The organism is Sediminibacterium soli, assembly GCF_009939225.1.
GTDB classification, from domain to species: domain Bacteria; phylum Bacteroidota; class Bacteroidia; order Chitinophagales; family Chitinophagaceae; genus Sediminibacterium; species Sediminibacterium soli.
Map to the genome: position 1 here is coordinate 2387 of NZ_JAACJR010000005.1, position 57671 is coordinate 60057.

The 57671-nt window shown below is 50.9% G+C and carries 56 protein-coding genes (1 of these 56 cut by a window edge); 28 read left to right on the forward strand and 28 right to left on the reverse strand.

Features of this window, described 5'->3' with window-relative positions:
- Positions 1-461: 461 nt before the first annotated feature.
- The 6 genes from GWC94_RS03340 to GWC94_RS03365 all read left to right on the forward strand — a co-directional run bounded on the left by GWC94_RS03340 (position 462) and on the right by GWC94_RS03365 (position 4941).
- A complete protein-coding gene (locus tag GWC94_RS03340) occupies positions 462-848 on the forward strand; it encodes a hypothetical protein (RefSeq protein WP_161833609.1) in 387 nt (128 codons plus the stop codon).
- A 17-nt stretch (positions 849-865) separates the two neighbouring features.
- Positions 866-1762 (forward strand): transporter, encoded by an 897-nt coding sequence (locus GWC94_RS03345; protein WP_161833610.1) that lies wholly within the window; start codon positions 866-868, stop codon positions 1760-1762.
- 9 nt (positions 1763-1771) lie between these two features.
- Positions 1772-2155, forward strand: coding sequence for a hypothetical protein (locus GWC94_RS03350; protein ID WP_161833611.1), 384 nt, complete (start codon positions 1772-1774; stop codon positions 2153-2155).
- Positions 2156-2371: 216 nt separating this feature from the next.
- The gene (locus GWC94_RS03355; RefSeq protein WP_161833612.1) at positions 2372-2572 is read left to right on the forward strand and encodes a YgaP family membrane protein; all 201 of its coding nucleotides are present in this window, start codon (positions 2372-2374) and stop codon (positions 2570-2572) included.
- Positions 2573-2654: 82 nt separating this feature from the next.
- Complete coding sequence (locus GWC94_RS03360) at positions 2655-3914, forward strand: PAS domain-containing sensor histidine kinase (RefSeq protein WP_161833613.1); 1260 nt, start codon at positions 2655-2657, stop codon at positions 3912-3914.
- Positions 3892-4941: a response regulator gene (locus tag GWC94_RS03365; RefSeq protein ID WP_161833614.1), complete on the forward strand. Its 1050-nt coding sequence runs from the start codon at positions 3892-3894 to the stop codon at positions 4939-4941. The genes GWC94_RS03360 and GWC94_RS03365 overlap by 23 nt, the downstream gene beginning before the upstream one ends.
- A gap of 117 nt (positions 4942-5058) precedes the next feature.
- Here the strand turns inward: GWC94_RS03365 and GWC94_RS03370 are convergent, their stop codons facing one another.
- Positions 5059-5535: a pyridoxamine 5'-phosphate oxidase family protein gene (locus GWC94_RS03370; protein ID WP_161833615.1), complete on the reverse strand. Its 477-nt coding sequence runs from the start codon at positions 5533-5535 to the stop codon at positions 5059-5061.
- 287 nt (positions 5536-5822) lie between these two features.
- On the opposite strand from GWC94_RS03370, the gene GWC94_RS03375 reads away from it, so the two are divergent.
- The 9 genes from GWC94_RS03375 to GWC94_RS03415 all read left to right on the forward strand — a co-directional run bounded on the left by GWC94_RS03375 (position 5823) and on the right by GWC94_RS03415 (position 14969).
- Positions 5823-6218, forward strand: a complete 396-nt coding sequence (locus tag GWC94_RS03375; RefSeq protein ID WP_161833616.1) for a hypothetical protein — start codon at positions 5823-5825, stop codon at positions 6216-6218.
- 9 nt (positions 6219-6227) lie between these two features.
- Positions 6228-8636, forward strand: a complete 2409-nt coding sequence (locus tag GWC94_RS03380) for a heavy metal translocating P-type ATPase (RefSeq protein ID WP_161833617.1) — start codon at positions 6228-6230, stop codon at positions 8634-8636.
- 81 nt (positions 8637-8717) lie between these two features.
- Positions 8718-8882 carry a cbb3-type cytochrome oxidase assembly protein CcoS gene (gene ccoS, locus GWC94_RS03385; RefSeq protein WP_161833618.1) on the forward strand — a complete coding sequence of 55 codons (165 nt, stop codon included), beginning with the start codon at positions 8718-8720 and terminating at the stop codon, positions 8880-8882.
- Between the two features lie 19 nt (positions 8883-8901).
- The gene (gene ccoN / locus GWC94_RS03390) at positions 8902-11037 is read left to right on the forward strand and encodes a cytochrome-c oxidase, cbb3-type subunit I (RefSeq protein ID WP_161833619.1); all 2136 of its coding nucleotides are present in this window, start codon (positions 8902-8904) and stop codon (positions 11035-11037) included.
- Between the two features lie 18 nt (positions 11038-11055).
- Complete coding sequence (locus GWC94_RS03395; RefSeq protein ID WP_161833620.1) at positions 11056-11217, forward strand: CcoQ/FixQ family Cbb3-type cytochrome c oxidase assembly chaperone; 162 nt, start codon at positions 11056-11058, stop codon at positions 11215-11217.
- A gap of 21 nt (positions 11218-11238) precedes the next feature.
- Positions 11239-12420 (forward strand): cbb3-type cytochrome c oxidase N-terminal domain-containing protein, encoded by a 1182-nt coding sequence (locus GWC94_RS03400; RefSeq protein ID WP_161833621.1) that lies wholly within the window; start codon positions 11239-11241, stop codon positions 12418-12420.
- A gap of 1 nt (position 12421) precedes the next feature.
- Positions 12422-13819, forward strand: a complete 1398-nt coding sequence (ccoG, locus tag GWC94_RS03405) for a cytochrome c oxidase accessory protein CcoG (protein ID WP_161833622.1) — start codon at positions 12422-12424, stop codon at positions 13817-13819.
- Between the two features lie 18 nt (positions 13820-13837).
- Positions 13838-14269 carry a FixH family protein gene (locus GWC94_RS03410; RefSeq protein ID WP_161833623.1) on the forward strand — a complete coding sequence of 144 codons (432 nt, stop codon included), beginning with the start codon at positions 13838-13840 and terminating at the stop codon, positions 14267-14269.
- A 1-nt stretch (position 14270) separates the two neighbouring features.
- Positions 14271-14969: a sulfite exporter TauE/SafE family protein gene (locus GWC94_RS03415; RefSeq protein ID WP_161833624.1), complete on the forward strand. Its 699-nt coding sequence runs from the start codon at positions 14271-14273 to the stop codon at positions 14967-14969.
- 175 nt (positions 14970-15144) lie between these two features.
- Here the strand turns inward: GWC94_RS03415 and GWC94_RS03420 are convergent, their stop codons facing one another.
- The 4 genes from GWC94_RS03420 to tgt form a co-directional block, all read right to left on the reverse strand.
- Positions 15145-15642, reverse strand: a complete 498-nt coding sequence (locus tag GWC94_RS03420) for a DUF1801 domain-containing protein (protein ID WP_202628633.1) — start codon at positions 15640-15642, stop codon at positions 15145-15147.
- 209 nt (positions 15643-15851) lie between these two features.
- Positions 15852-17174 carry a citrate (Si)-synthase, eukaryotic gene (locus GWC94_RS03425; protein WP_161833625.1) on the reverse strand — a complete coding sequence of 441 codons (1323 nt, stop codon included), beginning with the start codon at positions 17172-17174 and terminating at the stop codon, positions 15852-15854.
- A gap of 131 nt (positions 17175-17305) precedes the next feature.
- A complete protein-coding gene (locus GWC94_RS03430; RefSeq protein WP_161833626.1) occupies positions 17306-18397 on the reverse strand; it encodes an LptF/LptG family permease in 1092 nt (363 codons plus the stop codon).
- Positions 18398-18497: 100 nt separating this feature from the next.
- Positions 18498-19637, reverse strand: coding sequence for a tRNA guanosine(34) transglycosylase Tgt (tgt, locus tag GWC94_RS03435; protein WP_161833627.1), 1140 nt, complete (start codon positions 19635-19637; stop codon positions 18498-18500).
- 33 nt (positions 19638-19670) lie between these two features.
- Here tgt and GWC94_RS03440 point away from each other — a divergent pair, with 33 nt between their 5' ends.
- Together GWC94_RS03440 and rsmG are read left to right on the forward strand one after the other, a co-directional pair.
- Complete coding sequence (locus tag GWC94_RS03440) at positions 19671-20795, forward strand: glycosyltransferase (protein WP_161833628.1); 1125 nt, start codon at positions 19671-19673, stop codon at positions 20793-20795.
- Positions 20765-21409 (forward strand): 16S rRNA (guanine(527)-N(7))-methyltransferase RsmG, encoded by a 645-nt coding sequence (gene rsmG / locus GWC94_RS03445; protein WP_161833629.1) that lies wholly within the window; start codon positions 20765-20767, stop codon positions 21407-21409. Before GWC94_RS03440 ends, rsmG begins: the two co-directional genes overlap by 31 nt.
- Positions 21410-21508: 99 nt before the next feature.
- Here the strand turns inward: rsmG and GWC94_RS03450 are convergent, their stop codons facing one another.
- The 6 genes from GWC94_RS03450 to GWC94_RS03475 all read right to left on the reverse strand — a co-directional run bounded on the left by GWC94_RS03450 (position 21509) and on the right by GWC94_RS03475 (position 27198).
- Positions 21509-23389 carry a M1 family metallopeptidase gene (locus tag GWC94_RS03450; RefSeq protein ID WP_161833630.1) on the reverse strand — a complete coding sequence of 627 codons (1881 nt, stop codon included), beginning with the start codon at positions 23387-23389 and terminating at the stop codon, positions 21509-21511.
- Positions 23390-23592: 203 nt separating this feature from the next.
- The gene (locus GWC94_RS03455; protein ID WP_161833631.1) at positions 23593-24048 is read right to left on the reverse strand and encodes a hypothetical protein; all 456 of its coding nucleotides are present in this window, start codon (positions 24046-24048) and stop codon (positions 23593-23595) included.
- A 44-nt stretch (positions 24049-24092) separates the two neighbouring features.
- Entirely contained in the window at positions 24093-24758 is a 666-nt protein-coding gene (gene rsmI, locus GWC94_RS03460; protein ID WP_161833632.1) for a 16S rRNA (cytidine(1402)-2'-O)-methyltransferase, read from the reverse strand.
- Between the two features lie 98 nt (positions 24759-24856).
- Positions 24857-25105 carry a phosphoribosylformylglycinamidine synthase subunit PurS gene (gene purS, locus GWC94_RS03465; protein WP_161833633.1) on the reverse strand — a complete coding sequence of 83 codons (249 nt, stop codon included), beginning with the start codon at positions 25103-25105 and terminating at the stop codon, positions 24857-24859.
- Entirely contained in the window at positions 25102-25866 is a 765-nt protein-coding gene (locus GWC94_RS03470) for a CDP-alcohol phosphatidyltransferase family protein (protein ID WP_161833634.1), read from the reverse strand. Before GWC94_RS03470 ends, purS begins: the two co-directional genes overlap by 4 nt.
- Before the next feature lie 42 nt (positions 25867-25908).
- Positions 25909-27198 carry an aminopeptidase P N-terminal domain-containing protein gene (locus GWC94_RS03475; protein WP_161833635.1) on the reverse strand — a complete coding sequence of 430 codons (1290 nt, stop codon included), beginning with the start codon at positions 27196-27198 and terminating at the stop codon, positions 25909-25911.
- 161 nt (positions 27199-27359) lie between these two features.
- Between GWC94_RS03475 and GWC94_RS03480 the strand changes: the two genes are divergently transcribed.
- Entirely contained in the window at positions 27360-28136 is a 777-nt protein-coding gene (locus tag GWC94_RS03480) for a hypothetical protein (RefSeq protein WP_161833636.1), read from the forward strand.
- 46 nt (positions 28137-28182) lie between these two features.
- Here the strand turns inward: GWC94_RS03480 and GWC94_RS03485 are convergent, their stop codons facing one another.
- The 3 genes from GWC94_RS03485 to recG are packed head-to-tail and all read right to left on the reverse strand — an operon-like array spanning position 28183 to position 35061.
- Positions 28183-29214, reverse strand: a complete 1032-nt coding sequence (locus tag GWC94_RS03485) for a PorP/SprF family type IX secretion system membrane protein (protein ID WP_161833637.1) — start codon at positions 29212-29214, stop codon at positions 28183-28185.
- 10 nt (positions 29215-29224) lie between these two features.
- Positions 29225-32896, reverse strand: coding sequence for a DUF7948 domain-containing protein (locus GWC94_RS03490; protein ID WP_161833638.1), 3672 nt, complete (start codon positions 32894-32896; stop codon positions 29225-29227).
- 53 nt (positions 32897-32949) lie between these two features.
- Positions 32950-35061 carry an ATP-dependent DNA helicase RecG gene (gene recG / locus GWC94_RS03495; RefSeq protein WP_317163425.1) on the reverse strand — a complete coding sequence of 704 codons (2112 nt, stop codon included), beginning with the start codon at positions 35059-35061 and terminating at the stop codon, positions 32950-32952.
- A gap of 226 nt (positions 35062-35287) precedes the next feature.
- Here recG and trpS point away from each other — a divergent pair, with 226 nt between their 5' ends.
- Both trpS and GWC94_RS03505 read left to right on the forward strand, forming a co-directional pair.
- Entirely contained in the window at positions 35288-36298 is a 1011-nt protein-coding gene (gene trpS, locus GWC94_RS03500) for a tryptophan--tRNA ligase (RefSeq protein ID WP_161833639.1), read from the forward strand.
- 102 nt (positions 36299-36400) lie between these two features.
- The gene (locus tag GWC94_RS03505) at positions 36401-37036 is read left to right on the forward strand and encodes a deoxynucleoside kinase (RefSeq protein ID WP_161833640.1); all 636 of its coding nucleotides are present in this window, start codon (positions 36401-36403) and stop codon (positions 37034-37036) included.
- A gap of 334 nt (positions 37037-37370) precedes the next feature.
- On the opposite strand, the gene pckA is transcribed toward GWC94_RS03505, so the two are convergent.
- Positions 37371-38963, reverse strand: a complete 1593-nt coding sequence (pckA, locus tag GWC94_RS03510; RefSeq protein ID WP_161833641.1) for a phosphoenolpyruvate carboxykinase (ATP) — start codon at positions 38961-38963, stop codon at positions 37371-37373.
- Positions 38964-39227: 264 nt separating this feature from the next.
- Between pckA and GWC94_RS03515 the strand changes: the two genes are divergently transcribed.
- Together GWC94_RS03515 and GWC94_RS03520 are read left to right on the forward strand one after the other, a co-directional pair.
- On the forward strand, positions 39228-40640 hold the full coding sequence (locus GWC94_RS03515) for an FAD-binding oxidoreductase (protein WP_161833642.1): 1413 nt from the start codon (positions 39228-39230) through the stop codon (positions 40638-40640).
- 28 nt (positions 40641-40668) lie between these two features.
- On the forward strand, positions 40669-41277 hold the full coding sequence (locus tag GWC94_RS03520) for a hypothetical protein (protein ID WP_161833643.1): 609 nt from the start codon (positions 40669-40671) through the stop codon (positions 41275-41277).
- Here the strand turns inward: GWC94_RS03520 and GWC94_RS03525 are convergent.
- Positions 41261-41800, reverse strand: coding sequence for an LOG family protein (locus GWC94_RS03525; RefSeq protein ID WP_161833644.1), 540 nt, complete (start codon positions 41798-41800; stop codon positions 41261-41263). The two genes, GWC94_RS03520 and GWC94_RS03525, sit on opposite strands and share 17 nt — an antisense overlap.
- An 83-nt stretch (positions 41801-41883) precedes the next feature.
- On the opposite strand from GWC94_RS03525, the gene GWC94_RS03530 reads away from it, so the two are divergent.
- The 5 genes from GWC94_RS03530 to GWC94_RS03550 all read left to right on the forward strand — a co-directional run bounded on the left by GWC94_RS03530 (position 41884) and on the right by GWC94_RS03550 (position 47633).
- Positions 41884-43338, forward strand: coding sequence for a sodium:solute symporter (locus GWC94_RS03530; RefSeq protein WP_161833645.1), 1455 nt, complete (start codon positions 41884-41886; stop codon positions 43336-43338).
- A gap of 83 nt (positions 43339-43421) precedes the next feature.
- Positions 43422-44066, forward strand: coding sequence for an O-methyltransferase (locus tag GWC94_RS03535; RefSeq protein WP_161833646.1), 645 nt, complete (start codon positions 43422-43424; stop codon positions 44064-44066).
- Complete coding sequence (locus GWC94_RS03540; protein WP_161833647.1) at positions 44063-45166, forward strand: glucosaminidase domain-containing protein; 1104 nt, start codon at positions 44063-44065, stop codon at positions 45164-45166. Before GWC94_RS03535 ends, GWC94_RS03540 begins: the two co-directional genes overlap by 4 nt.
- A gap of 19 nt (positions 45167-45185) precedes the next feature.
- On the forward strand, positions 45186-45728 hold the full coding sequence (hpt, locus tag GWC94_RS03545; protein WP_161833648.1) for a hypoxanthine phosphoribosyltransferase: 543 nt from the start codon (positions 45186-45188) through the stop codon (positions 45726-45728).
- A gap of 135 nt (positions 45729-45863) precedes the next feature.
- Entirely contained in the window at positions 45864-47633 is a 1770-nt protein-coding gene (locus tag GWC94_RS03550; RefSeq protein ID WP_161833649.1) for a vWA domain-containing protein, read from the forward strand.
- 76 nt (positions 47634-47709) lie between these two features.
- Here the strand turns inward: GWC94_RS03550 and dnaJ are convergent, their stop codons facing one another.
- Both dnaJ and GWC94_RS03560 read right to left on the reverse strand, forming a co-directional pair.
- The gene (gene dnaJ / locus GWC94_RS03555) at positions 47710-48876 is read right to left on the reverse strand and encodes a molecular chaperone DnaJ (RefSeq protein WP_161833650.1); all 1167 of its coding nucleotides are present in this window, start codon (positions 48874-48876) and stop codon (positions 47710-47712) included.
- 57 nt (positions 48877-48933) lie between these two features.
- Positions 48934-49503, reverse strand: a complete 570-nt coding sequence (locus tag GWC94_RS03560) for a nucleotide exchange factor GrpE (protein ID WP_161833651.1) — start codon at positions 49501-49503, stop codon at positions 48934-48936.
- Between the two features lie 221 nt (positions 49504-49724).
- On the opposite strand from GWC94_RS03560, the gene GWC94_RS03565 reads away from it, so the two are divergent.
- Entirely contained in the window at positions 49725-50900 is a 1176-nt protein-coding gene (locus GWC94_RS03565) for a class I SAM-dependent rRNA methyltransferase (RefSeq protein WP_161833652.1), read from the forward strand.
- Between the two features lie 87 nt (positions 50901-50987).
- Here the strand turns inward: GWC94_RS03565 and GWC94_RS03570 are convergent, their stop codons facing one another.
- From GWC94_RS03570 to rpsA, 10 genes are all read right to left on the reverse strand, one after another.
- On the reverse strand, positions 50988-51329 hold the full coding sequence (locus tag GWC94_RS03570; protein WP_161833653.1) for a T9SS type A sorting domain-containing protein: 342 nt from the start codon (positions 51327-51329) through the stop codon (positions 50988-50990).
- Between the two features lie 75 nt (positions 51330-51404).
- Positions 51405-51887: a redoxin domain-containing protein gene (locus GWC94_RS03575; protein ID WP_161833654.1), complete on the reverse strand. Its 483-nt coding sequence runs from the start codon at positions 51885-51887 to the stop codon at positions 51405-51407.
- Positions 51888-52046: 159 nt separating this feature from the next.
- A complete protein-coding gene (locus GWC94_RS03580) occupies positions 52047-52706 on the reverse strand; it encodes a 3-oxoacid CoA-transferase subunit B (RefSeq protein ID WP_161833655.1) in 660 nt (219 codons plus the stop codon).
- 131 nt (positions 52707-52837) lie between these two features.
- On the reverse strand, positions 52838-53536 hold the full coding sequence (locus tag GWC94_RS03585; protein WP_161833656.1) for a CoA transferase subunit A: 699 nt from the start codon (positions 53534-53536) through the stop codon (positions 52838-52840).
- A gap of 18 nt (positions 53537-53554) precedes the next feature.
- Positions 53555-53908, reverse strand: coding sequence for a DUF4296 domain-containing protein (locus GWC94_RS03590; protein ID WP_161833657.1), 354 nt, complete (start codon positions 53906-53908; stop codon positions 53555-53557).
- Positions 53905-54828: a type IX secretion system protein PorD gene (porD, locus tag GWC94_RS03595; protein ID WP_161833658.1), complete on the reverse strand. Its 924-nt coding sequence runs from the start codon at positions 54826-54828 to the stop codon at positions 53905-53907. The genes GWC94_RS03590 and porD overlap by 4 nt, the downstream gene beginning before the upstream one ends.
- Positions 54821-56014, reverse strand: coding sequence for a bifunctional phosphopantothenoylcysteine decarboxylase/phosphopantothenate--cysteine ligase CoaBC (gene coaBC / locus GWC94_RS03600; RefSeq protein ID WP_161833659.1), 1194 nt, complete (start codon positions 56012-56014; stop codon positions 54821-54823). The genes porD and coaBC overlap by 8 nt, the downstream gene beginning before the upstream one ends.
- A 132-nt stretch (positions 56015-56146) precedes the next feature.
- Positions 56147-56491 carry a DNA-directed RNA polymerase subunit omega gene (locus GWC94_RS03605; protein ID WP_161833660.1) on the reverse strand — a complete coding sequence of 115 codons (345 nt, stop codon included), beginning with the start codon at positions 56489-56491 and terminating at the stop codon, positions 56147-56149.
- Positions 56466-57287: an outer membrane protein assembly factor BamD gene (locus GWC94_RS03610; protein WP_161833661.1), complete on the reverse strand. Its 822-nt coding sequence runs from the start codon at positions 57285-57287 to the stop codon at positions 56466-56468. Before GWC94_RS03610 ends, GWC94_RS03605 begins: the two co-directional genes overlap by 26 nt.
- A 270-nt stretch (positions 57288-57557) precedes the next feature.
- A protein-coding gene (gene rpsA, locus GWC94_RS03615; RefSeq protein ID WP_394367109.1) for a 30S ribosomal protein S1 crosses the window boundary here: on the reverse strand, positions 57558-57671 show its final stretch. 1677 nt of this gene lie beyond the right edge of the window; only the last 114 of its 1791 coding nucleotides appear in the window; the start codon falls outside the window, past its right edge; it ends in the stop codon at positions 57558-57560.

A 57671-nucleotide genomic window follows, 5' to 3' on the forward strand; every position in this document is an offset into this window, starting at 1 on the left:
TCCCCCAAATTTTTCTTTCTCGAACCAGTGGCCTTCCCGCCACCGCGGGACGCTCTAGCCAACTGAGCTAATCCCCCAAATTTTTCTTTCTCGAACCAGTGGCCTTCCCGCCACCGCGGGACGCTCTAGCCAACTGAGCTAATCCCCCAAATTTTTCTTTCTCGAACCAGTGGCCTTCCCGCCACCGCGGGACGCTCTGGCCAACTGAGCTAATCCCCCAAATATTGCGCCTGATCAACGGTATAGGGCCGGTTGATAAGGACTGCAAATGTATAGGTTCGAGTCTATCAGCCCAAAAAAACGTTTGGAATCTGTAGCAGTGCCTTTGGCTGGTCCCCTGACCGATATCAGCATCGCTTCTGATGCCTGTCACGAGCGCAAACAGGCACCTGCGGTAAGTTTGTGTTCATTCCTGCACAGCCGCGGGAATCCGTAAAACACACGTATTTTTGCAACCGCTTATGAACTGGAAACTCCCCGTTACGCTGTTACTGCTTGTGGCGCTTGCCTGGCAGTCGCTGAACAAATCGGTGATCGTGGGAGAATACTATGCTTCGGTCTTTGAAAAAAACTGCGAAAACAAAAGCAAACCCCTGCTCAAATGCCATGGACGCTGCCAGATGATGAAGCGGCTGCAGGCCGCAGAAAAAAAAGAACAGCAGGCACCCTCTTTCAGCCGCTTCGACCAGGTTCTTTCTTCCAGGTCCTATTTTGCTTCTGTCAACCCGCTAAGCCTGATCAAACCAGTGCATATTGCCGGTTATATCAACACCAGTACCCGCGGTTTTGCGCGCGATTTTTTCCATCCGCCCGGCCCGGGCATCTCACCGCGCCATTCATTGATATAACCCTGTAAAACCAATTTATGAAAATGCTTATCCGCACTGCGCTTTGCGCTGTTGCAGGGATATGTATGTCGATAAACGCCCGGGCCTGCGATATCTGCGGCTGCGCCATCGGCAACAATAACCCCTACCTTTTTCCCAATGCGTCCCGGCGGTTCGTTGGTGTTGCCTACTACCACCGGTTCTATCGTCTGCAACCCCCCCACGCTGCCCATGCCAGTATGCGCTCAGAAAACCTGCTGCTGAATGCGCAGGTTTCGCTCGGCGGCCGGTTCAGGCTGCAGGCCGTTCTGCCCTATATCGTTAACCGCTATACCTCTGACAGCAGGGCCGAAACCAAAAGCGGCCTGGGCGATCTCAGCCTGCTGATCGGGTATAACCTGCTGAACAAAAAAACAGGCGCCACCGGCCATCTGGCAACAATTACCGCCGGTCTGAAACTGAATACGGCCAGTTCAACACCCGGACTTGTGTCTTCAACCGACGCGCTTGAGCTGCAGACAGGTTCGGGCAGCACCGACTACCTGGTTGCCGGCACCTATCGGCTTACGCAGGCTAACTGGATACTGTTGCTGCAGGGTAATTACCGTTACAATACCCAGGATAAAAAAAGCGGGCTCCGCTTTGGTGATGCGGCTTCCGCCTCGGTTGCCTTGTACCGGAAAATTCCGTTTTCGCTGTTTACGCTTATCCCCTATGCAACGGGCAGTACCGAGCGCCGGATGGATGATGCCCGCAACCATGTGCTGACAACCGGTTCGGGAGGCCATATTTCGCTGGCCGGTGCGGGACTGGATCTGAACACCCGCAGGCTCGCCTTTGGCATCAGCTGCCAGGTGCCTGTATCGCAGTCACTGGCCGGCGGTATCATCCGCGAAGCAGCAAGATTTAATGCACATGCTTTTTTCACACTTTAATCTTACCCAATGAAATTTTTATATGTTATCACAATCATGCTGGTTGCCGCATCCTGTGCCAAACACGCGGGCGACCGAATAGAAACAGCCCCCTCTGCCCTGCTCACCATTTCACGGCCAACCGCCGGTCAGCTGCTGAAGACAGGCGACAGTATACAAATTGTTGCCCTGGCCACCGCTACGGCGGTGATACACGGGTACGAGCTGTACCTTACCAGACAAAACGATACCACCCGTATCTGTTCCCTGTCTGTACACGACCACAACGATACCCTGATTATTGACAGGCGTCTGCAGCCGCAGCCCAAAGGCGGATACGAGGCGCATATACTGTTGAAACTGGATCACGAAGGCCATACCCTGCACAAACAGGTGCGCTTTGCAACCGAATAAAGTGCTGTAACAAGCACCGGTTTCATAACGAACGACAATTTCTTTCACATGGAATTGTCGTTCACTTTTTAGGCAGGCACTTCCCATTCATCACAGGGTTAGCCGGGTAAAACTGACCAGCGTCAGGTTACCGGCTGATGCCCGTCAGTAAGCGCAGCGGTTGGATTTGATAGGTTTGTCGGTCAGCTTTTTCTTCCTCCACCTAAATCACCTATCATGAAAACAAACATGGGCGCTATCGACAAACTTCTCCGAATACTGGCCGCAACAGTTATCGTGGTGCTGTATTTTGCAGGTGTCCTTAACGGCGCCACGGCCATCGTACTGCTGGCCCTTGCCGGTATTTTTATCCTTTCATCCTTTACCGGCGTTTGTCCGCTGTATTCCCTTTTCGGCATACACACCAATAAAAAATAACCCGACGCACGCTGAAAAGGAACCATTTTTACCGGTCCATTTTGGATACAGAAGACCTAATTTAGCAGGAAAGAAGATCGGGATGGAGCATATGCAACAGTTTGAAGCGCTATTCGATCACGCAACGATTGGCATTGTGCTTTGCAACAAAGATGCCGAGATCATCAATTTCAATGCGCAGGCCGAAGCCCAGTTCGGGTATACAAAAGACGAAGTGCTGGGGAAAAAAATAGAGGTGCTGCTGCCGGTCAAATACCGGCGGTCGCATGTATCTGACCGCAATCATTTTTATGCGCACCCCGAAAACAAAGTGATGGGGCATGGCCGCGACCTGCATGGCCAGAAAAAAGACGGCACCGAATTTCCGGTGGAAGTAAGTCTCAGCCATTACCATAACAAAAACGAAGTGTATGTGATCGCTTTCGTGATCGATATTACCGTGCGCAAGAACAATGAACTGGTGGTGCTCAAACACCGGGAAGAACTGCAGCAGATCACACGACAGATCACCCAGCTTAACATAGACCTGGAACAGAAAGTGGAGAACCGCACCAAAATGCTTCGGGAGACCCTGGCCGAGCTGGAAAAATCAAAAAAAGAAGTCACCGATGCCCTTGAAAAAGAAAAGGAACTGGGCGATCTCAAAACCGGTTTTGTGACCATGGCCAGCCATGAGTTCCGCACGCCGCTGAGCACCATCATGTCTTCGGCATTTCTTCTCTCAAAATACGACAGTGCAGACGATGCACCCAAACGCGAGAAACATATCAACCGCATCAGGGAGGCGGTAAACGATATGAAAAGCATACTGGAAGATTTTCTATCGCTCGGCAAACTGGAAGAAGGATCCGTAAAACCCAGGATGCAGCTGGTGCCAAACGCCGAATACCTGCTGGAAATGCAGAATGCGGTGGATGCCATGATGCAGCTCACCAAAAAAGGACAGCGCATCCGCTTCACGCATGATGGCGCTGCAGCGGTCTTTACCGATCTGTCTCTGCTCAAGAACATCATCGTAAATCTCTGCTCCAATGCCATCAAGTTCTCGCCCGAGGGTACAGTGATACAGCTGCATTCCGCCTGCGACGGGCAGCTGTTTACGCTGAGCGTGAAAGACCAGGGCATCGGTATTTCGGAAGACGACCAGCAACATCTTTTCGAGCGGTTTTTCCGGGCAAAAAATGCCGCCAATATACAGGGTACGGGACTGGGTCTGCATATCGTGGCCAAATACCTCGAACTGATGCATGGACAGATCGAACTCAGAAGCGCACTTGACCAGGGAACCGAATTCATCATACAAATACCGCAATCCAACCATGAAAAAGATCCTGCTGATTGAAGACAACGATGATGTAAGAGAGAACACCGCCGAGATACTCGAACTTTCGAACTACCGGGTGGTAACCGCGCCCAACGGCAAACAGGGCATTGCACTGGCTTTACAGGAACTGCCCGACCTGATCATCTGCGATATCATGATGCCCGAACTGGATGGCTACGGTGTGTTGCATGCCCTGCACAAACACCCGCAAACAGCTGCCATTCCTTTTATTTTCCTCACTGCCAAATCGGAGAAGACCGATTTCAGGAAAGGCATGGGAATGGGGGCGGACGATTATATCACCAAACCCTTTGATGGCACGGAGCTGCTGAACGCGGTGGAATCGAGGCTGAAAAAAACGGCTGCCATCAAACAACTGTTCAGCCAGGATATAAAAGGCGTAACCGAGTTCCTGGACAGCGCACAGCAATCCGGTCACGTGCAACTGACCTCGGAAGAACGTGAAGTGAACAGTTACAAAAAGAAACAGGTGCTGTACACAGAGGGACAAAGACCCGTGGCCGTTTATTTTGTGGTGAGTGGAAAAGTGCTGGTGCGCAAAAGCAATGAAGACAGCAAGGAATTTGTAACCGATATCTGCATACCCGGTGATTTTTTCGGGTTCACGGCCATGCTGGAGGAGATCAACTACCGCGAGGCAGCCGAGTTCCTGGAAGATTCCGAACTGATGATCATCCCCAAAAAAGATTTCCTGGAACTGATCAACCACGACCAGCAGGTAGCCAAACAGTTTATACGGCTGCTGGCCAAAAATGTGTCTGACAAGGAAGAGCGGCTGGTGAACCTTGCGTATAATTCGCTGCGCAAAAAAGTGGCCAACGGTCTGCTGCACCTGGCGGAAAAATTCAGGGAATCAGGGCCTGTCATCGAGATCTCAAGAGAGCATCTTGCCCATATCGTAGGCTCCGCCACCGAATCGCTGATCCGTACGCTCAGCGATTTCAAAGCCGAAAAAATGATCGATATCAAAGGCAGCCGTATTATGATACTGGATGAAAAAAGGCTGGTGAACCTGATCGGATAAAGGATTTGCCGAAGGCCCGGCTTATTGAAAGGCTGGCAGGAGGTGCGTAAGCTATGGGTATTCACTTAAACTCTTTTACCCTTCCGCCTGTCAACCTTTCAATAAGTCCGCTGCCCGTTATACGGCAAAACACGGTGAGTGCATGCTGTTTTCGAAGCGGCCGGTTTTTTCAGTGACTTTTATACGGAACACGATGCCCGGTATTTCCTCGTTCAGGTTTTCCTGTATAAAAGGCCAGTGCCTGCCAAGATGGGTGGTTACACTCGATATCAGCGGCAATGTCCGCGCTACCAGTAATTTCAGCGCCGCTTCCCGCCCGGCTGGTTCGGTCAGTTCTTCGTAGTTACCCCATACGATCACACTCTCCCACTCTCCCATGCTGTGCATATGATCTGTCTGGAAACATACCCTGGGATTACGCCGCATGATCTCCGTTTTTTTGCCTTCCGAAGTATGGAAATAGAGGTCTTTTCCGTCGTATGCATAACTGATCGGCGATATATAGGGCACATTATTATCGCTGCAGGCGATACGGCCGATAAGCTGCCCGGAGAGCAGTGATTCTATCTGTTGCGGACCGAGCAAACCTGTCATAACATCTGTTTTAGGTGATTCAAATGGTATTCCCTGCGGGAAGTATTTCTGCCGAAACGGTTTCAAAATGCTCCCGGCCAAACCCCTCCCGTTCGGCGATACAAACTTCGCAGCAAACCGGCGGCGGATAACTGACGGGGATCAGCCAGGCGCATGAATTCCGTTAGGTATTGCGTTACGGCCGCCGGAACTGATTTGATTCAGGTACAGATATGACCAAGGTCAGCTACTGTTTGTCTGCCATCTGCCAATTTTGTCTACCCATCCATTTTTATAATGCGCACGATATGACTTTGAAAATAGACCGGAGTACGAAACTGAAGGACCTGCAGGCGGCTTTCACGGATATGTTCCACTACCTGCGGATCGAGTTCTTCCGGAAACCGCATAATGCCTACGAGGTCTCGCATAAGAAAGATATGCGCCTGGCCGAAGAAATTGCACTGGGATTCGACAGGCGGCATACCGTTGCCGAGATAGCGGTGGAGGGTCACTGGAAAGTGGCGGAACTCGAGGAAATGTTTGCCAGGGAGGCAGGACTGTACGTGCAGGTATTCCGCAAATCGGGTAATCTATGGATCGAGACATCGCTTACAGACGACTGGACGCTTGAACAGCAGAACCGGGAAGGCGAATCACTGAGCCTGCCGCTTCCGGTTAAACCCATCGACACAGACAGATAACGAGCCGCCATGAAAGAACCGAAAACACCCGCTGCTGTCTGCTGTTATCACTGTGGGCAGGACTGCGGTGACCATCCCCTGCATGTACACGAAAAAGATTTCTGCTGCCAGGGATGCATTGCTGTTTACGAGATACTGAACCAGAGCGGCATGTGCGATTACTATACGTTGACGCACACACCGGGAACAAGTCAGAAAATAAAAGTGAGACCCGACAAATTCCGTTTTCTCGACGAAGCCGGTATTCACGATTCACTGATCAGCTACTGCGATAATACGCAAACGCATATCACCTTTTACCTTCCCCAGATCCATTGCAGCAGCTGTCTGTGGCTGCTGGAAAACCTGCACCGGCTTAACGGGCACATACTGAGCAGCCGGGTCAATTTCTCGAGAAAAGAAGTGTCGGTGGTGTTCACACACGACCAGGTTTCGCTGCGGGGCGTTGCGGAACTGCTGACCAGTATCGGTTATGAACCCTATATCAGCCTGCAGCAACTCTCCAAACGCAAGCGTTTTTTTGACCGGTCCAAGGTTTTCAAGCTGGGTGTGGCGGGGTTTTGTTTTGCCAATATCATGCTGTTCAGTTTTCCCGAATACCTGGGTATCGATGCCAATGAACAAAACCTGGTGGGTGTTTTCAGGCACCTCAACTTTGCATTGAGCCTGCCGGTACTGCTGTTCAGCGCCTCTGAATTCTATATCAGCGCCTGGAAAAGCCTGAAACACGGCGTGCTAAATATCGATGCACCGATTGTACTGGCCACGCTGGTTACCGTTGGCCGGAGTGTTTACGAGATGGCAACAGGCACCGGCGGCGGTTATTTTGATTCGATGACGGGTATTATCTTCTTTATGCTGATAGGCCGTATTCTTCAGCAAAGAACCTATGAACAGCTGGATTTTGAGCGCGACTATACCTCTTATTTTCCCGTAGCCGTTACACGGATAGCCGATCATACCGAGCAGATCATCACCCTTCCGGATATACGATTGAACGATACACTGCTGCTGCACAGCCAGGAACTGATACCTGCAGACGGCATCCTTACCAAGGGACGCGCGGTGATCGACTACAGTTTTGTAACCGGCGAAAGTGTGCCTGTTGTAAAAGAAATGGGCGAGATCGTATATGCAGGCGGCAAACAGCTGGAGGCTAATATCGAACTGCTCGTGATCAAGGAAGTGAACCAGAGCTATCTTACCCGTTTGTGGAACAACCACCGCTCCGCGGAAAAAAACATGCAGCGGTCTTTCGTGAACCTGCTCAGCCGTTATTTTACGCTGATCCTTTTTTTCATAGCCGCCCTGGCGGTAACCTACTGGTCGGTGCATGACGCAGCAAGGATATGGAATGTGCTTACCGCCATCCTGATCGTAGCCTGCCCCTGCGCGCTGCTGCTCAGCAACACCTTCACCAACGGCAATATTCTGCGCATTCTTGGCAACAACGGTTTTTACCTCAAGAATGCACAGGTTATTGAAGACATTGCACAGACAGACCATATTGTTTTCGATAAAACGGGAACGCTTACCATCAGCCGCCAGCCCGATATCGAATACGAGGGCAAGCCCCTGATCCCTTCTGTCAGGTACCGTGTTGCCTCGCTTGCCAGCCAGTCTATTCACCCGGTAAGCCGCTCCATCGCGGCCTGGATCGGCGGTGAAGGCCGTATGGCGGTGCAGGCATACAAAGAGATCCCCGGCAAAGGCATCGAAGGTTTTGTGGGAAACGATCTTGTCAGTTTAGGCTCCGCCGGCTTTGTGCATGCGGAACCTGTCAGCGATCCCGCGAAATCCGCTGTCTTTCTCTCTATCGAAGGGCAGTTATGGGGTGTATTCCATCTCAAGAACCGGTACCGCGATCATATACCCGACCTGCTGCAAACACTGAAAGGAAAATACGGCATCACCATTCTCAGCGGCGATAATGCTGCCGAGCGGCCTTACCTGCAGAAAATGCTCGGCCAGGAAACCGAGATGCTGTTTAACCAGGGTCCCGAACAGAAAATGAATTATATCAGGGCCCTGCAGCAGCAAGGCAAAAAAGTGATGATGGTAGGCGACGGATTGAACGATGCGGGGGCACTGCAGCAGGCCGATGCCGGCATTGCGGTATCTGATAGCCATAATAATTTTACGCCCGCCAGCGACGGTATTATACAGGCCGAGCAGTTGCCGCTGATGAATCGGTTTATCCGGCTCTGCCATGCCAACCGCAAGGTGGTGCTGATAGCCTTTGTGGTATCGATACTCTACAATATCGTTGGACTGTTCTTTGCCGTTCAGGGCGCGCTTTCTCCGATGATTGCCGCGATACTGATGCCGGCAAGCAGCCTGAGCATACTGCTGATCAGCTTCGGCACAAGCAACCTGATAGCGGCAAAATGGAAACTGGTTCGCAACACCAAAAACTGATGACAATCAGTTTTTGGCTTGAGTGCTGTCAGCCCTGCACAGCAGCGGCAAAAATACTTTTGCCGTATCAATCAAACCCCTATGAGCGTCATCATAGTTCTCATTTTCGCCAGTCTCAGTATCGCGCTTTTTTTTCTCGGTGCATTTATCTGGAACATACGCAAAGGCCAGTACGATGACCATACCGGGGCATCGCTGAGGATACTGTTTGACGATAACAAGGAAAACGAGGTTTCCAATCATTGATCACACTGATACCTACACTATGCAACTTGAAAAATTCTATTATGACAACAGGGTAGTTAAGTGGTTTGCCTACGCAACGATCTTCTGGGGTGCCGTTGGCATGCTGGCCGGTTTGCTTGCCGCGATACAGATCTATCTGCCCGGCGCCAATTTCAACCATCCCGTAACCACGTTCGGCCGTGTAAGACCGGTTCATACCAATGCCGTGGTTTTTGCTTTTGTGGGCAATGGCATTTTTATGGGCGTGTATTATTCACTGCAGCGTCTCTGTAAAGCAAGGATGTTCAGCAATATGCTGAGCAAACTGCATTTCTGGGGATGGCAGACCATTATCGTAGTGGGAGCCATTACCCTGCTTGCCGGTTATACAACGGGTAAGGAATATGCAGAACTGGAATGGCCGGTGGATGTTGCCATCACCATCGTGTGGGTATTGTTCGGCATCAATATGTTCGGCACCATACTGAAGCGGCGCGAAAGCCATCTGTATGTAGCCATCTGGTTCTATATCGCCACCTGGGTTACGGTGGCCATGCTGCATATCGTCAACTCCTTCGAGATACCTGTCAGCTTTATGAAAAGCTACAGCTGGTATGCAGGCGTACAGGATGCATTGGTGCAATGGTGGTACGGTCACAACGCAGTAGCCTTCTTTCTTACCACACCGTATCTCGGCGTCATGTATTATTTTCTGCCGAAGGCGGCCAACAGACCTGTTTACAGCTACCGTCTTTCCATCATACACTTCTGGGCGCTGATCTTTATTTATATCTGGGCCGGACCACACCATCTGCTGTATACGGCGCTTCCCGACTGGGCGCAAAGCCTTGGGGTGGTGTTCAGCGTAATGCTGATTGCACCCAGCTGGGGTGGTATGCTGAATGGTTTGTTCACGTTGCGGGGTGCATGGGACAGGGTACGCGAAGATCCTGTGCTGAAATTCATGGTAGTGGCGATCACCGCCTACGGTATGGCCACTTTTGAAGGACCGATGCTGAGCCTGAAAAATGTAAACGCCATCTCGCATTTCACAGACTGGACGATCGCACATGTGCATGTGGGCGCCCTGGGCTGGAATGGCTTTATGACATTCGCCGTTCTGTACTGGGTGATCCCGAAAATATTCAACACCACACTGTATTCCAAGAAACTGGCGGGCACGCATTTCTGGATAGGCACGCTGGGCATTGTATTGTATGCCGTGCCGATGTACTGGGCAGGTTTCAGCCAGGCCATGATGTGGAAGACCTTTACACCAGATGGCACGTTGAAATTCCAGTTCCTGGAAACCGTTACCCATATCGTACCGCTGTACATTACACGCAGTCTCGGTGGCGGACTATACCTGATAGGCGTTTTCCTGATGGTATATAATTTATTCAAAACCGTGAAGAGCGGAAGCCTGGTAGCCAACGAAGCGGCCGAAGCAGCGCCCTTATCGGCCAAGCCGGAAATACACGGCAAACAATACTGGCACAGGTGGATCGAGAAAAGACCGATGCAGCTGCTGGTGTTCAGCCTGGTAGCGGTAGCCATCGGCGGTGTACTTGAACTGATCCCCACCTTCCTGATCAAAAGCAATGTGCCCACAATCGCGGCGGTAAAACCCTATACACCGCTTGAGCTGCAGGGCAGGGATATCTATGTGGCCGAGGGCTGTTATACCTGTCACTCGCAGATGGTGCGTCCTTTCCGCGATGAAGTGGCACGGTATGGTGAGTACAGCAAGGCGGGCGAGTTCGTTTACGATCACCCCTTCCAGTGGGGCAGTAAACGCACCGGACCCGATCTGGCGCGGATCGGAGGCAAATACCCCGATAGCTGGCATTACAACCATATGATGGATCCAAGACTGATGAGCCCCGGTTCGATCATGCCTTCTTACCAGTGGATGCTGGATAAAAAACTGGATACCGGCAGCACGCCCGCCAAGATAAGGGCCATGCAAACACTGGGCGTTCCCTATCCCGCCGGATATGACCAACGGGCCAATGCAGACCTGATGAAACAGGCAAATGCGATCAAAGAAAACCTGAAAAAAGACAAGATCAGCACACCGGCCGATGTACAGGTCATTGCACTGATCGCCTACCTGCAGCGGGTGGGCACCGATATCAAGGCAGATAAAAAAACGACGGCAGACGCAAAACCATAAAACCTTCAAAATAAAAGCATGAAATTCATCAATTATCTCGAAAAAATAAGCGGCGTAGACATCTTCGGACTGACTTCGTTCATAATATTCTTTGGCTTTTTTGTGGTGATGGCTTTGTGGGCCTGGAAAGCCGACAAGAAGCTCATTGAAAAGCTCAACCATATTCCGCTCGACAACTAGTATATCCCAAAACCACCCAACATGAAAAGGCGTTTGTCATCCATAATAGAAAGAGCGGTTGCGCTCACCATTTGTTTTCTTGCGTTGCCTTTTGCACTGCTTGCGGAAGGGCCGCCCAAAAAATCCACACTCGATAATCCGATGGCGGTGGTATTGCTGGTGGTGATCGTTGCATTGCTGATCGTTATTATACTGATGGCCAATGTGCTTATAGGCACCGCCCAGTTTTATGCCAAACGCGAAAAAGAATCGCGCACCGCCCTGCAGAACATTGCCGGTAAAACAACACTGGTCCTTTTGTTTTGCTTAGGCAGTATCGGCAGTTTTGCGCAGGAAGCGGCGGCAGCGGCAACAGCAGCGGCGCCTAAGAGCCGGTCTGTTTCGGGTCTTTCCGAATCCACTTTCATCATGCTGATGTCGGTCATTTTCCTGGAACTGATCGTGATCCTTGCCATCGGCTTTTTTCTGAAAAGATTGTTGTCCAGGGAAGCAACGCCCGCAGTCGCCACTGAAGAAGCATTGGTCACCGCAACACCCAAGGAACGCGGTCTGAAAAAATGGTGGGCGAGGGCCAACAGTTTCCGCTCCATCAAAGAAGAAGCGGAGATCGATCTGGGCCACGATTACGACAGTATCCGCGAGCTCGATAACCGTCTGCCGCCATGGTGGCTGTACGGGTTTTACTGCACCATCATTTTTGCTGTTGTGTACCTCTGGCGTTTCGAGATATCGCACAGCGCGCCCTCCAGTTTGCAGGAGTATACTGCATCGGTTGCCCAGGCGGAGGAAGAGAAAGAAGTTTCTCTTTCAAAAGCCGCCAGCAAAGTGGATGAGAATACAGTGCAGATGCTGGACGCCGCTGCCATTGCTTCGGGAAAAACCATTTTTGCCGGCAGCTGCGCACCCTGTCATGGCGCCGATGGCGGCGGTGTGGTGGGCCCCAATCTCACCGATGACTACTGGCTGCACGGAGGATCGTTGAAAGATGTTTTCAAAACCATCAAATACGGCGTACAGGAAAAAGGCATGAAAGCATGGAAAGACGATTTTTCGCCGGTGCAGATCGCACAGCTGGCAAGCTTTATCAAATCCATACATGGCACCAAAGTGGCAACTCCGAAAGAACCACAGGGAGAAATTTTTAAAGAAACCGCAGCGGCGGCAGCTGATTCAACACAGAAAAGCGGACAGACAAATCACTGATATGGCAACGGGAAACCAGTCGAAGGAGAGTTTTCGCGACAGTCTTGCAACACTCGACGAGAGCGGAAAGCGGAAATGGGTATACGCGGTACAGCCCAAAGGAAAACTGTACCGCATCAGGACCTATGTGAGTTATGCCTACTTTCTGCTGTTTTTCGGGTTGCCCTTTGTTGAAGTGAATGGCCGGCCCCTGTTTCTGTTCAACATACCGGAAGCAAAATTTACGCTGTTTGGTAAAGTGTTCTGGCCGCAGGATTTTTTCATTTTCGGGCTGGCGATGGTCACCTTTATCTTCTTCATCGTATTGTTCACCGCTGCGTTCGGCCGTCTGTTTTGCGGGTGGGTATGCCCGCAGACCATCTTTATGGAGATGCTGTTCCGGAGAGTTGAATTCCTGGTACTGGGCAGCGCCAACAAACAGAAGATGCTGAAACAGCAGCCATGGACAACCAAGAAAATAGTACTGGTTACCACCAAACATGTACTGTTCTTCCTGCTTGCGTTTATCATTGCCAATTTCTTTCTGGCGTATGTCATCGGTATACGCCAGCTCGAAAAGATCATCACGGAACCGCTGAGCGGGCACCTGATCGGTTTTTCATCCATCATCATCTTCAGTGCCGTATTCTATTCGGTATATGCCTTCTTCCGCGAGCAGGCCTGCACCGTGGCTTGTCCTTACGGCAGGCTGCAAAGTGTGCTGCTGGATAAGAACTCGATGGTTGTTGCCTACGACTATACCCGCGGCGAACCCCGCGGTCATTCAAAACAGGCCACCGCCGGGTTTGGCGACTGCATCGATTGTTTCCAGTGCGTTCGGGTCTGTCCCACCGGTATCGATATCCGTAACGGCGTTCAGATGGAATGCGTAGGCTGTACCGCCTGTATAGACGCCTGCGACGATGTAATGATCAAGATCAACAAACCCACAAAACTGATCAGGTATGCCTCTGAAAACGGCATTGCCAAAGGAGAAAAACTGCATTACACCACGCGGATGAAACTGTACACCGGTCTCTGTGTGCTGATGCTGGGTATATTGTCTGTATTGCTGATGACGCGGAAAGACATCGATGCCACCATCATGCGTACCCCCGGTATTCTTTTCCAGGAAAGAGGAACAGACAGTGTATCTAACCTGTATAACATAAAAGTGGTTAACAAAACCGTGAAAGATGTGCCTTTGTCCATACGGATGGAAAACACAGCTGGCGATGTAAGGATTATTGGCAAAGACTATATACCTGTTGCCAAAGAAGGCCAGGGCAGCGGCACTTTCTTCGTGGTATTACCAAAAAGCAGCATCAAAACGAGAAAGACGGCGATCGAGCTCGGGCTGTACGACCGCAATAAAAAGATCGCCACCATTAAAACCAATTTCTTAGGCCCCGTGGGCTGATCACCAAAAAACCGGAATATGAACTGGGGATACAGACTTACACTTGTGTTTATCGGATTCACCGCCATGATAGGCACGCTGGTGTACAAGGCAACACATACCAAATACGAACTGGTGAGCAAGGATTATTACTCCGAAGAACTGCGCTACCAGGAGAAGATAGACGGCAGTAACAATGCCACGGAAGCAGGCGCACTGTTACTGCAGCAACAGGACAATACCCTGACCGTATCCGTGCCTGAAAACTTACGCGCCACCGCAGACTCTGCCAACGCCTGGTTTTACTGCAAAACCGATGCATCGAAAGACAAAAAGATAAAACTGGTTTTTGCCGAGGGAAACGCGGTGGTCAATACAAGCGGATTCGCCGCGGATACTTACGAACTGCGACTGCAATTTACCATTGGCAGCAAGCCCTACTATTACACCAAATTCCTGACCATTCCCTGATATGATACCCTATCTTTTAACAGGATTGAGTCTTGGACTTGCCAGCAGTCTTCACTGTGTGGGCATGTGCGGACCGCTGGCGCTGGCGCTGCCGGTGCAGGCATTCCCTCCTGCCAAAAAGATCTATGCAATTGCGCTGTATCATACCGGCCGCATCGCCAGTTATACCGCGCTGGGACTGATCGCGGGTTTGATCGGGCAGCAGGTTTCGCTGGCGGGATACCAGCAGTGGTTTTCCATTGCAGTGGGTATCGGTTTGCTGGCCACCCTTTTCTTTTATGCGCGTAAACGGCATATCGGCAACCGTTCTTTTCTGTATCGCAAGGTGCAGGGGTTTATGGTGCAGCATATGCAGCATCCCACGCTGCGCGGTATATGGCTTACGGGTATGGGCAACGGGCTACTTCCCTGCGGTATGGTGTATATGGCCATTGCCGCGGCACTCACTTCGGACAGTATGCTTGCCGCCTCGGGCACCATGTTGTTTTTTGGCCTGGGTACCCTGCCGCTGATGACGATGGTATCCCTGACAGCCATGTACCTGCGGCCTTCGGCAAGAAACCGTATCCGCAAAATATCGCCGCTGATCACCGCTTTTCTTGGCGTGCTGCTGATCCTGAGAGGACTTAACCTCGACATCCCCTACCTCAGTCCACTCCTGAGACCGCTGACCGGCGCGCCCATTTCCTGTCATCCGTGATAATTCGCGAATTACGGATTAGCGAATTGCGGATTGGCGCATTTTGTGATGTGGTTCGTTATCGATAAAAAATACAATTTAAACCCTGTAGATACGGACAGCCGGCAGCGCAAAATCTCCGGCACCCACCGATCATCTGCCAATCCGCGAATCCATAATCCCCTAATCCAATATTTCAAACCCATCCTCGTTTCTTATACGCATCATACCCCAGCTTCAGCGATTCTTTGATCTGCTGGTAGATAAGCGGATCGTCTTTTTTGATATGGAAGCAGGCTTTGCCTTTGAGGCATTTCAATAACTCCGGTTTGAACATGGCCTTTAGCTCTGTGTTGGAATACACCGGCATAAAATAAAATCCTACATATCCTTTTTGTATGAGTATGGATGCAAACCACAGCTCATCGCGTTTCCTTCCGTCGAACACAAAGGGTTTGTGGTTAATGAGTGTGAATTGTCCGGGTTTATCACCAAGGGAACGCATCACTCCTTTTTCATACGGCAGCATCAACGCTTTGATCTTGTTCCAGATCGTTACCAGTTCCGGTGATTGTCCTTTGGATTTGTCCTCGTATTTTATAGAGAGCGCTTTCTTCTTCGCGGTCTTTTCCGGCACCGCTTTTTTTGCAGCGGCTTTCTTGACAGCCGTTTTCTTTGCAGCAGCTTTAGCCATAAGCAGGGTTTACGACTCCCAATTTACCAAACGATCCCAACACCCCCAATATCCCCAACGCCCTCCCCACAAAAAAAAAGAGGAACACCGAACCAAATTCGGCACCCCTCTTTCTCTTATTCAACCATTTAAGACCTTCTCCCCCTCTTACTCCCTCTATTGTTCTATTGTTCCCTGTTCAATTGTTCCTCTGTTCCTTGTTCCCTCTTCTACTCCCATATCTCTCCCTTCCCTTCCAGCCAGAGCTTTACAGAATCGGTGGTAACGGATTTAGGACGTTCGATGGGGAATCCGAGCGCGCGGTCCCAGCAAAGACTGGCCAGTACGCCCAGTGCACGGCTTACCGCGAAGAGAACGGTGTAGAATTCGTATTCAATCAACCCGTAATGTACCAACAGGGCACCGCTGTGCGCGTCTACATTCGGCCAGGGGTTTTTTACTTTTCCGAGCGACTGGAGAATGGGCGGTACGGTTTCATAGATTTTCCATACGGTATTCACCAGTTTGTCATCGGGCATGTGTTTTTTGCCAAACTCCATCTGGGCTGTGAAACGGGGATCTGTTTTACGCAACACCGCGTGACCGTAACCCGGAACCACTTTGCCCGATGCCAGTGTTTTCTGAACATAATCGGCGATCTGCGTTTTGTCGGGATCATCGGTACCCAGTTGCTCCTGCATTTCGAAGATCCATTTCACCACTTCCTGGTTGGCCAGACCATGCAAGGGACCTGCAAGTCCGTTCATACCCGCGGCATAGCTCAGGTAGGGATCGCTCAGTGCGGAGCCCACCAGGTGCGTGGTATGTGCAGATACATTACCGCCTTCGTGGTCGGCATGTATGGTCATGTATAAACGCATCAGTTCTTTAAAGCTCTCGTCCTGGAAGCCCATCATATGCGCCAGGTTACCGGCCCAGTCAAGCAGGCCGTCGGGCTGGATATGTTCGTTGTTCCGGTATTTACGGCGGTAGATATAGGCGGCAATACGCGGCAGGCGGCCGATCAGGTCCATCGTATCGTCGAAGATCGGATCCCAGTAATCTTTTTTATTGATGCCTGCCGAATAGGCTTTGGCAAAATTGCTCTCGGTCTGCAATGCCATTACGCCGGTCACAAACATCGTCATGGGATGCGCGCTGATGGGCAGTGCATCGATGGTAGCGAACACATGGTTGGGCACATGACTGCGGCGCTGCCATATGCTGGTGATGGAATTTACATCTTCATCGGCCGGCAGTTCGTTAAGCAGCATCAGGAAGAAAAGACCTTCGGGCAAGGGTTCGCCACCGCCGGGCGCCTTGGGCAGTTTTTCCTGCAGTTCGGGAATGGAATAGCCGCGAAAGCGGATACCTTCCTGCGCATCGAGCAGACTTGTTTCGGTAACCAGGCCGGTAATGCCCCGCATGCCCTGGTAGGCCTGTGACAGTGTTACTTCGCCGATTTTTTTGGAGCCATGTTCTTTCAGCAGATTCCTGATCTCAACACCTGCTGCTTCCGCCTTTGATGTAAACCTTTCCTTGAGAGAGCCCATGTCTGTTCTTTTTATGATATTCCCCTCCGTAGTAAACAAGCGCCAGGGGTATTTTTAAGAGGGCTAAAGGTAACGGAAGTTGCCTTGTGGAGCAAAACAATTAGGGTATAACCATCGAAATAACGGATAAATCATTTGGGCGCCTTGCGATAGAGGTACCAAAACACGAAAACAAAGATCAGGTTGGGTATCCAGGCGGCAATAACAGGCGGCAGATCGCCTTTTGTGGAGAATATGGTTGAGAACCTGTCGGCGATGATAAACAGGGCGGCCGTTACAAAACCAAGCGCCAGATGCACTCCGCTTCCGCCCCTTACTTTCCGTCCTGCCACCACCGCACCGATCACGGTAAGCAGCAACACTGTTACGCAAACCGCCTGTCTTCGGTACATTTCCACTTTCAGGTCGTTCAGCCCCTCCGATCCGCGCAGTTCTTCCAGGCTGATAAAACGCGCCAGTTCGGGACTGGTCAGTTTGTCCTTGGTGTATTTATCGCGACTGAGATCATAGGGTGTAAAATTAAAGTTCATTACCCTGGTGGGTTCCGACACCACGGTTTCGCCGAGGGGCGCGGTTACCCTGCTGATCACGGATTCGAATTTCCATTTTTTGATGGCGGTATCGTAGAGGATCACGGCCGCCCTGGTATTTTCCACCAGTTTTTCGCCGTTCACCCGATACAGGAATACCGGCCCGCCGCGTTTGGTCAGGGTATCGTACGAGTAAATGCCGGCATAGGTAAAAGAGTCGATGCGCAGGTAGATATTACTGCTGGTGCTGAGCAGTCTTGTATACGATGAGTTGGCATCGATATACCGGGCTTCAAAATTACCCCGCACGTTATTGGCTTTCGGAACCACGTACATATTGGCCACGAACAGTATCGAAGCAAGTATCACCCCGCCTATCCAGTAAGGCCTTAACCAGCGCTGGTAAGAAACCCCGCTGGCCAGTATGGCTATGATCTCGCTGCGGCCCGCCATTTTGGAAGTAAAAAAGATCACCGATATAAACACGAACAACGGCAGCAGCAGCGCAATGATATGGGGAATGAACCCGAAATAATAATCGGTGATGATCTTTCTTACGCCCAGTCCGCTGCGCACAAAATCGTCTGTTTTCTCGCTTATATCCACCACAATCGCGATCACCGCAAACAGGAAGATCGAAAAGAAAAAAGTGGTCAGGAATTTCCTGAGTATGTACCAGTCGAGTTTTTTCATACCGCATGGTAAAGATACGGGAAGGGGAACTGGATTGTGTTATTGTCAATTGCCGATTGCCGATTGTGCCACCAACCCCTCTCCATCTGATTTTGTCGTTTTACAGCCTGCGCTTTACCTGCAGGATCATTTCCCTGCTCCAGGAAGCATAGTCCCCTTCAAGGATATGCCTGCGTGCTTCTTTGACCAGCCAGAGATAAAAGCTGAGGTTCTGGATGCTCGCCAGCTGCAGGGCCAGTAGCTCGTCGGCAACGAAGAGGTGACGCAGGTAGGCTTTGGAATAGTACCGGCTCATTTCATTGGGCAGACCGGGATCTATCGGGGAGAAATCGCTTGCCCATTTTTTGTTGCGGATATTAACCACGCCTTCGGTGGTAAACAGCATACCGTTACGGCCGTTACGCGTGGGCATTACGCAGTCAAACATATCCACGCCAAGATGGATGCACTCCAGCAGGTTCCAGGGTGTGCCCACGCCCATCAGGTACCGCGGTTTATCTGCCGGCAGTATATCGCAGCAGCTTTCCGTAAAGGCATACATCATGTCTTCGGGCTCGCCCACGCTCAGTCCGCCGATGGCATTACCGGTGGCATTAGCGGATGCAATGTATTCACACGAGGCCTTGCGCAGGTCGGCATAGGTGCTTCCCTGTACAATGGGAAACAGGTTCTGCGTATATCCGTATCTGTCGGGTGTTTCACTGAGTCTTTTGAAACAGCGGTCCAGCCAGCGGTGCGTAAGCTCCATACTGGTTTTGGCATATGTGTAATCGCTCGGGTAAGGCGGGCATTCATCGAAAGCCATGATGATATCGGCGCCGATGCTTCTTTGGATATCCATAACCGATTCGGGGGTGAAGAGGTGGCGGCTTCCGTCTATATGCGACTGGAACATCACGCCTTCTTCCTTTATCTTTCTGTTGGCGGCAAGCGAAAATACCTGGTATCCCCCGCTGTCTGTCAGGATGGGCCTGTCCCAGCCATTGAATGCATGCAGACCGCCCGCCGCCTCCAGCACTTCGGTTCCCGGGCGAAGGTACAGGTGGTAGGTATTGCCCAAAATGACCTGCGCCTGTACATCCTGTTTCAGCTGCTGCTGCGTAACCGCTTTTACGCTGCCCACGGTACCCACGGGCATAAAAATAGGTGTCTGTATCTCCCCATGGTCGGTGCCTATCGTGCCCGCCCTTGCCTTGGAGCCTGTTGCGTTCGCTTCTAACCGGAATGTCAATGCAGCCATCCGGCAAAAGTAGGGAATCATTATTTTTGCCGCATGACCATACCACCCATCGTACCGCTTACCGTTTTCTATTCGTTCTGCGCCATCATTCTCATACAGCTTTTTTATTACCTCTATTTTTTCTGCAGACTGGCTTTTTATACGGAAAAAGAGCGCGTTTTACAAAACGAACACCCTGTTTCCGTGGTGATCTGCGCCAGGGACGAGGCCGAAAACCTCAGCCGTAACCTGCCCGGCGTGCTGGTACAGGATTACAAAACCACGCACGAGATCGTACTGGTGAACGATAACTCCACCGATGAAGGCAAATACGTGATCGAGGAATTCCAGAAATCCTTCAAGAACATCAACCATATACAGCTTACCCAGGAGGCCAAGATGATCAGCGGTAAGAAATTCCCCCTGTCCATGGGTATCCGGAGCGCCAAATACGAGATCGTATTGCTGACGGATGCAGACTGCGTGCCTGCCTCGGAATTCTGGATGCAGAAGATGCAGAACGCCTACGACGAACATACCGAAATCGTATTGGGATATGGCGCCTACCATAAAAAACGCGGGTTACTGAATAAACTGATACGCTTCGAAACCTTTCATACGGCGCTGCAGTATCTTTCGTATGCGCTGGCCGGTATACCATATATGGGCGTGGGGAGAAACCTGAGCTACAAGAAAGATGTTTTTATCCGCAACAAAGGATTTTCATCCATCAACCATATCCCCAGCGGCGACGATGACCTGTTTATTAACCAGGTGGCCACCCAACACAATACGGCGGTGGTCATAGACCCCGATACCCATACGCTGAGCGATCCAAAGAAAAGATGGAGCGACTGGATGCGGCAGAAATACCGGCACTATACCACCAGCAAATACTATAAACCGCTGCACAAATTCCTGCTGGGACTGTACTCGCTTTCTTTGTTCCTGGTATACCCGCTGCTGGCGGCATCGATCGTGCTCTTTAACTGGTGGCTGCCGCTGGCGGTATTTGGCCTGCGGATGGTATTGCAGGGGGTTGTATTTTACCGCAGCATGCGCAAACTGAACGAAGCCGATCTGTGGCCCTGGTTCTGGCTACTGGATATCTGGACATTTTTTTACTATATCGTTACACTACCCGCCATATGGAAAGCACCCCGCAAAAGCTGGAACTGATCCGCAAATATTTCGATGATTTTACAGACACACAGCTGCAGCAGTTTGCAGCGCTGGAAGAACTGTACACGGAATGGAATACAAAGATCAACGTGATCTCGAGAAAGGATATTGACAGTATTTACCTGCACCATGTACTCCATTCGCTCAGTATAGCCGCGGTTGCCCGGTTTCAGCCGGGCATGCAGGTGATCGATATCGGCTGCGGCGGCGGCTTTCCGGGTGTTCCGCTGGCCATTTTTTTTCCCGGTGTACGTTTTCACCTGGCAGACAGCATCGCCAAAAAACTGAAAGTGGTGGATGCTGTCTGCGAGGGCGCAAATATCAAAAACATCACCACGCAGCATACCCGTGCGGAAGACATCAAAAACAAAAAATTCGACTACGCCATTTCAAGGGCCGTTGCCCCACTGAAAGAACTGTGGAAATGGGCATCACCGCTGCTGAAAAAAGACCATACGCATACACCGCCCAACGGACTTATCTGCCTGAAAGGCGGCGACCTGGCCCAGGAAATATTCGAAAGCGGTCTTCGTCCCAAAATGATGCCCGTAGACAAAATATTCGCCGAACCCTATTTTGAAGAAAAATATGTGCTGCATGTAGCAAAATAGGTCGAAGCAACCAGTCAAAAAAAGCGAATGGCGAATGAAAAACAACTTCCATTCGCCATTCGCTTTTAAGTCAGTGCCCCGTTTTTGTTTTACCTCTTACTAATCCGGGATCACCAGTTTATTGTTTCCCCTGTTCAGATCGGCCAGCCGCTGGCTGGGATCTATTTCGATGGATTTGATATCCTGTATGCTTTTTGTGATCGGGAAGGAATAGTCGGGATGCGTCCATTTCCATTCGGGATGTACGGTACGCGGTATACGGTCCTCCGCAGGTTTGGCGCCATACATCAGGTTAAGCGGCAGATAATGCATTTCCTGCGATCCGTCTTTATAGGTTACCAGCACATCAACCGGCATCGGCATTTTACCTATGCGTCTGATGGTGATATTGGGTTTGCCATCGATGGTATTGATATCTCCCACCGCGTAATCGATCGTTTTGGTGCTGTTGATCCAGTATTCCTTGTACCAGTCGAGCTCCATCCCGCTTTCTTTTTCGGCCACACGGATAAAATCGTTCGGGTTGGGATGTTTGAAACGCCACTGGTTGTAATAGGAAAGCAGTATCCTGTCGCGGATGCTGTCGCCCACGATATAACCCAGTTGCACCATGAACACCGAACCCTTGCTGTAGGCCGCATTGCCATAAGCATAGTTGGTATTGTAGTGATCGGAATGCGTGCTTGCAGGTTCTTCGAGCCCGCTTTTGGCCAGATTAATATAACCGCGGTAGGACCCGTTGAACCAGAAACCTTTTGTATCACGCAGCGTGGCCATTACACGGGTAGAGCCATAGTCGGTAAAACCTTCGTCCATCCAGGGATACAGCGATTCATTGCTGCCCATGAGCATCTGGTACCAGGTATGCATCCATTCGTGCAGCGCCGTGCCAACACTGGCACTTTTGATCAGCGTGCCCATGGGGTATTCCATGCCGCCGTCGCCGCCCTGTATAAAAGAATAGGTTTTATAGGGATATGCGCCGAATGTTCTGGCGATAACCGGATAGGCAAGTGCGGCGGTATCGGCCACGCTGTTCCAGCGTCTGTCGTTCTCTGCATCGCCCGGCTTGTCTTTATACACAATGCGCAGCAAGGGACCTCCACCCTGCGGTATGCGTGTCAGCATTTTGTAGTGCGGGTCTGCGGCCCACATAAAATCGTGCACATTGTATGCCTGCCATTTCCAGGTACTGGTGGCACCGGTGCTGTTCTTCGGAGCCGAGCCTGCTGCCTGGTATCCCCTGCCGATCTCGTTGGCATTGACCAGGTCGCCGCCGGCCACCACAAAATAATTTTTGTCAATGGTAATGTTCACATCATAATCTCCCCATACACCGTAAAATTCACGGGCGATATAGGGATTGGCATTCCATCCCTGGTAATCATACTCCACCATTTTGGGATACCACTGGCTCATGCTGTAACGCACACCCTCCGCATTATCACGCCCGCTGCGGCGTATCTGCACCGGCACCTGCGCTTCAAAGACAACATCCATAGCTACTTTTGATTTTGGCAGGAGGGGTTTGGCCAGTACCACTTCCAGGATGGTTTCGTGTTCTTTCAGTGTTTGCTCCGCACCATTGATACGGATGCTTTTTACACGCTGGTAGCCGATCTCATCGGGACTGAGTTTGCTGATGCGGTCTTTTACCCTTGCATCCCAGTCAAGACCATCACTCTGCCCGCGGGGCTCCGCAATACGTGTCTTGCCCAGTTCGCGGCTGCGTACATCCATGCTGCTGTTGGGCTGAAAGGCGTTCCAGTACAGGTGAAAGAACACCCTGCCAAGTGTATCGGGTGAGTTATTGGTGTACTCGATTTTTTCGGTGCCGCTGAAACGGTTGGCGGTCACATCCATATTCACATTGATCACATATTTGATCCTTTGCTGCCAGCGGTCGGGCTGCGCCGAAAGCGCTGTGAAGGAACCCATAGCAAAAGACAGCCATACGAATGGGAGGAAATGTTTTCTCATGTATACTTACCATTTTTAAGAATGGTAAATGTAACGGGATTTTGGAATCCGGCATTGCGCAATTCGCCGATAAAACCGGGGCGTACTGCCGCTTTTCCGGTTTGGGGACTGTTTTAACCAACTATTCTGACGGGAGACTGTTGCCACAGATTACACAGATTGGCACAGATGGGGTTTCTGTTTTTCGTTGCATGCCGGTGTTCTTAGATCCCCTTCCCGCGCAGCAATTTACCCTTCGAATCATACAACAGGTATTTCTCCGTCTGGGTTTCTGCATGACGGATCAGGATACGATACCGGGGCTCTTTATCGGGCAGCAGGATCTCGTTTACCTCAAACGCCTGCCAACTGGCAAACGGCCCCTGGCTGAAGGCATCGCGTACATTGTTCCGCAGATCGCCAAAAGTCATTTTTCGCACACCGTCGAGCCATCGGCCCCCTGCGCTGTAACGTACGGTACAGGGTTCTCCGCGCTGGTAAAAACGGGCAGCGTAAGAGCCGTCCCCGTCCTGAAGCCAGCTGACTTTAACTTTATCTATGGTGGGGTATTTCAGGGAGAAGGAACTGGTAACAACCTGGGGAACATGTACCCTGGACTGGCCGGATAGTATGGCAAACGGAAATACTAACGCGAACATCCATAAGTAAAACTGTTTCATACCGCACCGGTTTACCCTATTGGTAAATCAAGTGCTATGCCAGTTCAATCCTTACCTGCCACCACGATAACAATCTCTCCTTTTACGGTTTTATTGTTGAAATGATTACACACTTCCTGCAGGGAGCCGCGTTTGTTTTCTTCGAACAGCTTGGTGAGTTCCCTGCTTACGCAGCATTGCCGCTCAGGCCCGAAGTATTCGATAAACTGTTCCAGTGTTTTGACAAGCCGCATCGGGCTTTCGTAAAAGATCATGGTGCGTTCCTCATCGGCCAGTTGTTTAAGCAGTGTCTGCCTGCCTTTTTTCAGGGGCAAAAACCCTTCGAATACAAACCGGGTGGCGGGCAGGCCGCTGTTTACCAGTGCGGGTACAAAAGCAGTGGCGCCGGGAAGACATTCCACCCTGATCTCCTGCCTGGCGCATTCCCTTACCAGCAGAAAGGCGGGATCCGATATGCCCGGTGTGCCTGCATCGGTGATCAGCGCCATGGTTTTACCCGCACGCAGCTGGTCTACGATATGCGCTACGATCTTATGTTCGTTGTGCTGGTGATAGGGCGACAGCGGCTTCTGGATATGATAATGCGTAAGCAGCTTTGAAGAGGTCCGGGTATCCTCGCAAAGAATCAGGTCTACCTGCTGCAACACCTCGAGCGAGCGAAGCGTGATGTCCTTGAGGTTGCCGAGTGGTGTGGGAACGAGGTATAACATAGGGTTGAGGATCTGTGGCCTGTGGTCTGTAATCTGTGGTTTGGTTAAACAACCACCAACAAGCACAGACCACAAACCACAGACGATAACTTACCGACCTAATTGATCATTTCAATCTCATAAAATTCCATCACCGGGTTGGCGAGCAGTTTTTTGCTGGCATCTTCCGCCAGTTGCTTGGCCTGGGTTTCGCTTTCGGCTTCTACCTGCAGTGTGATGTGTTTTCCGACACGTACATCGGATACTGCGCCAAGGCCAAGATTCCGGAGCCCGCCCAGCACGGCTTTACCCTGGGGATCCAGCAAGTCTTTTAACGGCATTACTTTGATCTGAACATTATAGGTCATGATTCGGTCTGTTTAAGCGACAAAGATAAAATTACATAGGCAATAAAGGAGATGGAAACTGCCAGCCAGCCAAAACTGAGTGCCCCGAGCAGGGTTACCAGTGCCAGTATCAGGAAGGGCGTGGCTTTTTTCAGCGTGAGCTGGGAGAATTTCAGCGCCAGCATCGGCAGGGTGGATACCATCAGGTAACTGATCACCGCGATCAGCGCATACCAGAACCATTTGTTCAGCAGTATATCGATGATAAAAGCGTGGCTGGTATACCAGTACACCAGCGGCAGCGAAGCAATAAACAGTCCTGCTGCGGGAATGGGTACACCCTTAAAACTATACCCCTGCGCCGGATCGATATTGAACCTGGCCAGGCGGTAGGCGCCGGCACAGGGCAGGATAAATGCGGGCAGCAGCCAGAGTATGCTGGTATCCAGACCGCCAGCCTCCTTTGCAAAGCTGAGCCTGAGAAACTGGTATACGATCAGTCCCGGCGCCACACCAAAACTCACCCCATCCGCCAGTGAATCGAGCTGCTTGCCGAGTTCGGACGGCACTTTCAGCAGACGCGCCATAAACCCGTCGAGAAAATCGATCAGCGCGGCCAGTGCGATGAACAGGCTGGCCCAGGTAACCCTTTCGGGAAGCGATACCAGGTTCTCGCCGTTTGCATCGAGGGTAAAACTCAGACCCGGCTGCATAATGCAAACAATGGCGATACAACCAAAAAACAAATTCAAAAGGGTAAACAGGTTGGGGATCTGTTTCATATCAGTTACTGCTACAGGTTGTCAAATAAGGGGTTGGCGTTTCTATTTCTTCATCAGTCTTTCTATCTCTTCTGCCTTAACCGGTATATTCTTCATCAGGTCGGTGTTGCCATTGCGGGTTATCCAGACATTGTTCTCTATACGCACACCCATCTGCTCTTCTTCTATATAAATACCCGGCTCGATCGTAAGCAGCATACCCTGCCTGATCGGTTCCGTTCGGGTGCCCAGGTCGTGTATGTCAAGACCCAGGTGATGCGAAATACCATGGTACAGGTATTTGCGGTATGCGCGGTTCTCGTTGTCTTCGTTCTTTATATCCGATTTACGCAGCAGACCGATCTTCAGGAATTGTTTGGTTGCCTCCGCTCCCACCATATCGGTATAATGGGTGATGGCGATGCCCGGCTTCAGGATACTTTTTGCATAATCGTGGAGATGCAGACAGGCATTGTACACGGTCTTCTGTCTCGCAGTAAATTTGCCGTTTACAGGAACGGTGCGGGTAAGGTCTGCCGAATAGGCGCCGTATTCCGCGCCAAAATCCATCAGCACCATATCACCGTTTTTGCATTGTTCGCTGTTGCTCACATAGTGCAGTACCCTGGCATTGTCGCCGCTTGCAATAATGCTGTTATAACCCGGCCCGGTGGCACGCTGGCTGAGGAAACTGTGAAATATCTCCGCTTCGATCTCGTATTCCCATACACCGGGTTTGATAAATGCCAGTAACCGGCGAAAAGCATTTTCGGTGATGTCAATCGCTTTCTGCACCACGGCAATTTCTTCCTTTGTTTTGATGGCACGCAGTTCCTTCATGATCCTGGCTGCACGATGAAAGGCATGCAGCGGGTAGGCCGCTCTCATCTCATCTGCAAAACGGTAGGCACGGCTCCGGATAGGCGTGGCCTTGCGGTCGTTTTCGTTGGAACCGAGGTAAATATTGTCTGCCAGGTGCACCCATGCCTGCAGCAGCGCATCCAGGCTGTCGACCCATACAATGGTCCGGATGCCAGAAATATCCGTGGCCTCTTTTACACGCAGCCTCCTGCCATCCCATTTTTCTTTCAGTTCGTTGGGACGAACCAGTACCAGCACCTCCCGGTATTTGGGATCGGGGTTGTCGGGAAACAGCACCACCGTGGAGTCTTCCTGTTCTATGCCGCTGAGCCAGAACAGGTCGCTGTTCTGTTTGAACCTGTGCAGCGCGTCCCCGTTGTAAGGCCATTCATCGTTGCTCACAAATACCGCGATGCTGTTGGGAAGCATCTCCTTGACAAATCTTTTCCGGTTATTCACGAAAATGGCGGTATCCAGGGGAAGATATTTCATGCGCGTCAGGGGTTGAAGGTTGCAAGATAAAAAAAGGCAGTCAGCTTTCTGTCGCCCCTACCCCTTATCGCAGAAAAATGATGAACGGTTTGATTTATTTACGAACACAATCGTACATTTACTACGAAATCGTTCGTTCATCATTATCAAAACACCATACTATGAAACACAACACCAAAAAATGGCTGGCAGCGGGCAGTTTACTGGCTGCGGCCATCACCTTTTGCGCCTGGCGTGCAGAAAACAAAGGTTTTCAGGGAAAGGATTCAGCACCTGAGGCAGCACAGGATACCCTCCCTTCCAAAAAACACAGTGACAGAAACGAATTCAGAAGCGGAGACCTGGACCATGCATTACAGGATATAGACCGCGCCATGCAGCAACTGAACAGGGAGATGAAACTCGATATGGGCCGTATGGAGAAAGAGATCAGGACCGCGATGGAAGAAGTGAAAAAGATCGATCTGGAAAAGATCCACACCGATCTCCGGGCCTCGCTGAAAGAGATCGACTGGACCAAAACCCGCGGGGAAGTGGACAGGGCCATGCGGCAGGCAGAGCAGGAACTGAAAAAAGTGGATATGGAACAGGTAAAAAAGAACGTGGAAAAAGCAATGGAGCAGGTAAATACGGAACAGCTGCTGTCCGGGATTGATTTCGACAAAATCCATCAAAACGTAACTGATGGGATGGCGCATGCCCGAACCGGTCTGGAAAAAGCCAAAAAAGAACTTACCCTGCTGAAGGAATTCCTGGGCGAGCTGGAAAAAGACGGCCTGATCGATTCAAAAAAAGCGTACAAAATCGAGATCAAAGACAGGGAAATGTATATCAACGGAACCAGGCAATCCAAAGAGGTAAACGATAAATACCGCAAATATTTTAAAGACGAGGACTATACCATTAAAAACGATGGTGAAGGGCTGACCAGGATCTGATCGATAAAACCGGAACTCCCGGACAGTAACCCGTGAAACGCGCTGCCTAAAACCTTACCGTTGGGCAGCGCACGGATCTGCCGGAAGTGGAGGGGAACACACCGCTTTTGACAATAGACAGCTCATAGGCACCGCGTGTGCCGTTGAAACTGTTGAGGGTGGATACGGTGGCATCGTAGCTGAGCGTAATGCGGAGGTCGTTGATCTCGTAACCCGCCATCGGTACCAGGGCATCTTTTGCGCGGTAATACAAACCCAGTATCAACTGCTTGGATCCGTCGCCGCTCAGGTCGCGGTTGGCATTAAAGCCCACAACCGTTTCCCATGCATTGCCCATTTTACTCACATAGATATTCGGGTTCAGGATCCAGGTATCCTGCAGCTTGATATTGCTGTTCACAAAAGCGGTATACCTCCGGTACAGACGGTCATCGGAAACAGAGGGATCAAAAAAACTTTCTCTCGGTCTGTTTACATGCATGATGCTGACGCCTGCATTCAGGTAAACATTTTCAGAAGCGAAATAGGCATAGTTCAGACCCACCTGCAGATCCAGGTACGAGGTCTGGCTGTACGCAAAAGGCTCGTTGCTGGGGATGGTTACATCAAAGAACTTTCCGTTCCACTGGTTGTCAAAACTCAGCTTGGATATATCCACCCGTTTACTGGTAAAGCCAAGACTGAACCCGCCGCTGAGCAGACTGTTATAACCCAGCATCTGGTGATAGGCAACGGATGCATATCCGCTGGTGCGGTTCAGGTTGCCGCTGCCGGCCGCATCTTTGTAAAGCGCCGCACCGATACCCATCCAGCCATTCTCAAAACGATTGGCAAACACTTTTACATCGCCCCAGGCACTCATGGTCCGGTAAGGGTTGCCCACATTGGCCCATTGGTTGCGGTAGTTGCCGCCTATCCGGTAATCGTAATCGGGATTGAAACCTGTATTAGCCGGGTTGATCAGCAGGGGGCTATGGAAATACTGCGAAAAATGGAGATCCTGTGCATAGCTGGGGCCTGCCGTTAAAACAGCCAGTACGCCAATACATAAAACTTTTCTTAACCGATTCTGCCTCATCTTCCCTGCTTTATCGTAACAACGTGATATCTCCCTTCTTGACCATCTTTTCTTTTCCACTGAACTCTATCTGCAACGTATAATGGTAAACATCCTGCGGCTGCGGAACGCCTTTGTAAGTGCCGTCCCACCCATCGGCCTGGTTGCTGCTGACATACACCAGCGCGCCCCACCGGTTATATATGCGCCAGCTCATTTTTGCAATGCCGTAACCGCGTACATAGACCCGGTCGTTCTTACCATCGCCATTGGGCGTAAATGCATTGGGAACATCCGCACCGTCAACAATCGTCACGGAAATGGCCTGGCAACTCGTATCGATACAGCCGTAACTGTTGAATGTGATCAGGCAGGCTTTGTACGTGCCGCTTGCATTGTACAAATGTTGTACCAAGGTATCCTGTCTGAGCGTAAACAAGGTATCGCCATCGCCGAACTGCCATTTATAGGCGCTGCCGCCGCTGGCGTTATTGATAAAGCTGACCGGCGTATTGGATTCCGTTGGGTTGGGTGAATAGGTAAATGCCGAAACCGGGTTAGGACTCACCACGATCGAAAAATACGCCGAAGTGTCCACCCTGTTGCAACTCGAGGTATCCGTTGCAATCAACCGCACGCGGTAAGTGCCCGGCGTGTTGTACAGGTGTGTAGGATCCGACATGGTGGAGGTTGTACCATCGCCAAAATCCCACACAAAATCGGTTCCACCCATCGATGTATTTTCAAACACCGCCGTATAGGGCGCGCAGCCCGATGGCGCGGTACTGAACTGCGCTTTTACGGTGGGCGAAATACGCACCTGTTTTACCAGGCTGTCGGGTTCATTGCAATAATTGGTATCCACCAGCACCAGCTTTACAGAATAGGTTCCCGATGCGGCATAGGTATGCGTTACAGGCCCCAGTCCTGCCAGCTGTGTATTACCGTCGCCAAAATCCCATCGGAAACTGGTGCCCGTAAACGGTTTTATGGCCGTTGAAATATTATTGAACGAATACCCCAGCGAAGTACAGGGCTGCAGTTTGGTGGTGGTGAAATTGAGAAAAGCCTGGTCGTTCCGTACACGCATGGTCACATACGCGGTATCGGCCACATTACAGGTATTGGAGTCGATGGAGACCACACTTACACGGTAAAAACCAACCGTATTGAACGTATGCGACACCGTTGGCCCGGTGGTGGTTTCCTTGGGACTTCCATCGTTAAAATCCCATATGTATTTTTTACCCTGCGCCAGTGTATCTGTAAACACCACCTGCATAGGCACACAGCCCGATGTATCGCGTACGCCGTTGATGCTTGCCGCAATACCGGCGCCCACACCGGCCAGGTTAAAAGCCATTTTTACCGCGGCAAGGTTACATTCTTTGGAACCATTGTATTCAGACCAGGCGCCGGGTGTGGTGGGAAAACGCGCCCCGCCCATGCAGTTGGCGCAGATCGACTGGTAAATAACGCCACTGGCATCAAAACGGCTGGTACCGCCATCCACATGCTCGCCGTATCCGCCGTTCTGGCCGAAGAAAGAACCGTATAACTGCGAGGAAGCATTCTTTGCCAGCACGAAAAAATAGAAGTCGCTGCCATCCGTATCTTTCTGATAGGCATCCGCGGTTACGCTGAGCCCTTTTGTAAAAGCGGAGGGATAGGTCTGGTTCTGGTTGGCAGATCCGCCCCATCCCGATACATATACATTCTCACACCTGTCTACCAGGAAAGCTATCGGCGAAATATTCGGCTGCGTGGAATTTGTTCCGAAAACGGTTGAGTAAACATAGTCAGACAGATCGGGTTTCAGTTTAATGATAAACTGTTTGCCGCCCGGCTGCGAAAACGCGGCATTCGACACCGGCCAGTTGCCTGTAGTGGTGCCCGTGATATAAGGAAACCCGGCTTTGTCGAACTGGATACCATAGATCATATCGATTGCAGGAGTGCCGATAAACGTGGTTCGCACCGCCACCCCATCGCTGGTAAGTTCCATGATAAATCCATCTGCACCACCGCCCTGGTAAGTAGGGTATTTAACACCGGCGCCGGCAACAGGAAAGTCGGCACTTGCCGTTGCGCCCGCCACAAAAATATTCCCGTTGGATGGATTCCGCGCCAGCACAAAAGCGGCATCGTCGTTTTTACCGCCTGCAAGTATGCTGAAGTGCACCGAAGACAGATCGGGACTGAATTTCATCACCACCGCATCCTGGGTGCGGCCGTTTGTAACACCGCCGGTGGTCTGGTTGGACTGGGAAGTAACGGGAAAATCGGTTGACTGTGTACAGGAAGCCAGGTAAACATTACCGGCCGGGTCCAGGTTGACTTCGCTGCGGGCATCGTCGCCATAATTGCGGCGGATGGATTCAGCGCCGCTGGGGGGACAGTATTTGGACCTGATGTTTACCCCATCGTTACCCGATCCGCCAATACGCACCGAACCCACCAGCGCAGAACCCGATGCATTGAGTTTGGTGACAACAATGTCCCAAAGCCCGCCCTGCGGTCCGTATTTCTGCAGCGCGCCTTTCAGCGGGTAATTGGGAGAAGTGGTTCTTCCGCCGATCACCAGGTTTCCGGCGGCGTCTACAATAAGGCTGTGCGGTTGCTCATTGCCCGAGCCGCCGATATAGGTTGCATACACCCGGTTGGCACCGGTGGGATCAAATTTCATGATGGCGATATCAAAACCCGACTGTTCGCAGGTAGCGGTATTACCACCCTGAAAACTCGTCTGAAAAGCGCCGTTGCTGACAGGGAAAGAACCGCTGCCGGCAAAAGAAATGCTGCCCGAATAAAAATTTCCTTTACCGTCATAAGTGGCGGTATACCCCCAGTTGCTGGCCGTGCTGCCCGAAAAAGTGGAAAATACCAGGGAGGGATCGATCACCAGGGTGGCGTTGCGTGTATAGGAAGCATCCAGTTTGAAACGTACGATGTTCCCCTTCAGTTCAAAATGAGCGGGGATCTCCTTTCGCTGGTTATTCACAAGCTGGAAAGTATAGGGTGCTTTTTCAATTACCTTGTCTACCGACACCTTAACCGTAAGATTGCCTTTGTCGATCGACAGTTTGTCCACGCCATCGAAGTACATGGCAATGACACCGGGATCGGCGCCGGGATGAACGATAAAATCGTATTTCAGCAAACCGTCTGCGGTATAATACCGGATATCGATACCGGGGTACATATTCAGGAAGGTAACGGCCTGGTAGATACCGCAGTTACCGGCCCATTGCGAGGGATCATCGCCCAGTATATAGTTGTTGTAACCCGGCAGCGGTTTGTCCGGAACGATCACGGGTTCCGGGTTGGCATTCAGGAAACGCACTTCGTAAGCATGCGAACGCAATACCCCCGGCACATAGCCGCCGCTGCTGCCACCGCCCCCTGTTTCCGGCGTGGGACGCAATTCTTCAGCCGTACGGAAAGCGGCACTGGCGCCGGGCTGCACCGAAGCATCGGGGTGCCCCGCTTCGTATAAGGCAGAAAGGTCTTTCTGGTTATGCAGCAATACCCGGTAACCGTTTTTCTGAAGTGCAAACGCCCCCGAACTCATTTCACCCTTGAAGCGGATGGCGGGGTCCCATTGACCTTTGTTTTCTACAAACTGGAGATAGTTCTGGCCATACCCCTGCAGGGAGAGCAGAAAAAATGCGCTGATTTTTCCTATTGTTCTTAACCAACCCAAGTGTATTTTTTTTATAAGGTACGACTATTCTATGGTCAAACGTTACACAGTGTTCAGGATATACGACTCCAGCCGTTTTTGTGTTTTTGGGAACGAAGAAATAGTTTGAGTGGTGAATTTATCGTCAATTTCAATTCGGTATCTTCTTTCACCAGCATTTCTGCTTCGCTCCGGGCCAATTCTAACAATCCTTTATCATTCACGATATTGGCCAGTTTAAAATTCAGTGCGCCGCTCTGCCGGGTGCCTTCTATATCGCCGGGGCCCCGCAGCTCCAGGTCTTTTTCCGCCACCGCAAAACCGTCGTTGGTGGCGCACATTATCTTGATACGTTCTCGGGCCTCTTTGCTGGCTGTACTACCCGTTAATAAAATGCAAAAGCTTTTTTCACTGCCCCGGCCCACCCTGCCCCTTAACTGGTGCAGTTGCGATAAACCGAATTTTTCGGCGCTCTCTATCACCATCACCGATGCATTGGGTACGTTCACACCCACTTCAATCACCGTGGTGCCCACCATGATCTGTGTATCGCCTTTTACAAAGCGCTGCATATTGGTTTCTTTCTGCCCGGCGGGTTGCCGTCCGTGCACCATACTGATACGGTACTTCGGTTCGGGGAAAAAACTCTTTACCTGCTCGTACCCCTGCATCAGGTCCTCGTAACTGAGCTTCTCGCTTTCTTCGATCAACGGGTAAATGAAATAGGCCTGCCGGCCTTTTTCGATTTCGGTGCGTACAAAATCCATCACGCTGGCCCTTGCCGTTTCGGAACGGTGAACCGTGGTTACCGGTTGCCTTCCCGGCGGCAGCTCGTCCATGATACTGTAATCCAGATCGCCGTAAGCCGTCATCGCCAGTGTACGCGGTATCGGTGTTGCGGTCATCACCAGCACATGCGGCGGAACGGCGGCTTTTTCCCATAGCCTCGCCCGCTGCGCCACACCAAAGCGATGCTGCTCGTCTACCACCACCAGTCCCAGATTGCGGAATTGCACCGTATCCTCTATCACCGCATGGGTACCTACCACAAAATGTATGCTATCCTCCAGCAGGCCTTTTAGTATCCTTTTTCTTTCGGCCGATCTGGTGCTGCCCGTAAGCAAGGCCACTTCCACCGGCATTTCCCGCAGCAGTTCGCTGATGGACTGGTAATGCTGCTGCGCCAGTATTTCCGTGGGCGCCATGATGCAGCTCTGGTAGCCGTTGTCTGCCGCAAGCAGCATGCTCAGCAGCGCTACGATTGTTTTACCGCTGCCCACATCGCCCTGCAGCAGCCGGTTCATCTGGTGCCCCCTTCCCGTATCGGTGCGGATCTCTTTGAGCACCCGCTTCTGCGCGCCTGTAAGCGAAAAAGGAAGATGCTGCGAATAGAATGTATTGAAATACTCCCCCACTTTTTCAAACACCACTCCCTTGCTGTACTGGTTACGCTGCAGTTTTACCAGGTTCAGCCTTACCTGCGCAATAAACAGCTCCTCGAATTTGAGCCGTTTCACTGCCCGCTCGTATTCCTGCGCAGCGCCGGGAAAATGCACCTGGCGGTATGCCTGGAAACGGTCTGCAAGCTTCAGTTTATCGATCAGCGGCTGCGGAAGGTTCTCGGGGATATCTGCCGGCTGCAGCTGCGACAGCAGCGCGTAGGTGAATTTACCCAGCTGCCTGCCGTTCAGTCCCCTGGCTTTTAATTTTTCGGTTGTGGGATAAACCGGCTCCAGATAGGTTTTGCCCCCGGCTTTGGCCGGTACAAATGGTTCTATTTCCGGGTGAACGATCTGCGGTTTGCCGTTAAAAAAACCGGTTTTGCCAAACACCAGGTAATCGCTGCCCACATGCAGGTTCCTGGTTACCCAGCTGATGCCCTGGAACCAGGTAAGCTCCAGTATACCGCTGCGGTCGCGCAGCTGGGCAACCAGCCGCCGGCCTCTTTTTTCGCCCAGCGTATCCATGCTCACCAGCGTTCCGGCCACCTGGATGTATTCCGTCTGCGGATGGATATCGCCTATGCTGCTTACCTGTGTTTTGTCGATATGCCGGTTCGGAAAATGTTCCAGCAGATCGCCGAAACGGTAAATTCCCAATTCTTTTTTCAGCATATCCGCGCGCAACGGTCCCACACCTTTCAGGTATTCGATGGGTGAGTCGAGTATGGTCTGGGGATGGCTGATGGCGAAGGATTATGGGTTAGCGATTCTGTGGTTGAAACAATAAAAAGTTGGTTGGCTGCATGGTTCTGTTGAATGGCTGCCGGGATACTGGCGTTGGTGCTGCAATAATAAGTAAGAATACGTTGCAGTAAAAAAGATCGGTCAGCAGCGCCGCGCTTTGCCGGATCTGGCCTTCCACTTATCAACCAATCCTGCTACCAACCAACAAGCTCCTTATCTTCGCGGCATGGAAAAAGAGGTTGTACTGAGCGGCATCAGGCCCACGGGTTTTCTGCACCTGGGCAATTATTTCGGCGCCATGCGCAATTATGTGCGCATGCAGGATGACTATACCTGTTATTTCTTCGTTGCCAACTGGCACAGCCTCACCACCCATCCCGATACCCGTCAGCTGCAGGAAAGCGTGCACAGGGTGATCGCGGAAAATGTTGCCTGCGGACTGGATCCCGATAAAGTGGCATTATACATTCAAAGCGATGTGCCCGAAATTGCCGAGTTGTACCTATACCTCAATATGCTGGCCTACAAAGGCGAGCTGGAAAAAACGGTGACCTTCAAGGAAAAAGTAAGACTGCAGCCCGATAATGTAAATGCCGGACTGCTTACCTATCCCGTATTGCAGGCCGCCGACATACTGATACACCGCGCGGTAAAAGTGCCGGTGGGAAAAGACCAGGAACAGCACCTGGAAATGGCCCGCAATTTTGCCGAGCGTTTCAACTACCGCTATGGCGACGTTTTTCCATTGCCCTATGCTTTCAATTACCACAGCGAGCTGGTGCGTATCATGAGTCTCGACGGCAACGGCAAGATGAGCAAGAGCGAAAACCAGATGGCCACTTTATACCTGGCCGATGACGATGACAGCATCCGCAAAAAAATCATGAAGGCCAAAACGGATGCCGGCCCGGCCATGCCCAACGCCGAAAAACCGGATTATATCCAGAACCTGTTTACCATGATGCATCTTGTCAGCGCACAAAGCACCATACAGAAATTTGAAGACGATTTCAACGCCAGCAGTGCGGGCAACGTGGTGATACGCTATGGCGATATGAAAAAACAGCTGGCGGAGGATATGGCCAATTTCATCAAACCCATACGCGAAAAAGCGGCCGACATACAGGCCGATACAACCCGGCTCTCCCGTATCATCCGGCAGGGCGCCGAAAAAGCCCGTGCCAACGCCGATGCCACACTGCAGCTGGTACGCAAAACCATGAACATGAACTATTAACAATTGCGGGCCGGGAACCGGCAATGGGTTATTGGTCGCGGCGGTTAAAAAAAATCCTGCCCACTTCATACTTCGTACTTCGTATTTCGTATTTTCATTGATATGGCAAAAGCAAGAAAACCAAAACATATAGCGGTAGCAGGAAACATCGGTGCAGGCAAGACTACCTTAACGGAAATGCTGTCCAAACACTATCGCTGGATACCGCAGTTTGAAGATGTTGACCACAATCCTTACCTGATGGATTTTTACGAGGACATGCCGCGCTGGAGCTTCAACCTGCAGATCTATTTCCTGAACAGCCGCCTCAACCAACTGCTCGATATTCACCGCGGAACAGAAACCGTGATACAGGACCGCACCATCTACGAAGACGCCAACATCTTTGCACCCAACCTGCATGAGATGGGACTGATGAGCAAACGCGATTTCGACAACTATTTTCTTTTCTTCCAGACACTGAAAACCATGGTGCAGCCGCCGGACCTGCTGGTCTATCTCAAAGCTTCAGTGCCCACGCTGGTATCGCAGATACAGAAACGGGGCCGCGAATACGAAGAAAATATCCGTCTCGATTACCTCAAACGCCTCAACGAGCACTACACCAAATGGATCGACAGTTACAAAGAAGGTCCCCTGCTGGTTATCGACTGCGACAAGAACAAATTTGCCGAAAACGACGAGCACTTCGGCGATATCATCGGGAAGGTGGACAGTACACTGTTCGGGTTGTTCTGAACAATTACGGATTAGTGGATTCCGGATTGGCGGATTATGAATTGCGAATTATTGAATTGCGGATCGCGGATTGATGTGGTGCGCATCCTAATTTGCCTTTGAAGCTTTCCAACATAAGTAAGAGGCAGCCCGCAAGCATGGCACGCACGGGTCCTCCCGCAGCGCCAACACAAAAAATCCACTAATCCAATCGCAATCCCCCAACTAAAAGCCCCGTCCAGAAGAACGGGGCTTACCGTAACAAACAAAGCAATCGAAGAGACCGTTTTGTCCATCCCCGACCAAAGAAATGGACCCAAGCGCGTTAGTTTTGGTTGCGGTCTTCGTGTTCTGTTTACACCTTGGGTGCAGCTTGCAGAATCTCCTCCGATACACCGGAAGCGTATTTCTGGAAATTCTGCACGAACTGTTGAGCCAGGTCTTTCGCTTGTGCATCATAGGCAGCCGGATCGGTCCAAGTGCTGCGTGGATCTAAAATTTCTTTGGGCACCCCCGCACAGGCAACCGGCATTTCCATACCGAACACGGGGTGAATAATAAACGCCGCGCTGTTCAGCGCACCGCTCAATGCCGCGGTGATCATAGCCCGTGTATAACCGAGCTTTATGCGATGGCCCGTTCCGTAACAACCACCCGTCCAGCCGGTATTGATCATCCATACGTTTACCTTATGCGCACGCATGTTTTCTCCCAGCATACCCGCATATTTACCGGGGTGCAGCGGCAGGAACGGCGCGCCAAAACAGGCGCTGAAAGTTGACTTGGGCTCGGTAACACCTGCTTCCGTACCCGCCACTTTGGCCGTATAGCCGCTGATGAACTGGTACATGGCCTGCCCCGGCGAGAGCCTGCTCACCGGCGGTAATACGCCATAGGCATCACAGGTAAGAAAGAAAATATTTTTTGGCAGCCCGCCCATGGCGGGCTGTAATGCATTGCTGATAAAATGCAGCGGGTAACTGACACGCGTGTTTTCCGTGATGGTCTTGTCGGCAAAATTGATACGATTGCTTCCCCGCTCAAAACCCACATTCTCTACCAGGGCCCCTGCACGTATCGCGTGGTATATCTCGGGCTCCTTCTCTTCGCTGAGGTCGATCGTTTTTGCGTAACAGCCGCCTTCAAAATTGAACACACCACCGGCGGTCCAGCCATGCTCGTCATCGCCGATCAGTTTTCTGTCTGGATCGGCGCTCAGGGTGGTCTTGCCGGTGCCGCTCAGACCAAAAAAGATGGCCACATCTCCCCCGGCGCCCATGTTGGCGCTGCAATGCATGCTAAGCACGTTCTTATTCTGCGGAAGTATGTAATTGAGCACGCTGAAAATACCTTTCTTTATCTCACCGGTATACCCGGTGCCGCCGATCAATATTGTTTTGTGTGTGAACGATAATACGGCGAAGTTTCCCTGCCTTGTTCCGTCCACAGCCGCATCTGCGGTAAAGCCAGGCGCCTGTATGATCTGCCACTCGGGCTCGAACCCGTCCAGCTCGGCAGAAGAGGGACGAAGAAACATGTTATACGCAAACAGGTTGCTCCAGGCATTTTCGTTGATCACGCGGATATTGAGCCGGTAGGCCGGGTCTGCGCAGGCATAAGCGTCGCGCACCCACACTTCTTCCCGCCGCCCCAGGTAAGCCATCATCTTATCACGCAGCTGGAGAAAATATTTTTCTTCGATAGGGGTATTGAACTGGTTCCAGTCAACCGTGTTTTCCGTGATCGCGTCTTTGACGATAAACTTGTCTTTCGGACAGCGGCCCGTAAACATACCCGTGTTGATGCAAAGCGCGCCCGTATCATTCAGCACACCCTGCGCACGCAGGATAGTCTGCTCAGTCAATTCGGAGGGCGATAACTGGTAGTGTACCTGAGAAGAACCGGATAAACCGGAAATCAGCGGCTTAGGCATAGCGGTAGCGATCATAAAAACAAACAAACGTTAGTTAAAAAGCAAAAATAGCAGAATCCCCCGTTTGGCAAAGCAGACGTGTCTGCCCCACACGTTGCATTTTATCAAGGCTTTACCGCAGATATTGAATATTATCTACAAGACCCGAAAGATTGGCATACGGGTTTTTAGCAAGTGGAAGAACTATTTGAATGTTTTGTAAAAAAATAAGAACAAACCGCTGATTTACGCCACCCATCTCCCTGCAAGCCAGTATTTTTACAAAAAAAGAGACAGGCGATGGCAGCTACCGGATTGATCACCACCGAACAGCTCGAGAATTTCAAAAACATCGTGGGCAGCGATTTTGTACTGGCCGACGAAGAGAACCTGCACAAATACGGCCGCGACGAGACCGAGGAACTGCTCTTTCTGCCCGAAGTGGTGCTGAAACCCGGCAGCACCGGTGAAATCGCCGCTATCCTGAAAATATGCAACAGGGAAAAAATACCCGTTACGCCCCGGGGCGCTGGCACAGGCCTGAGCGGCGGCGCCCTGCCCCATCTTGGCGGTGTGTTGCTGTCTACCGAAAGACTCAATAAAATACGCCATATCGATGAACGCAACCTGCAGGTAATCACCGAGCCCGGTGTGATCACCGAGGTATTGCAGGACGCGGTAAAAGCCAAGGGACTGTTCTATCCCCCCGATCCGAGCAGCCGCGGCAGCTGTTTTATCGGCGGCAATATTGCCGAGAACAGCGGCGGACCCAAAGCCGTAAAATACGGCGTGGTAAAAGACTATGTGCTGAACCTGGAACTGGTGCTGCCGAACGGCGAGATCATCTGGACCGGCGCCAATGTACTGAAGAATTCCACCGGTTATAACCTTACCCAGCTTGTTGTGGGCAGCGAAGGAACCCTGGGTATTGTTACCCAGATCGTGTTAAAACTGATACCCCTTCCGAAATACGACCTGCTGATGCTGGTTCCCTTTGCCTCTCTTGAAAAAGCAAGCGAGGCGGTGAGCGCCATTTTCCGTGCAGGGTTTGTACCCAGCGCACTTGAGCTGATGGAAATAGATGCGCTGATGCTGGTAAGCAAAATGGTAGACAGCACCGCCGTTCCGGTGAACGATTCGATAGAAGCGCACCTGATCATCGAAGTGGATGGCAATAACCTGGACGTACTGATGTCGGAAATGGAAGCCATTGCCGAACTGCTTACCCGGTTTGATGCGGGCGATGTGTTCTTTGCCGATGATGCGCAGCAGAAAGCGGAACTCTGGAAACTGCGCAGGCGCGTGGCCGAAGCCGCCAAATCGAGCGGTTATACCATCGAGGAAGACGCCGTGGTGCCAAGGGCCGAATTACCCGCGCTGGTAAGGGGCGTAAAGGACCTGGGCAAACAGCACGGATTTGAAGCAGTGTGTTATGGGCATGCCGGCGACGGCAACCTGCACATACGCATCAATCACCCAACCATTAAGAACAGTCATGGTAATGCCGAAATGAACAAGGTACTGATGGACCTCTTCAGGCTGGTGAGCCAGCTTGGCGGAACCATCAGCGGCGAACATGGTGTGGGATTGATACAGAAACCTTACCTGGACACGGTTTTCAGGCAACAGAACCTGGAGCTGATGCGCGGTATCAAAAGAACATTCGATCCTAACAATATTTTAAATGCGGGTAAGATTTTTGATCTTACCTGATAAGTAGGTTTGCATAAACAATTCCTGTATGAAAAACTCCCACTGGATCTTAACATCGCTGTTCCTGCTCTGCGCGCTGGTATCATTTGCGCAGGATACAGAACCCGATGACACAAAAGGACAGTTCAAACGCGAGCGTATTTACCTTGGCACCGGTTTGAACCTGGGTCTTTCCAACCGCTCTTTCAACGTGGGCGTAAACCCCGAGATCGGCTACAGCATTACGCGCTGGCTGGATGCGGGTATCGGCATCAATTTCAACTATTTCTCGCAGAATTTTGTTGATTTCAACAACCAGGTGGTTGAAAAAAGAAAAAGCTTTACCTATGGCGGCGGTCCTTACCTGCGTATCTGGCCGCTGGATTTTCTGCATGTACAGGTTCAGGCCGAACAAAACTGGATCAGCCAGTCCGTTAAAGATGTGCCTTCCAATATCAGTTACAAAAACAATTACAATGTGGGCAGCCTGTTGCTGGGTATCGGCTACGGATCGCGGGTTGTGGGCAGCAGGCTCTCGTATATTACACTGATGATCGATGTACTCGATAACCGCAATTCGCCGTACCGGGATTTCAACAACGATCCCATACCTGTGTTCCGTGCGGGTTTCGGTTTCTATCTCAGGCCAAAACGCTGATTGCTTCCTCGGGACCGGCGCAAACGATCAGCCGCTCCCGCCAGTCGCTGTAAAGAAACCCTTCGGCAGCCATCCGCTCGATATGACTGATCAGGTGGTCGTAAAACCCCGAGGTATTCAGCAGTACGATCTTCCTGTTATGGATATTGAGTGTATTCCAGGTCAGCATTTCGAACAGTTCATCAAGCGTGCCGTTGCCGCCCGGCAATACCACCGCCGCATCGCATAATTCGTACATCATTCTTTTGCGTACATGCATGTCATCCACCACACGCAGGTCGGTGATGCCTTCGTGCTGGTGCTCCCATTCGAGCAGCAGCCGGGGTATTACACCCGTCACCGCCCCCCCGCCGCTCATCACCGCATTGGCCACCGCGCCCATCAGCCCCTTGTTACCGCCGCCGTATACGAGCCTGATACCCCGTTCTGCCATCAGTTTGCCCAGCATAGCGGCATGCCCCTCGTACAAAGGATCGGTTCCGCTTTTGGAGCCACAGAAAACGGCGATACTTTTCAGCTTCATAAAACAGTTTTTCCAGAGGCAAAATAGGTGAAATATTTTTACTACTTTTCAAACCCGTTTCATTAACGATTTAATCACAGGATATGTCTCCAGCGATATTGTTCACATTTGTCATTGCCTACTTCCTCATACTGCTTACAGTGGCCTGGTATACAGGCAAGAACAGCAACAATGAATCTTTCTTTATCGGCAACCGCAACAGTAACTGGATGCTGGTGGCTTTTGGCATGATCGGCACCTCTTTAAGCGGCGTTACCTTTGTAAGCGTGCCCGGCGCCGTAGCGCGCGAGTCGTTCGCTTATTTCCAAATCACCATCGGCTACCTGATCGGTTATATCATGATCGCATTCGTGCTGTTACCGCTTTACTACCGCCTCAACCTTACATCGATCTACAATTATCTCCAGACAAGACTTGGCTTTACCTCCTATAAAACCGGCGCGGGCTTTTTCATCCTGTCGCGCATACTGGGCGCAACGGCCAGGCTTTACCTTGTGGTGAATATATTGCAGGATGCTATCCTGAACAGCTTTGGCATCCCCTTCTGGGTAACCACGCTAATCATACTTGTTATGATCCTGCTGTACACCTATGAAGGCGGTGTAAAGACGATCGTATGGACCGATACCCTGCAGACCACCTGCATGCTGGCCGGACTGATCATCTGCGTGATATACATCCTGAACAGCCTTGGCATAGGTCTGGGGGAAAGCCTGCAGGCGATGGGGGAAAAAGGATATTCCAAAATATTCTTCACCGATCCCGGCAGCAAGCTGTTTTTTGTAAAGCAGATACTGGCCGGCGCCTTTATCACCGTTACCATGACGGGTATGGACCAGGAGATGATGCAGAAGAACATCTCCGTAAAAACACTGAAGGATTCCCAGAAGAATGTGATCACCATGTCGATGATCCTGCTGGGCGTGATCCTGCTGTTCCTGTTCCTGGGCGGTTTACTGTATCTATACGCGGATAAGATCGGGATCAGCGCCACCGGCGATAAACTGTTCCCGGCACTGGCGCTGAACCATATGCCTCCTGCCATTTCGGTGATATTCATCATAGCCCTGATATCCGCCCTGTTCCCCAGCGCCGATGGCGCAATTACGGCGCTTACCTCGAGTTTCTGCATCGATATCATCGGTATGCAGCGCAGAACGGATATGAGCGAAACGCAAAAGAAAAAAACCAGACAGCGCGTACACCTGGTCTTTGCCTTTTTGTTCCTGCTGTTCGTAATGATGTTCAAATGGATCAGCGATCCGAGTATGATCGGCGTAATACTGAAAGTGGCAGGCTTTACTTACGGCCCGCTGCTGGGATTGTTTACGTTCGGCATCGTGCTGAAAAGAAAAGTGAACGACCGTCTTGTACCGATTATCTGTATCGCTTCCCCCGTCATCTGCTTCTTTATCGACAAATACCAGAAATACATTTTCGGCTCCTTCGAGATCGGACTGGAACTGCTCATCATCAACGGACTGATCACATTTGGGGGATTGTTGCTGATATCCCGGAGCGGGAAAGCTGAGGTGTGAGACCTGAGGCGGAGAAAGGGGCTATGGGGGATAAAACGGGTCGGCTGTTATTTTTGCTGTTAACATTTACCAATCTATCCGCCATGGAACTGATCAACCCCTTTGCCGAAGCATATGCCCAGCGGTTTACCTCGCCTGAAAACGATCTGTTAAAACAGGTCAGCGAGGACACTTTCCGGCATCATCCCAAGCACCATATGCTCAGCGGGCATGTGCAGGGAAAATTTCTTTCCTTCCTGAGTACTATGCTGCAGCCAAAATACGTTCTGGAGATAGGCAGCTTTACGGGCTACAGCGCGCTTTGTCTTGCCGAGGGGCTGACCCCGGACGGAGCGCTCCATACCCTGGAGCTGCGGGAGGACGATGCCGCCACGGCGAAACAAAATTTTAGCAAATCTGAAAGAGACAGACAGATACATTTGCATATCGGCAACGCCAGGGAGATCATACCCCGATTGCCTTATGCCTGGGACCTGGTGTTTATAGATGCGGACAAGACAAGCTATATAGACTATTACGAACTGGCGGTACCAAGACTAAGCAGCAGGGGCATCATCATAGCAGATAATATGCTGTTTCACGGAGAAGTACTGGAACAGCCGATGAGCGGAAAGAATGCAAAAGCCATTCATGCCTTCAACGAGCATGTACAGGCCGATCCAAGGACCGAACAAGTATTTCTAACGATCAGGGATGGAATCCAGCTGATCAAAAAAAAGACTGAATGAAAAAAATCTTTTTCTTTTTATGCCTGCCGCTGGGTTTGGCCGTGCACGCACAGAAACAAAAGACAGAAGCTTACATCGACAATTACAAAGAGACCGCCATCGTGGAAATGATGCGTTCCGGCGTTCCGGCAGCCATCACCCTTGCGCAGGGTATCCTCGAATCGAAATCCGGGGAGAGCGAGCTGGTAAAGAATTCCAATAACCATTTCGGCATCAAATGCAAAACAGAGTGGACAGGCGAAAAAACCTACCATGATGACGATGAAAAAGGAGAATGCTTTCGGGTATATCCCTCGGCGGCAGATTCGTATAAAGACCACTCGGATTTTCTGAAGACACGTCCGCATTACGCTTTCCTTTTCAAACTTGACCCCACCGATTTTGAAGGATGGGCCAAAGGATTGAAAAAAGCGGGCTATGCCACAAGTCCTGCCTACCCGCAAAAACTGCTTAAACTGATTAACGAATACCGCCTGCAGCAGTACAGCCTGGAAGCCATGGCCCGTTTGAAGAACGGCATACAACCCGATAACAGCACCGTGATTGCGGCCGCAGCAACAGGGCCCGCCCCGATACCGGCAGCCGCAGTGATTGAAAAACCAACCGGCCGGGGCGAACAGCCGGAAGAAACAAAAGAGCCGGAAGCCAAAGCCGGCGCAGCCGTTGCTGAAACAGTTGCGGCTCCACTGTTGAAAAAAGCCAGTTACCCGCAGGGTGTATTCACCATCAACCACACAAAAGTGGTCTATGCAACTGCAGGCACTTCTTTGCTGTCGCTGGCCAACGACTACGATCTGCCCCTGGTGAAACTGGTGGAATACAACGATCTAAAGGAAATGGACATACTCGATGCCGACAGGCTGATGTTTATCGAGAAAAAACAGAAAAAAGGCGCCAGTGATTTTCATACCGTGGCAGAGGGAGAAACCCTTCACGATGTATGCCAGCTCGAGGGCATCCGTATGGAGAACCTGCTCGATTACAACGATAACCTCAGCAAAGATTCCCGTGTGCTGAAAAAAGGCGATAAGATATATTTGCGAACGGTGGCCGCTGCAGCCAATACCAAACCTCTGCGCAACAGTGCAAGAAAAAGCTGAGAGAACCCATCGATACCGTATGGCAAAACTGACTGTTCATAACAAGACCTTTGTTCCTTACCTGCCCGAGGCGCTGATCCTGGAAAAAGTAAGAGCGCTTGCCGCACAGCTGCGTGCGGATTATGCGGACAAAAGACCGCTGTTCATCGCCATACTGAATGGCTCTTTTATGTTTGCATCCGACCTGTTCAAGGAACTCGATTTTGATGCGGAGATCTGTTTTATCAAACTGGCTTCGTACAAAGGCACAAAATCCACCGGACAGGTGCTGACGGCAATCGGTCTTGATACCGATATCACCAACAGGCATGTTGTGATCTTGGAAGACATCATTGATACCGGCAAGACCATGTTCGAATTTCTGCCGCAGCTGCAGAACCAGCAACCCGCTTCACTCCGGATTGCCGTGCTGCTGCATAAACCCGATGCCACGGTGCACCCTATCCGGATCGATTACTGCTGCTTTTCCATTCCCGACAAATTCGTGCTCGGTTATGGCCTCGACTTCGACGGACTGGGAAGAAATATCCGGGAGTTGTACCAGCTGGAAGACGAGGTGTAGGTCAGAACATGCCTGGTATTGTCAATTCAGTCATGCAGCCATACCCCCTTAAACTATACTTAAAGTTTCCCCAATATCCTTCCTTGCAGTATGAATTCTGCGTTTTCCATGTTAGATTGAGGTAAACTATGCCAGGTGAAACCACTCATTTGGTTATTGCTGTGCCTGCTTGCCTGTAATGCGCTCTGGGGTCAGTTTTACCTGCGGGGAGAAGTGAGAGACAACCGCGGAAAACTGCTTGGCGGCGTAAGGATCAATATTGCCTCAAGAGGAGCCAATCCATTCTTTACAGGCGCTACGGGCACCTTTGGCATTCCGCTTTCTGCACCGGCCGATACGATCCGTTTTACCCTCGAAGGTTATGAAACACTCAAAACAGTGGTGGATGCGCGCAGGTACCAGGTGTTTGTGCTGAAGATGCTTTCGTCCACCGCACAGCAATATACCGCCAAGCTGTCTTCTGTTACCACCAACCTCAAAACAAATAACAACGCACTGTTTTCCTCGCTGGGAGAAAGCTATACCAACCTGATTGAAAATGGATTTGTACAGGCAACCAATTATCCCGAAACAGGTTTTGCCCTGCATATCGATAAAGCATCCTACAGCAATATCCGCCGCTTCCTGAACAACGATATGCGTATCCCGAAAGATGCCATCAGGATCGAGGAGATGCTGAATTATTTCGATTTCGGCAGACAGAACGGGGTCGCCGCCGGTGGTTTTTTTCAATGCAGGACGCAACTGACCACCTGTCCCTGGAATACAGTGAACAGCCTGTTCTTTATCAATTTCAATGCGCCAAAGCTTGGTATCGACAGCATTCCTGCTTCCAACCTGGTATTCCTCATCGATGTATCGGGGTCGATGGACAAGCCCAACAGGCTGCCCCTGCTGCAATCCGCCTTCAAACTGCTGATCGGCAACCTGCGTGAAAAAGATACCATCAGCATCGTTACTTATGGAGGCGGCGTGGGCATTGCCCTGGGCGCAACCAGCGGTAAAGAAAAACAGAGGATAAGGGATATCATCGATTCACTTTATGCCAGCGGCGATACACCCGGTTCAGGCGCCATTACAACAGCCTATTCTCTTGCGCGCAGATCCTTTATCCCCAATGGCAATAACCGCGTGATACTGGCAACAGACGGTGATTTTAACGTGGGCCAGTCAACCGAGCGCGAACTGGAAGATATGATCGCGGGATTTCGGCAAACAGGCATCTACCTCACCTGCCTGGGAGTGGGTATGGGCAATTACAAAGACAGCAAACTCGAAACACTTGCCAAAAAAGGGAACGGTAATTTTGCTTATATCGATAACCAGTCCGAAGCGGAGAAAGTGCTGGTCACAGAACTTACGCAAACACTGTATGCCGTGGCAAACAATGCTTTTGCCAGGGTAAACTTTGACCCCTCGGTGGTGAACAAATACCGGCTGATCGGTTTTGACAATAAGAAGAATGCGGCCGCAGACAGCAGCGGCGAACTGGAAGGCGGCGAGGTAGGAAGCGGGCACACTGCGATGGCTGTTTTTGAAATAGAACCGAAATCCGGCGACGCAGGCCTGCTCAACAAACATTTCGCAGACATCCGGCTGCAATACAAATTACCGGGCGCCGACAGGAATACCCAGCAGTTGTTCACGGCGGACTACCACCCCGTGGCCATAGAAAAAGCCGACAGCAGCTACCGGTTTGCCGCAAGCATCGCGCTGTTCGGATCGTTGCTGAAACAGTCGCCTTATGTAAAAGGCAAACGCTTCGAAGACCTCAGGGCGCTGGCCAATACGGCTGTTAATCCCATGAGCAAAGGACAGCTGGAATTTCTGATGCTTATTGACAAAGCCGCGCATATTTACCAGCCGGAAAAAAGAAGGGTAAAAAAGAAAAAAGAAGAGGAATAAATCTGGAATTATTCCGGCACAATCCCCAAAAAAGAAAACCGCTGGTCAGCGGTTTCCGGTATCAGGCAGATGATGATCAATTGAATGCTTCCTTCAACTTATCAAAAAAGCTCTTATCTGATTTATGCGGTTTGGGTTTGAAGTTCTCGCTGCCGGATAATTTTTCCAGCATTGTTTTTTCTTCCGCGCTTATATGCTGCGGCGTCCATACATTTACCTCTATCAGCTGGTCGCCTTTACCGTAGCCCTGCACTTCAGGAAACCCTTTTCCTTTCAGACGGAATATTTTACCGCTCTGTGTGCCGGGCGGGATTTTGATCTTGGCCCGGCCATCGATCGTGGGCACTTCCACCTGTGTGCCGAATACGGCATCGATAAACGAAATATGCAATTCGTACGCCACATTCAGCCCGTCGCGATGCAGTTCTGCATGCGATTCTTCCTCTATCTGGATGATCAGGTCGCCGGGCATTCCGCCGCGCTCGCCTGCATTGCCTTTTCCGCCCATGCTCAGCTGCATACCTTCCTGTACACCGGCCGGTATTTCTATGGTGATGGTTTCTTCGCCGTATACCCTACCCTCGCCTTTGCAGGAGCCGCATTTTGCCGTAACCGTAGTGCCTTCGCCGTTACACGTCGGACAGGTGGTCACCGTTTGCATCTGACCCAGAAAAGTGTTGGTCATCTTCCGCACCTGGCCCGAACCGTTACAGGTGCTGCAGGTTTGAACACTGCTTTTGTCTTTTGCGCCGTTGCCGCCGCAGGTGGAACAAACAATGTATTTTTTTACTTTAACGTTCTTGGTAACGCCCTTGGCCATCTCCTCAAAATTCAGTTTGAGTTTGATGCGCAGGTTGCTGCCGCGCTGGCCGCGCGCCCTTCCGCCACCGCCCCGGCGCGAACCGCCGCCGCCGAAGAAACTGCCGAATACATCATCGCCGAAAATATCGCCGAACTGGCTGAAGATATCTTCGGTATTCATATTGTGAAAACCACCGCCGCCACCGGCGCCGGGTGCAAATGCCGCATGACCAAAACGGTCGTATTTGGCTTTTTTATCCGCATCACTCAGCACCTCGTAAGCTTCTGCAGCCTCCTTGAATTTATCTTCCGCGGCTTTATCGCCGGGATTGCGGTCAGGGTGGTATTGCATCGCCACTTTGCGGTAAGCTTTCTTGATCTCGTCCGCACCGGCCGATTTGCTTACACCCAGTATTTCATAGTAATCTCTCTTGGTAGACATATGGTAAGTCAAAAATGAAAAGTCAAAATTCAAAACACAATACCAATCCGGTCGGCGCTACTTGCCTACAACCACTTTGGCAAAACGGATAAGCTTGTCGTTGAGGTAGTAACCTTTTACCACTTCGTCGATCACTTTTCCTTTCAGCTCTTCTGCGGGAGCCGGGATCTCTGTGATGGCCTCGTGTTTTTCCACGTCAAAATCCGTATGAACGCTTTCCAGCGGTTTAACGCCTTTGGATTGCAGCGCCGAACGGAGTTTGTTAAACACCAGCAGCACACCTTCCTTGTCTGCCCCGAGTGCATCGTTGTTTTGCAGTTGTTTTTCTGCACGGTCACAGTCATCGAGCACATCCAGCAGCGAAACGATCACATCCCTGCCGGCGGTCTGCATCAGGTCTATCCTTTCCTTGGCCGTTCTTCTGCGGAAATTATCGAACTCCGCCATCAGACGCAGGTATTTGTCTTTCTGCTCTTTCAGCTCCTCTTCCAGTTTGCCCAGTTTGTTCTCTTCGGTAACGGGATCGTTCAAATGTGAGGTACCGGCTGCATTTTCGTCAGCATTGATATCAAATTCTGCCGTATTTCCGTTCATTTCAGGGTTTTCCTGCATTTCTTTCTCGTTCATAGTTATCGATTCGTTGTCTGGCTATATGTCAAAAATATTGCCGGGGCAAAGAAACGGGAAAAAATGGCAGGTTGGGGGAACGGATTGGGAAATTGGGGGACCTGCTTCGCCGGCAGGCGGGCTGGGAATTTTGAAATTGACATGAATCCGCAAATCCAATTCAAAATTCCCCGGTTCCCCATTCTAAAATTTCCTGCTCCCCGCCGCCGTATCTTTGCCGGATGACCAAACTTTTCCTTAAAAAACAGATTGCGCCCAGGATAGCCAACGGGCATCCCTGGGTATATGGCAACGAGGTGAACCGGGTGGAGGGACCGATCGATGGCGGCGATATCGTGGATGTATTTTATTATGATGGCAAATTTGCCGGCAGGGCCTATGCCAACCCCAAATCGCAGATCATTGCCCGTATCCTTACCCGGAGGCAGGAACCGGTCGATAACCAGTTTTTCTTTACCCGCATACGCGAGGCATGGGAATACCGCAAAAAGATCGGGTATACAGAAAACTGCCGCCTGGTATTCGGCGAAGCCGATCTGCTGCCCGCGCTGGTAATCGATAAATTCAACGATTATTTTGTGATACAGACCCTCTCGCTGGGCATGGATAAATGGAAACCCGCCATTGTGGATGCGCTGGTATCGCTTTTTGCCCCGAAGGGCATTTATGAACGCAACGATGTTCCTGTAAGAGAGCTGGAGGGGTTACCGCAGCAGAAAGGATTTTTAACCGCACCCTTCGACACACGTATCCTTATCCGGGAAAACGGACTGACATTTCATGTGGATATCGAGAACGGGCAGAAAACCGGGTATTTCCTGGACCAGCAGGATAACCGGAGGGCCATCAGGCATATCGTAAAAGATGCCGAGGTACTCGGGGCGTTTACCTATACCGGCACATTCGAGATCCATGCCGCTCATTACGGGGCAAAATCTGTTTTAGGACTTGATATTTCCGAGAGCGCCGTTTCACAGGCCAACCGTAATGCGGCTTTGAACGGCCTGGATCATATCTGCCGGTTTGAAACGGTGAACGCATTCGATGTGCTTAAGCAATGGGGCAAGGAAGGAAGATCCTATGATGTGGTAATGCTCGATCCGCCTGCATTCACCAAAAGCCGCGAGAATATCCAGAAAGCGATCACGGGTTATAAGGAGATCAACCTGCGCGGCATGAAACTGGTGCGCAATGGCGGATTCCTGGTTACCTCAAGCTGTACCAATCTTGTTCAACCAGATCTTTTCCTGCAAACGATCGATATGGCGGCGAGGGATGCGCGTAAACGCATCCGTCAGGTCACTTTCCAGGCACAGGCCAGCGATCATCCGATCATCTGGGGAATAGAAAATACGAACTACCTGAAGTTTCTGATCGTGGAAGTATGCGATAAATAAGGGCAGGTGCGATGAACGAAATAAAACAGCCCGTACGATAGATAGTCTGCACTTTACCAGTTATAAATCGCACCCGGTAAATTTCGTTTATTTGGAAACCTGGAATTTGCCCGATTCCACGATCCTGCTGCTGGCATCGCGGAGCTGGTAGATGTAGAGACCGCGCAGGTAATTATCGTCGAGGGTGATGGTAAGCTTGCCGTCGGTTATTTTCATCTCCGTCATTTTACGGCCGATAAAATTGTAGACCTGGAGAGAATAGGTTTTGTCGACAGACTTATCAAAAGTGAAATTGATAAAACTGGTGGCGGGGTTTGGATAAAAATGCGTCACCTTGGCACCATCCGTAAACGGCGAGGTATTGTCCGAAACATAACTGTTCAGGAACAGGGGAAATACCAGTAAACAGGCCAGGTACAGTTTACGCATAGAGCCAATTAACGTGATAAAGCTACTGCATATTGCAGAATTTTAGCAAAACCGCCATTTTTTTTAACAAATGTGTCATCCGTTGGTTCGCAGCCCGGCCAGCACCCGCTGGATGGCCGCAAAATCGGGCTGTTCTTTTGGCGTAGGGCAGATTTCAGCATAGCGTACGATGCCCTGCTTATCGATCACGAAAGCTGCACGCTTGCTCACACCCTGCATTTCAAAAGAAGGAAAGGTATCGTACAACACCCCGAAGGCGCGCGATGCCTCTTTGTTGAAATCGCTCAGTAACGGAAAATTCAGCTGCTGCTCGGCTTTGAACCTGCCCAGTGTGTAGAGCGAGTCTACAGAAATACCGAATACCCGCGCATCGGCCTGGTTGTACAGACTGATATTGTCCCTTACACTGCACAATTCCGCGGTGCATACACTGGTAAAAGCCAGCGGGAAGAACAGCAATACGATGTTGCTGCCCTGCTGCTCATGTAATACCCGTTTTTGTTTATCGGTATCAAACAGCGCAAAGTCTGGCGCTTTCTGACCAGTGGTGATCGTCATAAAAAAAATTTAGTGATTGCAGTAGTGGTTTCTGACAGGCAAACAGGCAGAAACACCCAAGATACAAAAACGATGCCCCGCCTTTGCCTGATGTCGGAACATCCAATGCAAGCGATCACTTATTTTATTTTCCTCGAATTTCGCTGTTGCTGTTCCGTTCTATGCCTGCAATGCCATTTCGGGAACATGCGAAGGCAGCAGCAGCCTGCCTGCGGTTTTGGCCTGTATTTCCGCAACGGACACACCGGGTGCTCTTTCTGTCAGCAGAAACCCATCGGGGGTAATAGCGAGCACCGCAAGTTCTGTCACCACTTTTTTTACGCAGCCCATGCCTGTCAATGGCAGTGTACAGGCGGGCAGCAGTTTGCTTTCTCCTTTGGGATTGGTATGCATCATGGCAACGATGATGTTTTTGGCGCTGGCAACCAGATCCATGGCGCCGCCCATGCCTTTGACCATTTTGCCGGGTATCTTCCAGTTGGCGATATCGCCTTTCTCGCTTACTTCCATAGCGCCCAGCACCGTAAGATCGATCTTTCCTGCGCGGATCATGCCAAAACTTTCCGCGCTGTCAAAGAAAGCCCCGCCGGGGATCACGGTCACCGTTTCCTTGCCCGCGTTGATCAGGTCTGCATCAACCGCTGCCTCTTCGGGGTAAGGCCCCATTCCCAGCAGACCGTTCTCGCTCTGGAATACCACCGTCATCCCTTGTGGTATATAATTCGCTACAAGTGTGGGTATACCTATTCCCAGGTTTACATACATGCCGTCTTTCAGTTCCTGTGCAATGCGTTTGGCTATTCCGAATTTGTCGAGCATAGGGATTGGTTAAACGGGTGATTAGTTATTGATCGAGGGGGATATTGTTGCGTGGCTGCATGGCTGAATTGTTGCATTGCTTTTATTGTTTTTGGACATACCACCATTTAACAATCCAGCCATGCAACTATTCAACCATTCAGCTTCACCGTCCTTCTCTCTATCCTTTTCTCATAGTGGCTGCCCTGGAATATCCTGTGTACATACACACCGGCCACATGCACTTCATCGGGATCGATCTGTCCGGGTGGCACCAGTTCTTCCACTTCGGCTATGGTAACGGTGCCGGCCTTGGCCATGGAGGTGGAGAAATTGCGGGTGGTTTTCCTGAATACCAGGTTACCCATCGTATCTCCTTTCCAGGCTTTGACGATGGAAAAATCTGCGTGCAACGCTTTTTCCATCAGGTACATTTTGCCTTCAAATTCACGGGTTTCTTTACCTGCCGCTATTTCCGTTCCATAACCGGCGGATGTATAAAATGCAGGAATGCCCATACCGGCCATCTGTATCCGCGTGGCCAGGGTACCCTGTGGTATCAGGTCTACCTCCAGCTCGCCGCTAAGCAGCTGCCGCTCGAACTCTGCGTTCTCGCCAACATAACTGCTCATCATTTTTTTGATCTGTTTTGTCTGCAGCAACAGTCCCAGTCCAAACCCGTCAACACCCGCATTGTTGGAGATACAGGTAAGATCGCGGGTATTTTTACGCACCAGCGCGGCAATACAGTTCTCGGGTATGCCGTTCAGACCAAATCCGCCCAGCATAAGGGTGGCGCCATCGGATATATCGTGGATGGCTTCGTCGGCGTTGTCAAATACTTTGTTCATAGGCGGTCATTCGTTGGGTCAATGCGATTTTGCTTTTCGTTCGCTCTCTGCATTTTTCTCACGTGCCGAATAGGCATCCAGCGAGTCTATCAGCACTTTGAACTCCACGGGATGCGCTTCATAATATTTATAACTGCTGTAGAATTCATCGCGTGTAATGCCATGCACGGTCAGTACCTGCGAGAACAGCCGGATATCTTCCTTTCTTTTTCTGGCGGTGGTATCTTTTACGGTGGTCACATTATACCATTCGCCGGCCTTGATCATATCCCATACGATCAGCTTCATATCGTTCAGCGGAATATGCTTCTTTGCTTTCTTACCCGAGCAGGCCACCAGCAATACGCATACGCAATACAACACTGTTCTCATCGCAACTCCTGTTTATAGCGTGATGCATTTACAATATCCAGCGTACCCAGTACCTCTACGGCCCTGGCTTTCTGCTCTGCCGTTCCTTTTTTGAAAATACCAACGATCTCCTGGTACTTGCCCTGCATAAAGAATTCTGCGATCATGGTATTGGCATTCTCTTTTGTAAATGCCTGTAACTGCGTCAGCGCCTGTAATACACCGGCACGTGCTTCGGCTTCCTTATCATACAGTTTATCGAGACCGTTTCTGTAATAAGTATAGTAAATATCGTGGATCAGGTTATAACGGGTATTGATCATATTCTCATTCAGCCAGTACCTGTTCCGCAATCCGTCAAATACACGCCAGCCGGAAATGCCTTTGCCTTCGGGCGCATTGGTGATGATGTTCTGCGCTTTCCTGAAATAGGCTTCTCCGCCCTTTGGCGAAAACGAATCGTAGTCCAGCGCCACGATCATATAGGCATAATACGCAAACAGCGCCGCTATATTGGCTGCCGTGGCATCGGTTCCCTGAATGCGATTCTCGTTGAATTCAACCGGCTGGAACTCCTGGTATTTGAAACTGATATCAGGATCTACAAAATTGACCAGCGCCGCCTGGTAAGAAGAATTGTATACCGGTCTTGCCACCTGCACGGTCAGGGTTCCACGGTACATATTGGCATCATCCGTGCTTTCGATATTCAGGATAAAACTGCAGTTGATCCGCTCGGCGGGCTGAAAATTATCGGCCGTCCAGCGGCGGTTGTTCAGCAGGTTGTTCAATTGCTGCTGCAGGGTTAAAAACACTTTCCGGTCGGTGTTTGACGTAACACGCTGCGCGATCACGCTCACTTTTGCCTGCAACTCCTGCGCTTCCGCCCTGCCGCAAAGCGCACAGGCTAACACAGCCATCCATATGATCTTCCTAGGCATATTGCTGAATGATAAATGAAACAATCTCATGGGCGATCTCTTTTTTTGAACGCAGACCGATCACGCGCTCCTCTCCCGATCTGCTGAGGACCGTCACCTGGTTGGTATCCGTTGCAAAACCCGCTCCTTTATCGCGGAGCGAATTGAGTACGATGGCATCGAGGTTCTTCGACTGCAGTTTTTTCTGCGCGAATTCTTTTTCGTTATGGGTTTCGAGTGCAAAGCCGATCAGCAGCTGGCCGTCTTTTTTCCGCTGTCCCAGTGTTTTCAATATATCTGTTGTCTTCTTCAGCGTCAGTACCAGCTCACCCGATTCTTTCTTGATCTTTTCCGGCGCCTGGGTAACAGGACTGTAATCTGCCACTGCGGCCGACATAACGGTTATTTCCGAATCATCAAACTCCCGCTCTGCGGCTGCCAGCATATCGGCGGCAGACACCACGTCGATCACACGGATACCTTCATACGCGGCGCGCTGCCGGGTGGGGCCGGTGACCAGCACCACATCTGCGCCCTGTTCGTACAAAGCTTCCGCGATGGCGAAACCCATTTTTCCCGAAGAATGGTTGCCCACAAAACGAACAGGGTCTATTGCTTCATAGGTAGGGCCGGCGGTTACCAGCGCTTTCCTGCCTTTCAGTTTATCCGAGCGAAAAAAAAATGTGTTGAGGTAGGTGATGACCGCTTCGGGCTCGGCCATCCGGCCATCGCCGTACAGGCCGCTGGCAAGTTCTCCCCTGTTTACGGGAACAAGGTGGTTACCGTAGCCTTTGATCAGTTCTATGTTTCGCTGCGTGGCAGGATGGTGCCACATATCTTCATCCATTGCAGGAACCGCCACCACCGGGCAGGTGGCAGATAGGTAAACGGCCAGCAGCAGGTTATCGCATTGTCCATGCGCCATCTTAGCCAGGGTATTACAGCTAAGCGGCGCCATCACAAACACATCCGCCCACCTGCCCAGCATTACATGGTTGGCCCATTCATCGCCTTCGGTCAGTTCTATCGTAACCCTGTTTTTGGAGAGAGTGGACAATACAAGCGGGGAAACAAAATCCTTTGCGGCGGGGGTCATCACCACCCTTACTTCCGCGCCCGCTTTCACCAGCAGGCGAACCAGCAGGATGCTTTTATAAGCAGCGATGCTGGCGGTGATGCCGATAAGGATTTTTTTGTCGTTTAGCATACTGTGAGCGTGAGGTCTGAGACCTGAGAGAATGTATCCGCATACCTCAGGTCTGCGGTATTGCCGCAGATAAAATTAACAAAAAACGACAGCAATGTTGCTGTCGTTTCTATGATTTGAGAAAGCTTTTGCTTATCTGAACAGGTCGTTATCGTTGTTCTTCCTGTGGTACACCTTGGCCTCCATGAATTCCTGGGTGGCAAGGATAGCAGGGTTTGGCATTTTCTCGTAGGCCCTTGATATCTCGATCTGCTCTTTGTTCTCGTGGATCTCTTCCAGGCTGTCGGTGTGGCTGGCAAACTCTTCGAGTTTGTTGTGCAGTTCTTCCCGCAGGGAAATATTGATCTGGTTAGCTCTCCTGGCAATGATCGCAATAGACTCATACAGATTGCCTGTTTTAGCCTTAATATCAACCAGGCTTTTGGTTTCCACCACGCTGGCGGTATTGGCGCTAAGCTGCCTTCTTAGTTTGCTCATTCTTCAGGTTTTTTAAAATATTAACGGTTTCTGTTTTGTACTTGTTCACTTCTTCGAGGTATTTGCTTTCGGCAAACCGCTCTGTAAAATCGTTGCACTCGCTCACTACCTTTTCATAACGTTCCACCTGTTTTTCTGCCAGGCTCATTCCCGCGTAGCGGTAGTACGATTTGATCACCTGCAGTTTGTATTCATCTGCTTTCTTGGAATCGGGGAAATTCTCCGAAACGGTTCCGAAAGCGATGGCTGCCGCCTTGTAAAAACCCAGGTTATAATACAACTCCGCGCTTTTGTATTCTTTCGTTTCCAGTTTGGCGCGGCACAGGTCAATGATATTGGCCGCCTCTGCCGATCTTGCCGAATTGGGATGCGTGTTGATAAAAGCCTGCATCAGCTGCATGGTCTTATTCGTATTCGTCTGGTCAAGCTCCACTTTGGGCGACTGTTTGTAATAACAGAACGCACGCATATAATCGCATTCCTCGTTGCGCACGCTGGTGGGGAAATTCTCCACAAAGCTTTTGAACAGGTTCTCCGCGTTGGCATAGTCCTTCTGGTAATAGTAGGAATACGCCAGTTTGTAATACATATCCTCGTAGCGGGTGGTACCTTTTACATACGGGAATATGTCTTCGAACAACTGCTGCGCATACACGTATTTCTTGTTGGCATAGTATTGCTCCGCCATTTTGTACTTGTACTCGTAATCCTTACTCTTCATGATCCTGCCAAATTTATTGGCGCAGGAAGAAGCCGCAACAGACAGTACTACCAGAAACAGAGCGATCCTATTCATACAAGGGGGCGAAATTAGTTAATTGCGGGCAATTTATGCATATCCGCTTGCCCGATTCGTTAAGAAATCGCAAAAAGGGGCAGGATTCCCGGATTAGTGGATGGTGGATTAGCGGATTAGAGAACTGAATGACCATCCGGCACCAGGAACCCGACGACAAATCCACCATCCACAAATCCGCTAATCCGGAATCCGTTAGTCCGCTAAATCGTTCCCAAAAACAAAGCCACCCTGCATAACACAGGGTGGCTTCTGTATAGATAATAATGCTTATTTATTATCGTTTTCTCCTTCCTGGAGCTTGGCTTTGATCTCGGCCAGGGCACCCAGGTCGCCAAGGGTGGTTTTTTCAACCTTGGACTGGATATTCTTCACTGCTTTACG

Coding starts and splice junctions, on each gene's coding strand:
- GWC94_RS03340 (WP_161833609.1), top strand. CDS start 462: ATGAACTGGAAACTCCCCGTTACGCTGTTACTGCTTGTGGCGCTTGCC.
- GWC94_RS03345 (WP_161833610.1), top strand. CDS start 866: ATGAAAATGCTTATCCGCACTGCGCTTTGCGCTGTTGCAGGGATATGT.
- GWC94_RS03350 (WP_161833611.1), top strand. CDS start 1,772: ATGAAATTTTTATATGTTATCACAATCATGCTGGTTGCCGCATCCTGT.
- GWC94_RS03355 (WP_161833612.1), top strand. CDS start 2,372: ATGAAAACAAACATGGGCGCTATCGACAAACTTCTCCGAATACTGGCC.
- GWC94_RS03360 (WP_161833613.1), top strand. CDS start 2,655: ATGGAGCATATGCAACAGTTTGAAGCGCTATTCGATCACGCAACGATT.
- GWC94_RS03365 (WP_161833614.1), top strand. CDS start 3,892: ATGAAAAAGATCCTGCTGATTGAAGACAACGATGATGTAAGAGAGAAC.
- GWC94_RS03370 (WP_161833615.1), bottom strand. CDS start 5,535: ATGACAGGTTTGCTCGGTCCGCAACAGATAGAATCACTGCTCTCCGGG.
- GWC94_RS03375 (WP_161833616.1), top strand. CDS start 5,823: ATGACTTTGAAAATAGACCGGAGTACGAAACTGAAGGACCTGCAGGCG.
- GWC94_RS03380 (WP_161833617.1), top strand. CDS start 6,228: ATGAAAGAACCGAAAACACCCGCTGCTGTCTGCTGTTATCACTGTGGG.
- ccoS (WP_161833618.1), top strand. CDS start 8,718: ATGAGCGTCATCATAGTTCTCATTTTCGCCAGTCTCAGTATCGCGCTT.
- ccoN (WP_161833619.1), top strand. CDS start 8,902: ATGCAACTTGAAAAATTCTATTATGACAACAGGGTAGTTAAGTGGTTT.
- GWC94_RS03395 (WP_161833620.1), top strand. CDS start 11,056: ATGAAATTCATCAATTATCTCGAAAAAATAAGCGGCGTAGACATCTTC.
- GWC94_RS03400 (WP_161833621.1), top strand. CDS start 11,239: ATGAAAAGGCGTTTGTCATCCATAATAGAAAGAGCGGTTGCGCTCACC.
- ccoG (WP_161833622.1), top strand. CDS start 12,422: ATGGCAACGGGAAACCAGTCGAAGGAGAGTTTTCGCGACAGTCTTGCA.
- GWC94_RS03410 (WP_161833623.1), top strand. CDS start 13,838: ATGAACTGGGGATACAGACTTACACTTGTGTTTATCGGATTCACCGCC.
- GWC94_RS03415 (WP_161833624.1), top strand. CDS start 14,271: ATGATACCCTATCTTTTAACAGGATTGAGTCTTGGACTTGCCAGCAGT.
- GWC94_RS03420 (WP_202628633.1), bottom strand. CDS start 15,642: ATGGCTAAAGCTGCTGCAAAGAAAACGGCTGTCAAGAAAGCCGCTGCA.
- GWC94_RS03425 (WP_161833625.1), bottom strand. CDS start 17,174: ATGGGCTCTCTCAAGGAAAGGTTTACATCAAAGGCGGAAGCAGCAGGT.
- GWC94_RS03430 (WP_161833626.1), bottom strand. CDS start 18,397: ATGAAAAAACTCGACTGGTACATACTCAGGAAATTCCTGACCACTTTT.
- tgt (WP_161833627.1), bottom strand. CDS start 19,637: ATGGCTGCATTGACATTCCGGTTAGAAGCGAACGCAACAGGCTCCAAG.
- GWC94_RS03440 (WP_161833628.1), top strand. CDS start 19,671: ATGACCATACCACCCATCGTACCGCTTACCGTTTTCTATTCGTTCTGC.
- rsmG (WP_161833629.1), top strand. CDS start 20,765: ATGGAAAGCACCCCGCAAAAGCTGGAACTGATCCGCAAATATTTCGAT.
- GWC94_RS03450 (WP_161833630.1), bottom strand. CDS start 23,389: ATGAGAAAACATTTCCTCCCATTCGTATGGCTGTCTTTTGCTATGGGT.
- GWC94_RS03455 (WP_161833631.1), bottom strand. CDS start 24,048: ATGAAACAGTTTTACTTATGGATGTTCGCGTTAGTATTTCCGTTTGCC.
- rsmI (WP_161833632.1), bottom strand. CDS start 24,758: ATGTTATACCTCGTTCCCACACCACTCGGCAACCTCAAGGACATCACG.
- purS (WP_161833633.1), bottom strand. CDS start 25,105: ATGACCTATAATGTTCAGATCAAAGTAATGCCGTTAAAAGACTTGCTG.
- GWC94_RS03470 (WP_161833634.1), bottom strand. CDS start 25,866: ATGAAACAGATCCCCAACCTGTTTACCCTTTTGAATTTGTTTTTTGGT.
- GWC94_RS03475 (WP_161833635.1), bottom strand. CDS start 27,198: ATGAAATATCTTCCCCTGGATACCGCCATTTTCGTGAATAACCGGAAA.
- GWC94_RS03480 (WP_161833636.1), top strand. CDS start 27,360: ATGAAACACAACACCAAAAAATGGCTGGCAGCGGGCAGTTTACTGGCT.
- GWC94_RS03485 (WP_161833637.1), bottom strand. CDS start 29,214: ATGAGGCAGAATCGGTTAAGAAAAGTTTTATGTATTGGCGTACTGGCT.
- trpS (WP_161833639.1), top strand. CDS start 35,288: ATGGAAAAAGAGGTTGTACTGAGCGGCATCAGGCCCACGGGTTTTCTG.
- GWC94_RS03505 (WP_161833640.1), top strand. CDS start 36,401: ATGGCAAAAGCAAGAAAACCAAAACATATAGCGGTAGCAGGAAACATC.
- pckA (WP_161833641.1), bottom strand. CDS start 38,963: ATGATCGCTACCGCTATGCCTAAGCCGCTGATTTCCGGTTTATCCGGT.
- GWC94_RS03515 (WP_161833642.1), top strand. CDS start 39,228: ATGGCAGCTACCGGATTGATCACCACCGAACAGCTCGAGAATTTCAAA.
- GWC94_RS03520 (WP_161833643.1), top strand. CDS start 40,669: ATGAAAAACTCCCACTGGATCTTAACATCGCTGTTCCTGCTCTGCGCG.
- GWC94_RS03525 (WP_161833644.1), bottom strand. CDS start 41,800: ATGAAGCTGAAAAGTATCGCCGTTTTCTGTGGCTCCAAAAGCGGAACC.
- GWC94_RS03530 (WP_161833645.1), top strand. CDS start 41,884: ATGTCTCCAGCGATATTGTTCACATTTGTCATTGCCTACTTCCTCATA.
- GWC94_RS03535 (WP_161833646.1), top strand. CDS start 43,422: ATGGAACTGATCAACCCCTTTGCCGAAGCATATGCCCAGCGGTTTACC.
- GWC94_RS03540 (WP_161833647.1), top strand. CDS start 44,063: ATGAAAAAAATCTTTTTCTTTTTATGCCTGCCGCTGGGTTTGGCCGTG.
- hpt (WP_161833648.1), top strand. CDS start 45,186: ATGGCAAAACTGACTGTTCATAACAAGACCTTTGTTCCTTACCTGCCC.
- dnaJ (WP_161833650.1), bottom strand. CDS start 48,876: ATGTCTACCAAGAGAGATTACTATGAAATACTGGGTGTAAGCAAATCG.
- GWC94_RS03560 (WP_161833651.1), bottom strand. CDS start 49,503: ATGAACGAGAAAGAAATGCAGGAAAACCCTGAAATGAACGGAAATACG.
- GWC94_RS03565 (WP_161833652.1), top strand. CDS start 49,725: ATGACCAAACTTTTCCTTAAAAAACAGATTGCGCCCAGGATAGCCAAC.
- GWC94_RS03570 (WP_161833653.1), bottom strand. CDS start 51,329: ATGCGTAAACTGTACCTGGCCTGTTTACTGGTATTTCCCCTGTTCCTG.
- GWC94_RS03575 (WP_161833654.1), bottom strand. CDS start 51,887: ATGACGATCACCACTGGTCAGAAAGCGCCAGACTTTGCGCTGTTTGAT.
- GWC94_RS03580 (WP_161833655.1), bottom strand. CDS start 52,706: ATGCTCGACAAATTCGGAATAGCCAAACGCATTGCACAGGAACTGAAA.
- GWC94_RS03585 (WP_161833656.1), bottom strand. CDS start 53,536: ATGAACAAAGTATTTGACAACGCCGACGAAGCCATCCACGATATATCC.
- GWC94_RS03590 (WP_161833657.1), bottom strand. CDS start 53,908: ATGAGAACAGTGTTGTATTGCGTATGCGTATTGCTGGTGGCCTGCTCG.
- porD (WP_161833658.1), bottom strand. CDS start 54,828: ATGCCTAGGAAGATCATATGGATGGCTGTGTTAGCCTGTGCGCTTTGC.
- coaBC (WP_161833659.1), bottom strand. CDS start 56,014: ATGCTAAACGACAAAAAAATCCTTATCGGCATCACCGCCAGCATCGCT.
- GWC94_RS03605 (WP_161833660.1), bottom strand. CDS start 56,491: ATGAGCAAACTAAGAAGGCAGCTTAGCGCCAATACCGCCAGCGTGGTG.
- GWC94_RS03610 (WP_161833661.1), bottom strand. CDS start 57,287: ATGAATAGGATCGCTCTGTTTCTGGTAGTACTGTCTGTTGCGGCTTCT.